This is a genomic window from Vibrio sp. 10N.286.52.F8, from assembly GCF_041468745.1.
GTDB lineage: Bacteria > Pseudomonadota > Gammaproteobacteria > Enterobacterales > Vibrionaceae > Vibrio > Vibrio crassostreae_C.
The window spans coordinates 56,985-114,655 of the sequence record NZ_JBFRJF010000014.1 but is presented as its reverse complement, the minus strand read 5'-3'; the positions used below and the strand labels follow the sequence as shown (position 1 = coordinate 114,655).

The 57,671-nt window shown below is 45.0% G+C and carries 49 protein-coding genes and 2 pseudogenes (2 of these 51 cut by a window edge); 25 read left to right on the top strand and 26 right to left on the bottom strand.

Annotated features, from left to right (window positions below; all coding sequences use genetic code 11):
- The 9 genes from AB4133_RS09005 to AB4133_RS08965 all read right to left on the bottom strand — a co-directional run.
- Nucleotides 1-727: the 5' portion of an AEC family transporter gene (locus tag AB4133_RS09005; RefSeq protein WP_004732869.1), read on the bottom strand. 155 nt of this gene lie to the left of the window's left edge; only the first 727 of its 882 coding nucleotides appear in the window; the start codon lies at nucleotides 725-727; its stop codon lies off the left edge, out of view.
- Between the two features lie 287 nt (nucleotides 728-1,014).
- Nucleotides 1,015-2,349, bottom strand: a complete 1,335-nt coding sequence (gene guaD, locus AB4133_RS09000) for a guanine deaminase (protein ID WP_102320851.1) — start codon at nucleotides 2,347-2,349, stop codon at nucleotides 1,015-1,017.
- Nucleotides 2,350-2,408: 59 nt separating this feature from the next.
- Entirely contained in the window at nucleotides 2,409-3,290 is an 882-nt protein-coding gene (xdhC, locus tag AB4133_RS08995; protein WP_372146525.1) for a xanthine dehydrogenase accessory protein XdhC, read from the bottom strand.
- Nucleotides 3,291-3,344: 54 nt separating this feature from the next.
- Nucleotides 3,345-5,750 carry a xanthine dehydrogenase molybdopterin binding subunit gene (gene xdhB / locus AB4133_RS08990; protein WP_372224246.1) on the bottom strand — a complete coding sequence of 802 codons (2,406 nt, stop codon included), beginning with the start codon at nucleotides 5,748-5,750 and terminating at the stop codon, nucleotides 3,345-3,347.
- Nucleotides 5,743-7,188 carry a xanthine dehydrogenase small subunit gene (gene xdhA, locus AB4133_RS08985; protein WP_032549154.1) on the bottom strand — a complete coding sequence of 482 codons (1,446 nt, stop codon included), beginning with the start codon at nucleotides 7,186-7,188 and terminating at the stop codon, nucleotides 5,743-5,745. Before xdhA ends, xdhB begins: the two co-directional genes overlap by 8 nt.
- Nucleotides 7,189-7,669: 481 nt before the next feature.
- The gene (locus tag AB4133_RS08980; protein WP_108185319.1) at nucleotides 7,670-8,404 is read right to left on the bottom strand and encodes a GntR family transcriptional regulator; all 735 of its coding nucleotides are present in this window, start codon (nucleotides 8,402-8,404) and stop codon (nucleotides 7,670-7,672) included.
- Between the two features lie 274 nt (nucleotides 8,405-8,678).
- Entirely contained in the window at nucleotides 8,679-9,365 is a 687-nt protein-coding gene (locus tag AB4133_RS08975) for a DNA-3-methyladenine glycosylase I (protein ID WP_016766965.1), read from the bottom strand.
- Between the two features lie 63 nt (nucleotides 9,366-9,428).
- Complete coding sequence (locus AB4133_RS08970) at nucleotides 9,429-10,055, bottom strand: HD domain-containing protein (RefSeq protein WP_372224245.1); 627 nt, start codon at nucleotides 10,053-10,055, stop codon at nucleotides 9,429-9,431.
- A gap of 196 nt (nucleotides 10,056-10,251) precedes the next feature.
- A complete protein-coding gene (locus AB4133_RS08965) occupies nucleotides 10,252-10,911 on the bottom strand; it encodes an HAD family phosphatase (protein ID WP_136974166.1) in 660 nt (219 codons plus the stop codon).
- A 411-nt stretch (nucleotides 10,912-11,322) separates the two neighbouring features.
- Between AB4133_RS08965 and AB4133_RS08960 the strand changes: the two genes are divergently transcribed.
- Nucleotides 11,323-12,651 (top strand): anaerobic C4-dicarboxylate transporter, encoded by a 1,329-nt coding sequence (locus AB4133_RS08960; RefSeq protein WP_010432780.1) that lies wholly within the window; start codon nucleotides 11,323-11,325, stop codon nucleotides 12,649-12,651.
- Nucleotides 12,652-12,758: 107 nt separating this feature from the next.
- Here AB4133_RS08960 and AB4133_RS08955 read toward each other — a convergent pair whose 3' ends face one another.
- From AB4133_RS08955 to AB4133_RS08935, 5 genes are all read right to left on the bottom strand, one after another.
- Nucleotides 12,759-13,082 carry a DUF4144 domain-containing protein gene (locus AB4133_RS08955; protein WP_108194370.1) on the bottom strand — a complete coding sequence of 108 codons (324 nt, stop codon included), beginning with the start codon at nucleotides 13,080-13,082 and terminating at the stop codon, nucleotides 12,759-12,761.
- A gap of 31 nt (nucleotides 13,083-13,113) precedes the next feature.
- Nucleotides 13,114-13,380 (bottom strand): Txe/YoeB family addiction module toxin, encoded by a 267-nt coding sequence (locus AB4133_RS08950; protein WP_017061615.1) that lies wholly within the window; start codon nucleotides 13,378-13,380, stop codon nucleotides 13,114-13,116.
- Nucleotides 13,370-13,627, bottom strand: coding sequence for a type II toxin-antitoxin system Phd/YefM family antitoxin (locus AB4133_RS08945; RefSeq protein ID WP_017061616.1), 258 nt, complete (start codon nucleotides 13,625-13,627; stop codon nucleotides 13,370-13,372). The genes AB4133_RS08950 and AB4133_RS08945 overlap by 11 nt, the downstream gene beginning before the upstream one ends.
- A 186-nt stretch (nucleotides 13,628-13,813) precedes the next feature.
- Nucleotides 13,814-14,605 carry a CLCA_X family protein gene (locus tag AB4133_RS08940; RefSeq protein ID WP_017061617.1) on the bottom strand — a complete coding sequence of 264 codons (792 nt, stop codon included), beginning with the start codon at nucleotides 14,603-14,605 and terminating at the stop codon, nucleotides 13,814-13,816.
- Between the two features lie 120 nt (nucleotides 14,606-14,725).
- Nucleotides 14,726-15,415, bottom strand: coding sequence for a flavin reductase family protein (locus AB4133_RS08935; RefSeq protein ID WP_372224244.1), 690 nt, complete (start codon nucleotides 15,413-15,415; stop codon nucleotides 14,726-14,728).
- 233 nt (nucleotides 15,416-15,648) lie between these two features.
- Here AB4133_RS08935 and AB4133_RS08930 point away from each other — a divergent pair, with 233 nt between their 5' ends.
- The 3 genes from AB4133_RS08930 to AB4133_RS08920 all read left to right on the top strand — a co-directional run bounded on the left by AB4133_RS08930 (nucleotide 15,649) and on the right by AB4133_RS08920 (nucleotide 19,370).
- Complete coding sequence (locus AB4133_RS08930; protein ID WP_017061619.1) at nucleotides 15,649-16,980, top strand: ferric reductase-like transmembrane domain-containing protein; 1,332 nt, start codon at nucleotides 15,649-15,651, stop codon at nucleotides 16,978-16,980.
- A 139-nt stretch (nucleotides 16,981-17,119) separates the two neighbouring features.
- Nucleotides 17,120-17,527, top strand: a complete 408-nt coding sequence (locus AB4133_RS08925) for a hypothetical protein (RefSeq protein ID WP_017061620.1) — start codon at nucleotides 17,120-17,122, stop codon at nucleotides 17,525-17,527.
- Nucleotides 17,528-17,996: 469 nt separating this feature from the next.
- Nucleotides 17,997-19,370 carry a carbohydrate porin gene (locus AB4133_RS08920; RefSeq protein WP_102320859.1) on the top strand — a complete coding sequence of 458 codons (1,374 nt, stop codon included), beginning with the start codon at nucleotides 17,997-17,999 and terminating at the stop codon, nucleotides 19,368-19,370.
- Nucleotides 19,371-19,504: 134 nt separating this feature from the next.
- Here the strand turns inward: AB4133_RS08920 and AB4133_RS08915 are convergent, their stop codons facing one another.
- The gene (locus tag AB4133_RS08915; RefSeq protein WP_017064973.1) at nucleotides 19,505-20,491 is read right to left on the bottom strand and encodes a LacI family DNA-binding transcriptional regulator; all 987 of its coding nucleotides are present in this window, start codon (nucleotides 20,489-20,491) and stop codon (nucleotides 19,505-19,507) included.
- 234 nt (nucleotides 20,492-20,725) lie between these two features.
- Here AB4133_RS08915 and AB4133_RS08910 point away from each other — a divergent pair, with 234 nt between their 5' ends.
- The 3 genes from AB4133_RS08910 to AB4133_RS08900 all read left to right on the top strand — a co-directional run bounded on the left by AB4133_RS08910 (nucleotide 20,726) and on the right by AB4133_RS08900 (nucleotide 24,762).
- Nucleotides 20,726-22,165, top strand: a complete 1,440-nt coding sequence (locus tag AB4133_RS08910; RefSeq protein WP_017064972.1) for a sucrose-specific PTS transporter subunit IIBC — start codon at nucleotides 20,726-20,728, stop codon at nucleotides 22,163-22,165.
- Nucleotides 22,166-22,360: 195 nt separating this feature from the next.
- The gene (locus AB4133_RS08905) at nucleotides 22,361-23,320 is read left to right on the top strand and encodes an aminoimidazole riboside kinase (protein ID WP_017061624.1); all 960 of its coding nucleotides are present in this window, start codon (nucleotides 22,361-22,363) and stop codon (nucleotides 23,318-23,320) included.
- On the top strand, nucleotides 23,317-24,762 hold the full coding sequence (locus AB4133_RS08900; RefSeq protein WP_372224243.1) for a sucrose-6-phosphate hydrolase: 1,446 nt from the start codon (nucleotides 23,317-23,319) through the stop codon (nucleotides 24,760-24,762). The genes AB4133_RS08905 and AB4133_RS08900 overlap by 4 nt, the downstream gene beginning before the upstream one ends.
- A 142-nt stretch (nucleotides 24,763-24,904) precedes the next feature.
- On the opposite strand, the gene AB4133_RS08895 is transcribed toward AB4133_RS08900, so the two are convergent.
- Both AB4133_RS08895 and AB4133_RS08890 read right to left on the bottom strand, forming a co-directional pair.
- A complete protein-coding gene (locus AB4133_RS08895; protein WP_372224242.1) occupies nucleotides 24,905-26,347 on the bottom strand; it encodes an N-acylglucosamine 2-epimerase in 1,443 nt (480 codons plus the stop codon).
- Between the two features lie 143 nt (nucleotides 26,348-26,490).
- Nucleotides 26,491-27,138 (bottom strand): glutathione S-transferase family protein, encoded by a 648-nt coding sequence (locus AB4133_RS08890; RefSeq protein ID WP_372224241.1) that lies wholly within the window; start codon nucleotides 27,136-27,138, stop codon nucleotides 26,491-26,493.
- A 98-nt stretch (nucleotides 27,139-27,236) separates the two neighbouring features.
- Between AB4133_RS08890 and AB4133_RS08885 the strand changes: the two genes are divergently transcribed.
- Complete coding sequence (locus AB4133_RS08885; protein ID WP_372224240.1) at nucleotides 27,237-28,088, top strand: LysR family transcriptional regulator; 852 nt, start codon at nucleotides 27,237-27,239, stop codon at nucleotides 28,086-28,088.
- 15 nt (nucleotides 28,089-28,103) lie between these two features.
- Here the strand turns inward: AB4133_RS08885 and AB4133_RS08880 are convergent, their stop codons facing one another.
- Entirely contained in the window at nucleotides 28,104-29,894 is a 1,791-nt protein-coding gene (locus AB4133_RS08880) for a sigma-54-dependent Fis family transcriptional regulator (protein ID WP_017067474.1), read from the bottom strand.
- A gap of 327 nt (nucleotides 29,895-30,221) precedes the next feature.
- On the opposite strand from AB4133_RS08880, the gene AB4133_RS08875 reads away from it, so the two are divergent.
- Complete coding sequence (locus AB4133_RS08875; protein WP_137002175.1) at nucleotides 30,222-31,742, top strand: aldehyde dehydrogenase family protein; 1,521 nt, start codon at nucleotides 30,222-30,224, stop codon at nucleotides 31,740-31,742.
- A gap of 127 nt (nucleotides 31,743-31,869) precedes the next feature.
- On the opposite strand, the gene AB4133_RS08870 is transcribed toward AB4133_RS08875, so the two are convergent.
- Nucleotides 31,870-32,607, bottom strand: a complete 738-nt coding sequence (locus AB4133_RS08870) for an NUDIX domain-containing protein (protein ID WP_017061630.1) — start codon at nucleotides 32,605-32,607, stop codon at nucleotides 31,870-31,872.
- 224 nt (nucleotides 32,608-32,831) lie between these two features.
- On the bottom strand, nucleotides 32,832-33,233 hold the full coding sequence (locus AB4133_RS08865; protein WP_017061631.1) for a hypothetical protein: 402 nt from the start codon (nucleotides 33,231-33,233) through the stop codon (nucleotides 32,832-32,834).
- Between the two features lie 306 nt (nucleotides 33,234-33,539).
- Here AB4133_RS08865 and AB4133_RS08860 point away from each other — a divergent pair, with 306 nt between their 5' ends.
- Nucleotides 33,540-34,622, top strand: coding sequence for a pyridoxal phosphate-dependent aminotransferase (locus tag AB4133_RS08860; protein WP_017061632.1), 1,083 nt, complete (start codon nucleotides 33,540-33,542; stop codon nucleotides 34,620-34,622).
- A gap of 76 nt (nucleotides 34,623-34,698) precedes the next feature.
- Here AB4133_RS08860 and fghA read toward each other — a convergent pair whose 3' ends face one another.
- Complete coding sequence (gene fghA / locus AB4133_RS08855; RefSeq protein WP_017061633.1) at nucleotides 34,699-35,538, bottom strand: S-formylglutathione hydrolase; 840 nt, start codon at nucleotides 35,536-35,538, stop codon at nucleotides 34,699-34,701.
- Nucleotides 35,539-35,692: 154 nt separating this feature from the next.
- Complete coding sequence (locus AB4133_RS08850; RefSeq protein ID WP_017064961.1) at nucleotides 35,693-36,841, bottom strand: S-(hydroxymethyl)glutathione dehydrogenase/class III alcohol dehydrogenase; 1,149 nt, start codon at nucleotides 36,839-36,841, stop codon at nucleotides 35,693-35,695.
- Between the two features lie 320 nt (nucleotides 36,842-37,161).
- Here AB4133_RS08850 and AB4133_RS08845 point away from each other — a divergent pair, with 320 nt between their 5' ends.
- The 8 genes from AB4133_RS08845 to folM all read left to right on the top strand — a co-directional run bounded on the left by AB4133_RS08845 (nucleotide 37,162) and on the right by folM (nucleotide 45,437).
- Nucleotides 37,162-37,506, top strand: a complete 345-nt coding sequence (locus AB4133_RS08845; RefSeq protein WP_017061635.1) for a multidrug efflux SMR transporter — start codon at nucleotides 37,162-37,164, stop codon at nucleotides 37,504-37,506.
- A gap of 232 nt (nucleotides 37,507-37,738) precedes the next feature.
- On the top strand, nucleotides 37,739-40,036 hold the full coding sequence (pflB, locus tag AB4133_RS08840) for a formate C-acetyltransferase (protein ID WP_372224239.1): 2,298 nt from the start codon (nucleotides 37,739-37,741) through the stop codon (nucleotides 40,034-40,036).
- Nucleotides 40,037-40,518: 482 nt separating this feature from the next.
- The gene (locus AB4133_RS08835) at nucleotides 40,519-42,159 is read left to right on the top strand and encodes an AAA family ATPase (protein WP_372224238.1); all 1,641 of its coding nucleotides are present in this window, start codon (nucleotides 40,519-40,521) and stop codon (nucleotides 42,157-42,159) included.
- Complete coding sequence (locus AB4133_RS08830; protein WP_016796939.1) at nucleotides 42,152-42,802, top strand: HNH endonuclease; 651 nt, start codon at nucleotides 42,152-42,154, stop codon at nucleotides 42,800-42,802. The genes AB4133_RS08835 and AB4133_RS08830 overlap by 8 nt, the downstream gene beginning before the upstream one ends.
- 298 nt (nucleotides 42,803-43,100) lie before the next feature.
- Entirely contained in the window at nucleotides 43,101-43,598 is a 498-nt protein-coding gene (gene folK / locus AB4133_RS08825; protein ID WP_372224237.1) for a 2-amino-4-hydroxy-6-hydroxymethyldihydropteridine diphosphokinase, read from the top strand.
- A gap of 97 nt (nucleotides 43,599-43,695) precedes the next feature.
- Nucleotides 43,696-44,067 carry a dihydroneopterin triphosphate 2'-epimerase gene (gene folX, locus AB4133_RS08820; protein WP_017067658.1) on the top strand — a complete coding sequence of 124 codons (372 nt, stop codon included), beginning with the start codon at nucleotides 43,696-43,698 and terminating at the stop codon, nucleotides 44,065-44,067.
- Nucleotides 44,068-44,085: 18 nt separating this feature from the next.
- Entirely contained in the window at nucleotides 44,086-44,724 is a 639-nt protein-coding gene (gene folE, locus AB4133_RS08815; RefSeq protein WP_102398130.1) for a GTP cyclohydrolase I FolE, read from the top strand.
- Nucleotides 44,721-45,437, top strand: a complete 717-nt coding sequence (folM, locus tag AB4133_RS08810) for a dihydromonapterin reductase (protein ID WP_017061643.1) — start codon at nucleotides 44,721-44,723, stop codon at nucleotides 45,435-45,437. Before folE ends, folM begins: the two co-directional genes overlap by 4 nt.
- Nucleotides 45,438-45,541: 104 nt before the next feature.
- Here the strand turns inward: folM and AB4133_RS08805 are convergent, their stop codons facing one another.
- Nucleotides 45,542-46,462 (bottom strand): helix-turn-helix domain-containing protein, encoded by a 921-nt coding sequence (locus AB4133_RS08805; RefSeq protein WP_017061644.1) that lies wholly within the window; start codon nucleotides 46,460-46,462, stop codon nucleotides 45,542-45,544.
- Nucleotides 46,463-46,662: 200 nt separating this feature from the next.
- Here AB4133_RS08805 and AB4133_RS08800 point away from each other — a divergent pair, with 200 nt between their 5' ends.
- From AB4133_RS08800 to eat, 3 genes are read left to right on the top strand one after another with little or no spacing between them, the layout of a single operon-like run.
- On the top strand, nucleotides 46,663-48,075 hold the full coding sequence (locus tag AB4133_RS08800; RefSeq protein WP_017069776.1) for an ethanolamine ammonia-lyase subunit EutB: 1,413 nt from the start codon (nucleotides 46,663-46,665) through the stop codon (nucleotides 48,073-48,075).
- Nucleotides 48,068-48,937, top strand: a complete 870-nt coding sequence (gene eutC / locus AB4133_RS08795; protein WP_017067008.1) for an ethanolamine ammonia-lyase subunit EutC — start codon at nucleotides 48,068-48,070, stop codon at nucleotides 48,935-48,937. The genes AB4133_RS08800 and eutC overlap by 8 nt, the downstream gene beginning before the upstream one ends.
- A gap of 24 nt (nucleotides 48,938-48,961) precedes the next feature.
- The gene (gene eat / locus AB4133_RS08790; protein ID WP_372224236.1) at nucleotides 48,962-50,359 is read left to right on the top strand and encodes an ethanolamine permease; all 1,398 of its coding nucleotides are present in this window, start codon (nucleotides 48,962-48,964) and stop codon (nucleotides 50,357-50,359) included.
- 408 nt (nucleotides 50,360-50,767) lie between these two features.
- On the opposite strand, the gene mpaA is transcribed toward eat, so the two are convergent.
- Nucleotides 50,768-51,475: a murein tripeptide amidase MpaA gene (gene mpaA, locus AB4133_RS08785; protein ID WP_137001686.1), complete on the bottom strand. Its 708-nt coding sequence runs from the start codon at nucleotides 51,473-51,475 to the stop codon at nucleotides 50,768-50,770.
- Between the two features lie 173 nt (nucleotides 51,476-51,648).
- On the opposite strand from mpaA, the gene AB4133_RS08780 reads away from it, so the two are divergent.
- The 4 genes and pseudogenes from AB4133_RS08780 (at nucleotide 51,649) to AB4133_RS08765 (ending at nucleotide 55,718) form a co-directional block, all read left to right on the top strand.
- Nucleotides 51,649-53,274, top strand: a complete 1,626-nt coding sequence (locus AB4133_RS08780) for an ABC transporter substrate-binding protein (RefSeq protein ID WP_372224235.1) — start codon at nucleotides 51,649-51,651, stop codon at nucleotides 53,272-53,274.
- Nucleotides 53,275-53,473: 199 nt separating this feature from the next.
- Nucleotides 53,474-53,787: pseudogene (locus tag AB4133_RS08775) on the top strand (LysR family transcriptional regulator); the annotation flags it as partial.
- Nucleotides 53,780-54,003, top strand: a pseudogene (locus AB4133_RS08770) (GGDEF domain-containing protein); the annotation flags it as partial. The pseudogenes AB4133_RS08775 and AB4133_RS08770, both read left to right, overlap by 8 nt.
- Before the next feature lie 209 nt (nucleotides 54,004-54,212).
- Nucleotides 54,213-55,718 (top strand): putative bifunctional diguanylate cyclase/phosphodiesterase, encoded by a 1,506-nt coding sequence (locus tag AB4133_RS08765; protein ID WP_372224234.1) that lies wholly within the window; start codon nucleotides 54,213-54,215, stop codon nucleotides 55,716-55,718.
- Nucleotides 55,719-55,875: 157 nt separating this feature from the next.
- Here AB4133_RS08765 and AB4133_RS08760 read toward each other — a convergent pair whose 3' ends face one another.
- Both AB4133_RS08760 and AB4133_RS08755 read right to left on the bottom strand, forming a co-directional pair.
- Complete coding sequence (locus AB4133_RS08760; protein ID WP_372224233.1) at nucleotides 55,876-57,288, bottom strand: fructose-specific PTS transporter subunit EIIC; 1,413 nt, start codon at nucleotides 57,286-57,288, stop codon at nucleotides 55,876-55,878.
- A gap of 13 nt (nucleotides 57,289-57,301) precedes the next feature.
- Nucleotides 57,302-57,671: the 3' portion of a PTS sugar transporter subunit IIA gene (locus AB4133_RS08755; protein ID WP_372224232.1), read on the bottom strand. The gene runs 71 nt beyond the window's last position; the window shows 370 of its 441 coding nt (coding positions 72-441); its start codon lies beyond the right edge, outside the window — the gene reads right to left on this strand; its stop codon occupies nucleotides 57,302-57,304.

Here is a 57,671-nt window from a genome sequence, read left to right as displayed (position 1 = left end):
ACAGCACCATCATTTGTAGGTGCAGCGTTGGCAGCGGGATAAAGAAGTAGATGATGGCGAAGGCGATGGCACCAGTAAACAGCGATTGAGCCGTACACAGCAAGCCAACTTTGAGTCCGCTTAGCTTCAAGTTCACCATTTGCGAACCCAACGACAACAGCATGATGGGCACGGCTGCTTGGCCGAGTAGCGATGTTGCTTCGTAGATTGGATTCCATACTGCAATGCCAGACAGGTTGAGCGTCATCGCTAATGCTGCGGCTAAGAATATCGGCATCTTGAGGATCTGTTTGATCGGATTACCTTCGCTTAGTAGCGCTAAACCGACACTAATGTGCACGCATGCCGATACCACAAACAGCAATACCGCAGGGGCTAATGCACTCTCACCAAAGGTATAGGTGAACAGGGGAATGGCCAGGTTGCCACTGTTGCGGAACATATGTGGCGGCGCCCAAGCTTTGAAGTTGAGCTTAAAGATCTTACAGATTGGTATCATCAATAAAGCGGGCACCAACACCGCGACCAAAGAGGCGGTGATGAGTGGCAGTTGTTCGGTGTCGAGAGGCATGGTGGTCAGCGAGGCAAACACTAGCGCAGGAATACACACATCCATGTTGATGCGATTGATCGGTTTGAAATCGGGCTTGAGCCAACGACCCACCGCAAAGCCAGCACTGGCTAAAGCAAAAACGGGAAACAGAATGCTGACGACCTGTTCGAACATAGAATTCCTTTCTAGATTGAGTGCTTCCATTTAGCTGAGAAACGAATGTTTTAGAGAGACGCTAAAGTGAAGTATGAAGTCGATATGTATAAACATTAACCTATCAATATAATGACTTGGCGTCACCGAAGATCGTTGTTTGTGAACGGTTAATTTATATTTCTTTGAATGAAGCACAAAAAAGACCAGTGGCATCAGCAACTGGTCTTTCAAGGCTAGATAAATCTGGACGGATTTTTAATTAACGACGGCTGTCGCTGTCTAGCGATTGTTACTCGGTTTTCAGTCTAGCTAACGAGCTTTTGATAATCTTTGAAATTCACATCGTAGGCTTTCTCGCCGTAGATGTAAGTCTCGCTGACGGTTCTGTCGTCACCCAGGCTCATCAATACAAATAGCTTCTCTTCAAGCTTGGTCGCTTGTTCCATTCTAAAGCGCATCAATTGTGTGGCGTGTAAGTCCAACACCACGAAATCGGCTTCTTTTCCTACTTCCAAGTTGCCAATCTTGTCTTCTAAATGCAGTGAACGTGCACCACCTAATGTGGCTAAGAATAGCGACTTAGCTGGGTGCAATTTCTTATGTTGAAGCTGCATGATCTTATAGGCTTCACTCATGGTTTGTAGGATTGAGAAGCTAGTGCCTGCGCCGACATCAGTCCCCATACCAACACGAATGCCGTGCTCTTCCATTTCTGGTAATCGGAATAAACCTGAGCCTAAGAACAGGTTAGAGGTCGGGCAGAAAGCAATGGCAGATTCCGTGTCGGCTAGGCGCTTACATTCGCAATCAGACAAGTGAATGCCATGGGCGAAAACCGAACGTTTGTGCAGTAGGCCATAGTGGTCATACACATCCAAATAGCTGTCGCGCTCTGGGAACAGTTCTTTTACCCATTCAATCTCTTTCTCGTTTTCAGAAAGGTGCGTGTGCATATACACATCTGGGTACTCTTCTAGCAATTTACCAACGGTAGCCAATTGTTCTGGTGTACTGGTTGGCGCGAAACGAGGTGTCACGGCATAAAGCAAACGGCTGCGGTTGTGCCATTTCTCAATCAGTTCTTTGGAGTCGGCGTAGCCAGATTCTGGCGTGTCGGTGAGGTAATCAGGCGCATTGCGATCCATCAAAACCTTACCCGCAATCATACGTAGGTTGCGCTTCTCAGCTTCTTCAAAGAAAACGTTAACCGACTCTTTGTGTACCGTGCCGAACACGAGTGCCGTGGTTGTGCCGTTGCTTGCTAGTTCGTCTAGGAATAGCTTCGCAACTTTGTGTGCATAAACTGGGTTTTTGAAGCGTTTTTCTTCTGGGAAGGTGTAGTTTTCTAACCAATCAAGAAGCTGCTCACCGTAAGACGCGATCATCCCTGTTTGAGGGTAGTGGATGTGCGTATCAATAAAGCCAGAGGTGATCAGCTTGTCTTTGTATTCTTTTACTTCGAGTGTTTTAGGTTGGCGAGCCAATACCTCATCGGCATGGCCTAAGTCGACGACATGGCCGTTCTCAACCACTAAAACACCGTCTTCAAAATAGTCGTAAGACTCATCGATACCGACGTCTTTTGGGTCGGCGACGCTGTGTAAAATGCTGGCGCGATAAGCTTTGCGTTGCGTTGTCATGTTTACTTCCTTTTAATGACTTCAGCGACGTTATGGCCACTGAAGCTTTGCGACTTTTATTAGGCGATCTTCTCTTCCAATGGTGGTTCGCCTACGTCGCTTGGTTGACTGTGTTGATCGGTCAAATCCTGATTTCGATATTGTTTGGTTGGGCGCTTTTGTTCAAGTGCTTGGCCTTGATAGTGTGCGATCAGTTCACCCGCAACCGACACCGCAATTTCCGCAGGATGTTTGCCATTCACCGCACTTATACCAATCGGGCAAAGCATAGTTTCTATCTGTTCTTGGCTGTAACCACGTTGCTCTAAGCGGAAATCGAACTTCTTGCGCTTAGTAAGCGAGCCAATCATGCCGAAGTAACGGCTGTCTTCACGGTCGATAATCGCTTTGGTTAAATCGAAATCTAGCTGGTGGTTGTGTGTCATCACCAGGTAATAGCTGTTCGGTGGCATGTGTTTCACTTCACCGACTGGATCGTCTGAGACAAGCTTTTTCACACCGTGTGGCAGCGTTTCAGGGAACACTTCTTCACGTTCATCAATCCAGGTCACACGGAAGGGCAGAGTCGCGACAATGTGCAGCAGCGCTTTGGCAACATGGCCTGCGCCGAACAGCACAAGGTGGTTCTGTTGAGTGCCAATCGGTTCAAAGCTTAATGTTGCCATTCCGCCACAACACTGGCCCAAACGAGCGCCTAGGTTAAAACGTTCCACTTTGAGCGACTTTTCACTGGCAATCAGCATCTCTCGAGCCATTTTAGTGGCCACATGTTCAAGGTGACCACCACCAATCGTAGCGATGATTCGGTCACGAGTGACAAGCATCTTGGTGCCCGCATCACGTGGCACTGAGCCTCTGTCTTCAAGCACTGTCACCATGACACATGGTTCGTAGCTCTCTTCCAGCTTTGCCAGTTCGTGAATCCAATTATCCTTAAACATATGTCCTCCTAAATCCCTTTTTATGCTTCCCAAGCTAAACGATCGATATGAGCCCTAAGCCGTTTCTGATTGAGCATCGACCGAAGTCGGAGCCGTTTCAGTGACTTCCTGAATCGCCATCAGAATACGTTCTGGCGTTGCAGGTGTGTTGAGCTTAGGAATCGCGCCATCGACGGCGACATAGCTGATTGCGTCTTTCAGTGCGCTCCATACCGACATACCCAACATGAAAGGCGGTTCACCCACGGCTTTCGAGTTGAAGACGGTGTCTTCTGGGTTGTTACGGTTTTCTAAAAGATGCGTTCTGAAATCAATTGGCATATCAGCAATCGCCGGGATCTTGTAACTCGCAGGACCATTGGTCATCAAGCGGCCTTGCTGGTTCCAAACCAACTCTTCCGTGGTTAACCAACCGACACCTTGCACAAAGCCACCTTCGACTTGGCCGATATCAATTGCTGGGTTCAATGAAGCGCCCACGTCATGCAAAATATCGACACGTAGAATCTTGTTCTCGCCGGTTAGGGTATCGACGATAACTTCTGAACAAGATGCTCCGTATGCGTAGTAGTAGAACGGGCGACCGCGTGCTTTCTCGTGATCGTAATAGATCTTCGGAGTGCGGTAGAAACCAGTGCTCGACAGCGAGATTTGGTTAAACCAAGCCAGTTCAACAAACGAGTTGAAGGTCATGATCTCGTCGCGGATCTGCACCATGCCGTTCTTAAACACAACCTCTTCAGGCCACACTTTGAAGTGCGAAGAAGCGAAGTCAATCAGGCGTTGCTTAATGGTCATTGCGGCGTTTTGCGCGGCCTTACCGTTGAGGTCGGCGCCCGATGAGGCTGCGGTTGGTGATGTGTTCGGAACTTTGTCTGTGTTTGTAGCGGTGATCTGGATACGTTCGACATCGACTTGGAACTCCTGTGCAACGATTTGTGCCACTTTGATGTTCAAGCCTTGCCCCATTTCCGTACCACCGTGATTCAAATGAATACTGCCATCGGTGTAGATATGGATGAGCGCACCTGCTTGGTTCAAGAAAGTCGCAGTAAACGAGATGCCGAATTTCACTGGTGTGATCGCAAGGCCTTTTTTCAAGATAGGGCTTTGCTTGTTGAACTCAGCGATTTCTTTACGACGTGCGTGATAGTCACTGCTGCGTTCAAGCTGTTCGGTTATCTCAGGTAAAAAGTTGTCTTCAACGGTTTGGTAGTAATGGGTCACGTTACGGCCTTCTTCGCCGTAGTAGTTCGCCTTACGTACTTCCAAAGGATCTTTTTTCAGGTAACGCGCAATCTCGTCCATTATGTGTTCAATCGTCATCATGCCTTGCGGGCCACCAAAGCCACGGTAAGCGGTATTCGATGCGGTGTTGGTTTTGCATCGATGACCAACCACAGTTGCATCACCTAGGTAATAGGCGTTGTCTGAGTGGAACATTGCGCGGTCGACGATAGAACTTGATAAGTCTGGAGAGTAACCACAGTTACCTGCAACGGTAATATCGGCACCTTGAATCACACCATTGTCGTCAAAACCGACCGTATATTGATTGTAGAACGGGTGGCGTTTACCAGTTTGCTGCATGTCTTCGTTACGTAGCAGACGCATTTTGGTTGGTCGTCCGGTGAGGTGAGCAATCACCGCAGCCATACAGGCTGGAGAGGCTGCTTGAGTCTCTTTACCACCGAAACCACCACCCATACGACGCATATCAATCACGACTTTGTGCATCGGCACGCCAATCACTTCCGCAACCAGCTTTTGAACTTCGGTCGGGTTCTGTGTAGAGGTGTAGACGATCATGCCGCCGTCTTCGGTTGGCATTACACTACTGATTTGCGTTTCTAGGTAGAAGTGTTCTTGGCCACCGATCTCTAGGTCACCAGAGATCACGTGTTTCGCTTTTTTCAGTGCTGCTTTTGAGTCACCACGCTGTTGAGTGTGGCTTTCTGTTACGAAGTGCTCTTTTGCCAGCGCTTCTTTCACATCAAGAATGGCTGGTAGCTCTTCGTATTCAATAACGGCTGCGTGCGCGGCTTTGCGTGCGGTTTCTAGATCGTTAGCTGCCACAGCAATCACAGGTTGGCCGTAGTATTCTACTTTGCCATCGGCAAGCAGTGGGTCGCCCGGTAGGATTGCACCAATGTCCAATTCACCTGGTACGTCTTTGGCTTGAATGGCAATCGCCACACCTTCAAATTCGTAACACGGTGATAAATCTATATTGGTAATGTTCGCGTGTGCTTGAGTGCTCAGGCGTGCGTAGACGTGCAGCTGATTTGGGAACTCTAGGCGGTCGTCAATGTATACCGCTTCGCCCGTGACTTGCTTGGCTGCACTGTCGTGTTTTACGCTTTTACCTACGCCAGTTTTTAGGTCTTGTTTTGCAATGGTAACCATCTCTTCGTGGGTCATCGCATTGCTCTTGTGAACAGAGGAATTTGATTTAGACATAAGACGTTACCCTTGTTTCGATTTGGTTGTTTTTGTTCTGCTGTTCAATGAAGTAACGACGCAACATATTGGCTGCCGACAATGAACGGTATTCTTGGCTGGCACGGAAATCAGATAGCGGCTCAAAGTCGTTATACAGTTCCTGCATCGCTAACTTAATATTAGCGTCTGTCCATGGTTTGCCTAATAACGTATTTTCACAACGCGCCGCGCGCTTAGGTGTTGCAGCCATACCGCCGAAAGCGATACGAGCATAAGAAACCTTGCCGTCTTCGATTTGAATATCAAACGCACCACACACCGCAGAGATGTCGTCGTCTAAACGTTTAGACAGTTTGTAAGCTCGGAAGCTGTCGTTAGTTGGCTTAGGAATGATGATCTGTTCAATGAACTCACTCTCTTTTTGCGCCGTCACTTTGTAGCTGATGAAGTAATCTTCAATCGGCATGGTACGTGACTCATCACCACAGCGCAGTTTGATCTTCGCGTTCAGGGCAATCAGTAGAGGAGGGGTGTCTCCGATAGGCGAGGCATTCGCCACATTACCGCCGATGGTGCCTTGGTTACGTACTTGCAGTGAAGCAAAGCGATGCAGTAGTTCACCAAAATCTGGGTAGTGTTTTTTCAATAGTGAGTAAGAATCACTGATAGGCAGGTTGGCACCAATGATTAGATCGGTGTCGGTCTCTTCACATACCTTCATGTCTTCAACAAGGTTCACGCTGATCAGTGTTTCAATCTCACGATGGAATTGCGTCACTTCCAGCGCTAAATCCGTACCGCCAGCAACCAGCTTAGCGTTCGGGTGGGCTTGAAAAAGCTTGGCCAACTCATCGGTGCTTTTTGGGGAAAAAGCGGTGAGGTGACCAAGGCGTAAGTTGGCCTCAGTGTCTTGAATGCTTTCTAGCTTCTTGATGGTGTTGCGTTCAAGTTCAGCAAATTGGTCGATCAAAGGTTGGTCTGTTGAAAGTGACATCGCAGCATCAACAATTGGTCGGTAGCCTGTACAACGACATAGGTTACCCGCCAGTGATTCCATGACGTCTTCTTTGCTCGCATCGGGTTTGTTTTTGCCTAGCGCAAACATCGACATGATGAAGCCCGGCGTGCAGTAACCACACTGTGAACCGTGAAAATCAACCACCGCTTTTTGCACTGGGTGCAATGAGCGATCTCGATTTTGCAGATCTTCTACTGTGATCAGTTGCTTGCCATGCAGCGCTGAAACGAACGTAAGGCAAGAGTTCACCGAGCGGTATTGCAGTTGTCCATCAACCACTTCACCCAGAACTACCGTACATGCGCCACAGTCGCCCGACCCACAACCTTCTTTTGTACCCGTCTTATTTATCTTGGTACGAAGGTAGTTGAGCACTGTCATATTTGGCGACAGATTATCTTCGCGTCTTATTTCCTGATTGAGCAAAAAAGTAATCAAGAGACCTCCTTGTAAATCGACATATTTCCATGTGTATTCTTTTTGACTTCTAGGTCAATAATTATCCATCCTGACCCTGCGGTCAACTATTTATTTACAAAAATGTAACAAAGATGGCTTGTCGTGAATTGTATACAATTTAATTTTGGTCATAGTCGTCTGTTTTATAAGGGTTTGGATTGAGATTGAACAGTTTTATGGTGTGAATGAATGGATAGCTATGTATACAAGATAAAGACAAGATTTATGGCACTGTTGGGAGTGATTCTGTAGAGGCTAAGATCGTTGTTGAGGCTAGAATAGACAGTGTTTTAGATGGATGTGAGCCGATCGTCGTCTTTATTTTTAGGTGAGAGGGCATAAAAAAGAGAAGTAAACACGAAGGCTTACTTCTCTCCAATTTTGTTAACGAAAAGCTGTTAACAAAAAGCTGTTAACAAAAAGTTGTTAACAGATGGTTATCAATCGTTTGTTGAATCGTCTATGACTTACTCTTAAGCAGATCTGAGAACACGACATGCAGATCACTAGAAGCTGTGCTGCTGTCTAGGTTGAGCTTCGAACGAATATGGCTTAGGTGTTCTTGCATCAACTCTACGGCTTGTTGTTCATTGCCTGACTCTATCGCATCCAGTAAGCCTGAGTGTTCGTCTAGAGAACAGTTCGAGTGGTTGCCCGTTTCGTACTGAGCGATCAGCAGTGAAGTTTGCGATACCAAGCTGCGTTGGAAAGCCAGCAGTGGCGCGTTCTCTGCCATTTCAGCCAATTTGATGTGGAACTCACCAGACAAACGTAGGCCAGAACCATAGTCACCTTGGTCAAAGGCGCAGTTCTCTTTCGCGACCAGTTTTCTACACTCGTCGATTTGGGCTTTGGTTGCGTTTTTCACCGCTAGCTCAGTGATAGCAATTTCCATCACTTCACGTGCTTTAAATATCTGCTTGGCTTCGTCTACTGTTGGGGCTGCAATCACAGCACCTCGGTTAGGACGGATCACCACAACTTGTTCTAAGGAGAGGCGCAGCAAGGCACGGCGGATAATAGTACGGCTAACGCCAAAGATTTCTGCTAGTGCTTCTTCGCTTAATTTGGTGGCTGGTGGCAGCCTTTGTTCTAGTATCGCGTCGAAGATATGGCAGTAAACAACATCGTCTTGAGTCTGGCCTGTTACTTTCGTTTTTACACCTTTGGAGACAGAGTTTTTGAGAGCTGTCATAGAGATAAGGGCCCTTGTTTAGTCGAGTTGGGTTGGTCGAGAATAATTCATGAGTATTACTCTATATTGTATACATTTATCTATACAATGCCACCGGATGAAAGTGCGATGCACGCTTATTTGTTAATGACTTATAACATTCAGCTTCGTACAAATCGGTGCAATATTGAACTATGTACTTTTTAAAAAGTGAGTTTTGGTTTGAAGCTTAGTGCTCATCTGGTCGAAGCTAAGTGTGTATGTAATTAAAGCTAAATGCGCGTTCTGTTTAAAGCTATACTCGATTATCGCCGCAACTGTATGCCACGATCTGACTGATTTCGCTCAGGCTACGACCTGACTGTTGCTGCCATTCGTTGAAGGCTTTACTCGCTGCCAGTTGTGCTCGCTTGGTGTTACGACCGCTATCAACCACGTCTGTGCTGCGTAGGTGTGCTTCAACATCTGATGACAAGATGAAGGTATCTTTACCCATTTGGCGCAGAGTGTAGGCTCCAGTATTACCACCTAATCGCTTGCCGTGTTTTTTCAGGTAATCCCACAGCTCGGTGATACGTTCTGATGGCCAGTCGGCAACCATTTGCGAGAAGGAATCCGCTTCACGCTTGGCATTGTGGATCATCATGGCGTTGGCAGGGATGGTCATTACCTTGGTGAGGTGGCGAATAATGCGCGGGTCTTGCGCTTTCTGTTCCCACATCTCATTCGGCAGCATCAGCATCTTTTCAATATCGAACTCAAAGAATACTTCTTCAAATTGTGGCCACTTCTTTCTCACCACATTCCACGAAATACCACACTGGAAGACCTTTTCGGTAAAAGCGGCCAGCCAACGGTCATCAGTGATTTGTGATAACTCGGCTTGTGAAAGGGGCGCACGGACAATCTTTTCGAGTTCGGCCGCTCCGCCTTTACGGTGAGCCGCACGTTGATAAATGGTGTCGAATTTTTCTTGGGTCATTGAAGGTTCCAAACTAAAGCGATTCTTTATGATATGGGGACTAATTTCTATATGAAAAGGAGCTTAAGCTTCTGTCGCCAATTGAGCGAGAAAGCCACGCATGTAGTCGGTGCGCTTGTTGGCTTCTAACTTAGCGGATTCTGTATTCATGGTTTCAGCGAGCTTAAACAGCTTCACGTAGAAGTGGTCGACGCTGTAATGCTTGTCATCTAAGTCACGATGTTCAGCGAACGGGTCTTCGTGGTTATACAGCTCGGCATTAAAGCTCTGACCCACATACAAGCAGCGAGCGATGCCAATTGCTCCGAGCGAATCAAGGCGATCGGCATCTTGGACGATCTGAGCTTCTAAGGTTTCAGGTGTGATGTTGGCACTGTAGCTGTGCGTGACAATGGCATGATGGATCTCATCAAGATAGGACGCGGGGTAGTCGATAGATTTGAGGAAAGAGATCGCCTTATCTGCTGCCATTTGCGAGCTTTGGGCTCTGTCTGGGTGGTTCTTAGGAAAGGTGAAGCAATCATGAAGATAAGCGGCGGGTAAAACGACTTCAAGCTTAGCCTGTTCTTGAGCACACAAAGCCTTAGCGGTTTTGACTACGCGCTTAATGTGGCTAATGTCGTGTGCTGCATCTTGTGTCATTTCTCGTTGTGCAAAATCAAGCAGTTGGTCTTCAAACTTTTCCTTCACGCGTCTCTTTCTCCCTATGTAGACGTTAGCAATCTTGTTGATCACCTAGCATTTATTTCACATCGACTTTAACAGTTTCAAGCGCGAGTTTTTATCTTTTATAAAAGGAATACCAACAAAAAAACCGACTCTGTGAGTCGGCTTAATAGAGGGGCTTGTCTACGTTGATAAAAGCATTATCAACGGCAGTCAGAGCTTAAGCTGCAGCTTGTTGAAGCTGTGCTAGCACATCATGCAGAGAAGGGCTGATGGTGTGTCCAAGCGCTTTCACTTCGTCACATGGCTCTACTAAATCAGGGATCTGGAAGCTGATCATGTTGGCTGCCATAGAAGCGCGAATTCCGTTGTTCGAATCTTCGAACGCTAGGCAGGTTTCAGGCGCAACACCTAGGCGTTCAGCCGCCAGCAAGTAAATCTCTGGGTGAGGCTTGCCGTGAGTCACTTCGCAGCCTGTGCTTAATGAGGCGAAGTACGAATCTAGGCCAGCTAGCTCAAGCTTCTTCTTTGCGATATCAAGCTGAGTGGAGGTCGCTACCGCGATTGGAATGTCATTCGATTTTAGCCATTCAAGTAACTCAATCACGCCATCTTTTACCGGGATTGCTTGGTTTTTAACAATTGCACTGTAGCGGGTGCGCCATTCATTATTCAGCGCTGGGTAATCTAACCCTTCACCGTAACCATTTCGAAAAATCTGTTCGATGGTTTTTGCGTTACAACCAATGATGCCTAGGTAAACATCCTGCAAAAACGGAACACCTTGCGCATGACATGCTTCTTCAAAAACTTGCATACAAAGTCGCTCGGTGTCGAGCAGCAGCCCATCCATATCAAAAATAGCAGCTTGAAAATTCATATCCGTGGTTCTTTATGTGTTGTCATCGTGAGGGCGGGTATTTTGACATAGTGTCTAGTGATAGGCGAGTCAACGTTCAGTAAGAATATATCCAATCGGCTCGGCAATATGCTTCTGCATGACTTTAAATGTGATTGATTGTGGTTGAAATAATATCGTTCAGTTATGAGCCTTGTGTTTTATAGGCCATCCAGATCTAACAGAAACAATTATGATTATTCCACATAACAAATCTAGCTTGTGCGTCTGGCTTCTTATTACATTTCATAAACTTACAGGTCGGTTTACGTGACCATAATCTTATAAAAAACAATTACCGGGAGCCTGCAATCATAGTGTGACCAAGCAATAAGTAAATGGCTGAGCTTAGGGAGAAAATAACATTAGTCCACATTTTTAGCAGGGTTGCTTATGTTGTATTTTGAGTTTCTATTTTTATTAGTCGTCCTTTATATCGGATCTCGGTATGGCGGTATTGGCTTAGGTGTTGTTTCGGGTATTGGTTTGGTTATCGAGGTGTTTGTCTTCAAGATGCCACCAACCTCTCCACCTGTCACCGTAATGCTGATCATCCTCGCCGTTGTTACTTGTGCTTCGATTCTCGAAGCGGCAGGTGGCTTGAAATACATGCTGCAAGTGGCGGAAAGGGTGCTAAGAAAGAACCCGAAACGCGTTACCCTGATAGCTCCGTTCGTGACTTACTCGATGACTTTCCTATTGGGTACTGGCCACGCGGTTTACTCTATCATGCCGATCATTGGCGATGTCGCACTGAAGAACGGGATTCGTCCTGAGCGTCCAATGGCAGCTGCGTCTGTCGCGTCTCAACTAGCTATTACCGCATCACCAATTTCAGCCGCTGTGGTGTACTACCTCGCGCAGCTTTCTGATATTCAACACTCTATTACACTGCTTTCCATTTTGATGGTGACGGTTCCTGCAACGCTGTTTGGTACGTTTTTGCTTTCTTTGTACAGCCTGAAACGCGGCAAAGAACTGAACGACGATCCTGAATACCAAGCTCGTCTAAAAGATCCTGAGTGGAAAAAGCGTATCGAAAGCACTACTGCGACGTCTTTGGATGAAGTGCTGCCAACCTCGGCTCGTAATGCGGTTTTGATTTTCCTATTGTCGATTGTGGTGATTGTTATCGTGGCGATGGTGCCTGAGATCAGAACCATCGTTGACGGCGACAAGCCAATCAAGATGTCGGTGATCATCCAAATGATGATGCTCTGCTTCGGCGGTATCATTTTGCTGGCGACTAAAACTGACCCGCGAGATGTGCCAAACGGTGTGGTATTCAAATCGGGAATGGTGGCGGCGATTGCGATCTTCGGTATCGCTTGGATGTCGGATACCTACTTCCAATACGCAATGCCTCAGTTCAAGTCTGGCATCGTGGAAATGGTGACTAACTACCCATGGACGTTCGCACTAGCGCTATTCATCGTATCGGTTGTGGTGAACTCTCAAGCAGCAACTGCACGTATGATGCTACCGGTTGGCCTTGGCTTAGGATTAGATCCAGCACTGCTTATCGGCTTGATGCCAGCGGTTTACGGCTACTTCTTCATCCCGAACTACCCATCAGACATCGCAACAGTTAACTTCGATGTGTCTGGCACTACCAAGATTGGTAAGTGGTACTTCAACCACTCATTCATGTCGGTTGGTTTAATTGGTGTGGTCGGCGCATGTTGCTTAGGTTATGCACTGGCTCAGATTTTTATCGCTTAATGTATTAACTCTTTTTTTGAAATAGCCAAGACAACAACGAAAAACAGCGCCTAAATTGGCGCTGTTTTGTTTTAACAGGTTTCGTTTATTAGCTTTCAGGAGAGCTATTAACGTGGCTCAAAAGCCAGCGACTGAATTGCTTCTTCAATCGTTAGGAAGTGGATCTTCATCAGGCACACTTCAGCTTTTTGAAACTCGTGGTTTCGAATCAGTTTAGTCACGCTTTCAACCGAATACTGCTCAGCTCGTTTAGCTAAACCCAGTTGGTTTGAGTTTGATTGTAGCGAGTAGCTGTCGCCAACTGAATCGATGAGGTAATCATCTTCGCCCAAGATCATATCTGAGCATTCCACCTGGAAATCTTGTTCTGACGCGACGTAAATAAGCTCATCATCACCGTCGAGTTTTACCAAAGATGGCCAACTGATCATTACTGCCCTTTCTATGTGCTGCTTACTGCTTTTAATAGTGGTGACGACAAGCAATTATATAAAAGTTATCGTCATCTGCTTTATACACTAATCGATTCTTGTCATCGATTCGTCTTGACCAAAAGCTAGACAGGTTGCCGACTAGTGGCTCCGGCTTTCCAATCCCTTCAAAGGGCGTTCTTTTGGCGGCTTCAATCAACTTATTTAGTTTCTTGAGCGTTTTCTTGTCTTGGGTTTGCCAGTATAGGTAATCTTCCCAAGCATTATCTGTAAATACAATCTTTCGATCATTCGTCATTATTCAATTCTCGAACGGTTGTATTTCCGGCTTCGAGTTGAGCAATAGATTCAGCCAATCTTTCAGCGTTTTTAGGCGAGCTCATTAGGTACAAGGTTTCTTGCATTGAATTAAAATGATCAAGAGACATGACCACTGCATCTTCTGAATCTCGTCTGGTTATTACCGTAACATCAGAATCGTCTACCACTCTATCGAGCACAGACTTAAGGCTATTTCTGGCCTCAGTAAAAGAAACAATATTCATCACTTATTTACCCTGTTGTTTTTGGATATGTTTAATCTTTCTATATACACAGAATAGTTAATCATTCATGAATTAACTATTCTACATGTTCCGCTTGTTGTACATATTATATCAGAGCTTACACATGATCAACTTATGGTACATGTCATTCATTGTAAATATGCAGAGAGTTACTGACTCAAAATGCTATTTACTCAAAGATCGGCCTAATGGTGCGAAGTAACCTTGCAGGGCTTGGTATATCTGTTCTCGGTGCGCCATATCAGGATACACGGGGTACATATCAGGCTTGGTTGTGCCATCCACTAGATAAGCGTTCTTGATATCGGAACACGATTCAATCACGGATTCAAAAGCGCGCGCCATCATCTCTGTGGGTAGTGAGAAGTAACGGGCAGACATCGCTTTGTCGGCAATCACACTGCGAGCCACATAATCGTGTTTGTCCAAGTTATTGTCGCTAAGCAGTGTGGCATCAAACAGAGACATCAAACTTTCGTTTAATGGATGAGGTCGCACCGTTCTATCGTGCAACCAACAGTCGCTGGCGAACAGGATCTGCTTGCGAGGGCCAGAGGTATCGCCGATTTCAAACGCTTTCTCAGCGATATAGTGGTCAAATGCATGCCAAAACTCGTGAGCGAGCGCGCCAGCTCCGGCATTCTTCGCGAGGGCTAATTCTCGTTGGTTCGGGGCATAGTGTGCTTGTACGCCTTTTCTGCCGCCACTGCCGAACGCTAAGCCTAATGTGCCGCGAAGGCCAATCGCTTCTGGTGGCAAAGCCAAGATGTAAGCCAAGTCGGCTAGCGAATCGAATATCAGATTTGCGGCCAACTCTTTTTCTTCTTTCGTCACCCAAGCACCCACACGAATGCTGCCCATACCGAAGGTTTGTTTGATGTCCATGAATGACACCTGATCGCCATGTCGGTAGTCTGGGCCTTCGCGCGTTTTGTATTTAAAGTGAGTTAACTTCAAAAGGGTCCTTGGAAACAGACGTAAGAATGAATAGTGTGCTCAGTGAGATGCGCCTGTGTGAGATGCATCTCTTGGAATTAAAGGACGTTAGCACTTTTGATAGCAAATTGCCGAACAAAATTAGTTTAGATTGAGTTCGAAAGCTTCCCATGAAGTTGGGTTACCTTCATGAGTGAGTGGAAAGAGTGGCTGTTGTGGTTTTGCATAGCTTAATCGGTGCAGTCTTTGAGTTACGTGGTAGCTATCAAGCCCTGATACCGTGACCAAATCCAACGCTTCTAAATCAAGGTAGCCATCCGGCATCACGGCGCGTTTGGGTGCGTGAATCGTTATAACTTCACCGATCAACATTTGCGTTTGATTGCTTTCGATTGTTATCTGTTCTTTGAACGCTAACCCTATCTTTAAACTGCTCTCCAAGACGAAGGGAGCGGGGAATGTGTCGTCATAATAGGCCGTTAAGCCGACCGCGTTGAATTCTGAGACTGGTTTAGGGTAGCGAGCCGAGGTTTGATGGGCCTTTTTAACAAAGTCAGCACCAATGCTGTTAACGGTGAAGTACTTAGTTTCTAGGATGTTTTCTAGCGTATGACGTCGGCTTTTATCTGGGCGAACAATAAAACCAAGCAGCGCGGGATCAGACCCTAGGTGAATGACAGAGCTCACTATCGCAAGGTTTTCAAGCCCCTGTTTATCACAAGTACCAATTAGGTTGGCGCTTTTAAATCCAGATAGGGAGTTAACCAAACGAATGCGGTGGCGCGGGTCCATTGTTTGGATATCTTGTTTAGAAAGGGTCATGTCCTTCATATCTTCTCTTCTTCTCATTTATTGTTATCTTCGAGCATGCTCACTAACGGACTTATATGTACGAAGAATCCGCTTTTATCGATCAAAGAGCGCTTATTGGCCGTGGGCAGTTTGTCTCTTTTATCTCTGCTACAGCACAATAAACGAGATCCTTTGCATAGATTTACGTACGTTGACGTCCCTTTACATCACAGGAGCTAAAGTAATGATGTCGTCTTTATGAGTGTTAACAAATGAAAACAGTCCGCAATATCATTTGGGCAATGATTGCCACAATGTCAGCCTTTTGGTTTGCGATGGAACCGCAATTATTCGCTTCAAGCGATGTCTTTGAATGGCGCTCAGCCATGATTCAGTACTCAGGTATTTTGTCTCTGGTGTTAATGTCCATCACAATGATCTTGGCGATGCGTTTGCCTATGGTTGAGAATTGGCTGAAAGGTATGGATAAAGCATATCGAGTCCATAAATGGCTCGGTATCGGTGGTGTTGCACTGGGTGTGACACACTGGTTGTGGTACCAAATACCTAAGTCATTGGTGGTGTCTGGTGTGTTAGATAAGCCTGTTCGACACGATGGTTCAGGGCCGCAAGCTGTTTTGACTGGATGGGAGTTATGGGTCAATGAATTACGCGGTATTGCTCAGAGTATTGGCGAGTGGGGCTTCTACTTGTTGCTCATTTTACTGGTGGCGTCACTATGGGCGGCAGTGAAGTACAAACCGTTTAAATTGTCGCACCGTCTGATGTCGGTTGCGTACCTGTTTATCGCTTTCCACTCAGTAATCCTGCTTAAACGAGCGTATTGGGGAGAACCTATTTATTATCTAACTGTGGCATTTGCTTTGGCTGGGTCTATCGCAGCGATTTACAGTTTGTTGGGCTTGGTTGGGCGTCGTAATCGTCACTCAGCGAAGATTATCTCGACTCGCTATTTTCCACAAGCTGAAGTGATGGAGCTGGTGTTAAAACCGGAGGCATCTTGGCAAGGTCACAAAGCTGGGCAGTTTGCGTACTTGCGTTTCGGTAATGAAGACCCGCATCCGTTTACCATTGTTTCTGGCAGTGATGATCCAGAGCTGCGCTTTTTGATCAAAGAGCTGGGTGATTTTACTAATGGCCTATATGAACGAGTGAAAGCGGGCGATGCGGTTACGGTTGAAGGACCCTATGGTCGACTTTATTTTGACCTAAGCAAGCCACAAATTTGGATTGCTGGTGGTGTCGGGATAGCGTCGTTTTTTGCAACACTTGAAGCGCTCAAAACAGAACGAGATCATCCTCGTATTCAACTGTTTTATTGTACTCGCGGTGTTGATAAGCAATTAATCGATGAGTTGTGGCACCTAGCACACGCGGTTGGTGTGAAGTTGACCGTGATAGATACCTTGCACTCACCGCGGCTAAACGCCGGAAGAATTGTCAATCAATGTGGCGACCTCAACGAGTACGAGATGTATTTCTGCGGGCCGGAGTTGTTCTCTACATCACTGAAAAAAGAATTAGACACCTATCAATTTGATATTGAAAAGCACTACCACGAAGAGCTGTTTGTGATGCGTTAAAGCCAACTATTGGAGCTGTGATTGTTAAATTAGTCAATCGGCACAGTGTAAAAAGGCGTAAAGTCACTCAATTTGTTATTGCAGCGGTTTGCTATTGAGCGATACCATATAGGGCTGTTTCTTTGGTAAAGATGTAATTATGTCAGATGAAAAACTCGCACTCGAATGGATGCGCCAACAAGCTCATAAAGTTGACCCATACGTTATCGATCCATCGTTTGATGAATGCGTTGAGTTGCTTGATCCTGCCTTCAAGAAAGGCAAGAGTGTTGCTCAACTCAAGTATCTGTTATCAGAAGCAGATCGCCGAGCGGGCGCGGCAGAACGTAAGCATGCGGCTTTAAAATACGCCAAAGAGAAAAGCCCAAATGCTGGTCAAATCTTGCGACTGCAAAGCAAGCTTCAACAAGTTCAGTTGGCTCTCAAGCTTGCCACTGGCGATAACAATATGACCATATCTCAGTTCTGTTCAGAGTATGACGTGACTAAGCGTGACGGCAATACGGCATGGAACGAAAAGCTGGTGGAGCAGGGTAAGAGAAAGTAGTCTTTTAAACACTTTACTCTTCTATAAACTGTCACGTTAGTTAATGTCATACACTTTTCAAAAACGACCTATTGTTATCAATGAACGCCTTTCTAAAGCCTGAAAAATCGCTTCTCAGGCTTTAATTTTTATAGCCAACCTGTTGCATTTTTTAGCGCCTTTCCTAATTCTCGTACTGGATTTTCTCTCTATTTTTCTGAGATAGCTAATGTGCGCGATACACTATTTTTCGCCCATTAATCAATTTCACTTGTGACAAAGTTATCAGAATTATGCATTTTCGGTAACGTTCCCGAAATTATCGATCTATCATCCACTCAGATACAAAAGTGAAGTAATCAACACGACTGATTTCTATTTCTTCTTCGATATAGAGCTTATACATCAAAAGTATAAGCCGAAATGTGCTTACGAATTATTTTGGGAACGTTTGCAGATAATCCAAAACAATTAACGTGAGAACATCAGAATGAAACGACACATTTTAGCGGTTGCTGTAACAATGGGGCTAATGACTACATCGGTATTAGCAAGTGAAGACGTTGCAGCATTAGAGCAACGTATTAATGAATTAGAACAAAGGGTTGCACAAACAGAGCAGGTCTCTACCGAGGCCAATGAAAAGGCTTCTTCGTTTGAGTTTCACGGCTATGCTCGCTCTGGGTTATTGATCAACGACGACCTAAACGGCGCGACAGGTACTGGTCCTTACATGACAGCGGCGGGTGCCATTGGAGCTCCAATTGGACGTCTTGGTGTTGAAGATGATCATTACGTTGAAGCGAACTTGATTCATAAGCGATTTGCAGACGATGGCTCTAGTGCTTTGTTTCGCATCATGTTGGCCGACAGTACTGAGACAAATAACGAGTGGACTGCCAGCGAAAGCCAGTTGAATGTGCGACAAGTGTATTCAGAACTGAACCGTCTGAGCATGTTCTCTGAATCTGAAGCGTTTTCTGAAGCAACGTTTTGGGCGGGTAAACGATTCGATCGCGACAACTTTGATATTCACTTTTTCGATTCGGATATTGTCTTCTTATCAGGTACTGGTGCGGGCGTTTATGACGTTCAGATGAGCGACAACTGGAAAGCGAATTTCTCTATTTATGGCCGAGATTTTGGTGAGATTGATAGCTCGTCAACAGATGTAGAAAACTACATTGCAACCATGAATAACCGTATTGGCCAATGGCAAGTGATGTTGAGCGGTATGACCTCAGCAGACAACGATAGCCGCCTAAATGGCGCAGCTGAAAGCGGTGTACACGCAATGTTTGCGTACCATGGAGACAACTTCTTTGGTCTGAGCGAAGGCTTCTCTAAAACGGGTATGTTAGTGGGTAGTGGCCTAGGTGCAGAGCTAAAAGGCATCGGTTCAAATGGTGATCTACTGGATGACGCGAAAGCCGTTCGCCTGTTTAGCTACGGTGTCACTCGCATTGGCGACAACTGGCGCTTAGCACCTGCATTAATGGCAGAGCATAGCCAAGACCGTTTGAAGAAGAATGACGAGTTCACATGGGCTTCTTTAAACGTTCGATTAGCTCAAGAGTTCACAGAGAACTTTGAGATGGTTTACGAAGGTTCATTGCAATACATGGATTTAGACAACTCGACAGAGCAAGCGAGCGGCGGTTTCTACAAAGCGACAGTTGCACCAACACTCAAGCTTTCAACTAGCACTGGTTTCTTTGACCGACCAGAACTGCGTTTCGCTGTGAGCTATGTGGATTGGAGTGAAGACCTAAATGGTTACTCGATCAGCACTGAAGCAGATGCTGCAACGATGGGAGAGGGCGGCGAGGTTCTGTTTGCACTGCAGATGGAAACTTGGTTCTAATTGCTTGATATATCGTTTAGATAGAGAGTGTTACTCATGATGTGATAGTCGCATCAGCAAATGCCAACCTTATCGTTTCAACTCGAAGGTTGGCATTTTTTATCTTGGGATAACCTGATCTCTGAAATAAATCGCTAGCAAGACTCTCGGTCAATAGTGGTGAAGGTCAACACCATCTTGCTCATTTCAAAGCCTTTTTTCTCAATACGGTCGAGTAGCAGCTTGGCTCCATTTTCTCCCGCTTTATCAAACGCATAGTTAAACGTAGACAGCGTTGGTGTGCATACTGAAGCGAGCTCATCGTCACCTACACCGAGCACCAATATATCCTTTCCTGGAACGAGCCCTGCTTCCTGAATGGCTCTGATCGCACCGATTGCGATACGGTCAGTGGCGCAGAATAGGCCGTCGAGCTTGGTGTGCTCCTTGAGATACTGCTTCGCCAGTTGGTAACCTGATTCTATGGTGAAGTCGCCACGGGCGTGAAATTGCAGTGTGAGGTCGTTAAATTGAAGCGATTGAGCGAAGCCTTCCGATCTCATCTTATCAACCGCAATATCATCACCTTGCACACCGATGAATCCCATATGCTTACAAGCTTTCGCTATGAGGCGATTACCCGCTTCAAACCCTACGCGAGTGTCGTCGTGCACAATGCTTGGGATGTTAAACATTGACCCGTCTTGACCAACCAATACCACGGGTACGGCAGAGCTTTGAATCGCTTTGACTAATTGGTTGTCGAGGTGGGTCGCGTACAGGATGATACCTTCAACACGCCTCTGGTTAAATATCTGAATATATTCAAGTTCTTTATTGTGTGTTTGGTGTGTGCTCGCTAATAATACATGCTTGCCCGCTTGCTCTAATACGGCGGTTAAACCATCGACACCCTGAGAGGTGGCATGGGAAGAAACCCTAGGAACAATCACGCCAACCAGGTTGGTTTTTTGGGACTTTAAGTCTTTAGCGACTTGGTTTGGGAGATAGCCACACTCTTCAACCGCTTTACGCACCTTCACCTTGGTCGCGTCTTTTACGCCATACTCATCATTGATTACTCTTGAAACCGTCGACTTGGAAACTCCAGCGAGACGAGCGACATCATGAAGACTAGCCATTATTCATTATCCAATTGTAATTTTAGTTTTGGGATTGTTTGCAAACAGAGCATCAAATTTACCTGTTATTAGGGGATTTTAACCCTGTCTTCTTATCCTAGGGAGATAATTTGAAGATCATTCTCACACTATTGAGCAGTTATCTTTGATCATTTGTTATTTCTAGGCAAAAATTTGTTTTGCAAACGTTCCCGAAAATTCAAAAGCTCAAATGATAATCCAATGGGGTATGTAATGAATTATCCAAAAATAGCAAAAGAGCTGCTTTCTCTATTAGGTGGTAAAAGTAATATCACCGCACTCGCACACTGCGCGACTCGTCTGCGTCTTGCGGTTGCAGACCAAGATAAAATTGATGAACAGGCGATTGATAACCTAGAAGGGGTTAAGGGCCAGTTTAAAGTGGCAGGTCAATATCAGATCATCTTTGGCTCAGGCATCGTAAACCAAGTTTATGCTGAGTTGGCTAAGCTGACTGAAATGACGGAAATGTCGACCAACGATGTGGCGTCTGCAGGTGCTGACAACCAAAATATCCTGCAACGCGCGGTGAAAGGCCTGTCTGATATTTTTGTACCAATCATTCCGGCGATTGTTGCTGGTGGTTTGTTGATGGGTATCTACAACCTATTGACGGCTCAAGGCTTATTCATTGATGGCAAATCTTTAATCGACGCTAATCCGGGTTTGACCGACTTAGCAAACATGATCAATACATTTGCTAATGCTCCTTTTGTGTACTTACCTATTTTATTAGCATTTTCAGCGAGTAAGAAGTTTGGTGGTAACCCATACCTTGGCGCGGCTTTAGGTATGTTGATGGTTCACCCAGACTTGCTTAACGGCTGGGGCTTCGGTGGCGCATCAGTGTCGGGCAGCATTCCGGTTTGGAACATTTTAGGTTTCGAAATCGAGAAAGTAGGCTATCAAGGTTCAGTACTACCCGTTCTTGTTTCTGCGTTTATTCTAGCGAAAGTTGAGCTTGGGCTGCGTAAAGTTATTCCTTCGGTTCTGGATAACTTGCTAACGCCGCTATTGGCGATTTTCATAACTGGTTTGTTAACATTCACGATTGTTGGTCCATTTACTCGTGATATCGGCTTCCTGCTTGGTGACGGCCTAAATTGGTTATACAACAGTGCTGGCTTCATTGGCGGTGCGGTGTTTGGTTTGATTTATGCGCCGTTTGTTATTACTGGTATGCACCATAGCTTTATTGCTATTGAAACTCAGCTGCTTGCGGATATCGCAACGACTGGCGGTACGTTCATCTTCCCTATCGCGGCGATGTCTAACGTGTCACAAGGTGCAGCGGCACTGGCGGTTGGTTTCATGAGTAAAGATAAGAAAATGAAAGGTATCGCGATTCCTTCTGGTGTGACTGGCTTGCTTGGTATTACTGAACCTGCAATGTTCGGTGTGAACTTGAAGCTTCGCTATCCATTCATTGCTGCGGTTTGTGCCGCTGCGATTTCAAGCGCGTTTATCACGATGTTCAATGTGAAAGCACAAGCACTGGGTGCGGCGGGTATTCCTGGCATCATCTCAATATCACCAGAAAAGATTGGCTACTACGTGGTAGGTATGATTATCGCGTTCGTGACTGCCTTTGCTCTGACCGTTGTTTTAGGTCTGCGCGAGCGCAGCAAGCAAAACATTAAAGCAACAGCTTAACGTTTCTCCCTAGAAGTGAAGCCCCCCTTTTCACTTCATTTCCTAAGCTTTGGGGTGCTAGCTAGGTGATTTGGCTTAGCTAGCCTTTTTATATTTTTACATGACAGCGTGAAGTGTCACCTTGCTTTTGGTTGCTACTGCTTTCGATTGCCATCGCTTTCGGTTGTCATGATTTTCAGTTTTAAGGTAAGAAAGATGAATCAAGTTTGGGTAACTGGAGACGCCGTCGTCGACCTCATTCCGGAGACTGACGCGACATTATTGAAATGTCCGGGCGGTGCGCCTGCTAATGTCGCGGTAGCGATTTCTCGCCTTTTAGGCAAAAGCGCATTTTTTGGCCGAGTGGGTAACGATCCGTTTGGCACTTTTATGGAAGTGACTCTGCAAAAGGAAGGTGTGAATACCGAGCGTTTGGTGAAGGACCCTGAACAACGCACGTCAACCGTGGTGGTCGATCTTGATGACCAAGGCGAGCGTAGCTTTACGTTTATGGTTAAGCCAAGTGCCGACCAGTTTATGTCTGTTGAAGACATTCCCGAATTTAAGAAAAACGAGTGGCTACACGTCTGCTCGATCTCTTTGGCTAATGAACCAAGCCGAAGCAGTACCTTCGAAGCGATCCGACGTATGAAAGCCGCGGGCGGTTACATCAGCTTCGATCCAAACCTTCGTGATGAAGTGTGGCAAAACCCATCTGAAATTAAGTCTGTGGTCATGAAAGCGGTTGAATTGGCTGATGTGGTTAAATTCTCAGAAGAAGAACTGGATTTCTTAACCGATTCAACTTCGATGGAACAAGGTTTGGCTAACATTGCAGATCTTAACAACACGCTTGTTCTGGTTACGCAGGGCGCGAAAGGCGTTTGGCGAGTATTTGAAAACCAAGGTGTGTTGATTTCAGGTCGCTCAGTGACGCCAGTGGATACCACGGGTGCAGGCGATGCTTTTGTTGGCGGTTTGCTTGCAAAGCTTTCTCAAGATGATGAGTGGAACAATCAACAAGTCGTCGATTCTGCAATTCAGTGGGCGAATGGGTGTGGTGCACTGGCGACCACGCAAAAAGGCGCAATGACCGCACTTCCAACGCAAGAAGCTCTTACTCAGTTTATTCAAAAAGACTCTTCAAATACGAATGCCGTAGAGGAGAGTGTATGAGTTTGAACTCGAACTGGACAGTAGAGCAAAGATATCGCCGTATAGAAGATATTTCTCTAGAGAGTATTGATGCGATGGTAGAGCTTCGCAAACAAGACTCTGGCTATCCAAGCTACCATATTGCGCCTAAGTTTGGTCTGCTTAATGATCCGAATGGTCTGTGTTTCTTTAATGGTGAACACCACCTATTTTACCAATGGACGCCAGTTGGCCCCGTCCATGGTATGAAGTACTGGTACCACCTTTCTACCAAAGACTTCGTTCATTTCGAAGACCACGGCATTGGCTTGCACCCAGACCAAGATTACGACTCTCACGGTGTTTACTCTGGTGGTGCATTGGTTGAAAACGACAATGCATTGTTGTTTTTTACAGGTAACAAGCGCGATGGAAATTGGTTGCGAGTGCCAACTCAATGTTTTGCCAAGATGACTGCTGACGGCAAAATAGAAAAGCACGGCGTGGTTATCGAAAACGATCACTACACCGAACATTTCCGCGACCCAAAAGTGTGGAAACAGGGCGGCGATTATCTGATGGTTGTGGGTGCTCAAACGCCTCAAAATACTGGCTCTATGGCGCTATATTGCAGCCGAGACCTGATGAATTGGCAGCACAAAGGTCCAATTCAAACTCGTTACAACAACCTTGGCTATATGTGGGAATGCCCAGATTTCTTTGAAATAGAGAATCAGTCGGTGATGCTGTTTTCTCCACAAGGTGTGTCTAGCGAAAATCCATACGATTTCAAAAATATCTACTCGGTGGCTTATATCGTCGGTGACCGCCTAAATCTCGATTCGGTAGAACTGGAAAACCACCAAGATATTGCGCAGCCAGATTATGGCTTCGATTTCTATGCACCACAGACTTATTTAGATGATACAGGCCGCCGTATTCTGATTGCTTGGATTGGTCTGCCTGAGATTAATACACCATCTAATGAGTATCAGTGGGCGGGCATGTTGTCGTTACCACGCGAACTTCAAATCCAAGATGGCTATCTTGTTCAGTCTGCTTTACCTGAATTGAAAGCGCTACAGGGTGAAGCTGTGGTGGTTGAAAATGCTCTTGAATTGGATACAACCAGCTTCATGGTTGAGCTCGAAACTGATACTGACGAGTTTGAGTTTACACTTGCTAACGTTGCGGGTGATAACATCGTGTTCAGTGCTACAGAAAAGGAGTTCATGCTTGATCGCAGTAAGATGTCTCAGCTCTACGCGGAAGAGTTTGGCTCAGTGAGAAAAGCACCGAGGTTGAGCACCAAGCAAACCATCGAGGTTTATGTTGATAAGTCAGTGATCGAAATCTTTATCAATGGCGGTAAGCACACAATGACCAGCCGTTTCTTCATTGATGACTTGAGTTCATTGTCGATGACTGGTGACGTGAACACCGTTTATCACTCGATGAACCCAATTAAAGGGTTGGACAACTAACCTCCGCTTATCTCCATCAAGAAAGCCGCTGATCAACAGCGGCTTTTGTTTGGTCTGCGACATCACTATTGTGCTAACTCTTTGACCTTGTCCATTCCCCGTAGCCCTGAATCTCAAGTCCATTTAGAACAAACAACCAACGCTAAGGTCGAATGTTATTGAAACTGACCTTCTGCGTTCCGTCATCTTTATTCAATAGCTCCACCACATCGCCTTGATAGTAATACGGTTCCATTGGCATCTCGCTGTTGGTCGGCCTTGCGTAATGCAATACTGCTGGCTTCGCGTCAACTTGCTGTGCGTATAGATAGCCAATCAGCGCATGTTCAAACTGGTGATAACCGTTGCCCCAATGGAAAGCTTTGGTGCGTTTTGGCTCAAGCCCGACACCGCCGTATTTGTGGTCGACCCATACATCATGAAAGGTCGGTAGGGTGTATTGCAGTACGTCTTTCATTGAATCATCGACAAGTGAAACCGTCATTGCTGCTTGATCAAGCTCCGCCCATTCCCATGATGAAGCCCAATTTGTGTTTGGTCTGCTTTGCCAGCCAGTTATCTCTTGTCCTTTCCAGGCTTTCTGAAGTTCTTCGCCATAATATTGGGATACACTCACGAACTCTTTCTGATATTGCGCCTGATCCAAAGTGTATTTCATACCGTCTAAACCAAACTCCGACCATTCAGAGTTATTCAATGTTTGGCCTGTAAGGTAAGTCATCCAATACGCTTTGATGGTGTGCCCAAAATCATTGTGATTAGCATTCGGCATCATCGCTGCTTTATCGTGAATTGCACCGTAGAAGCGTTGTTCATCTTCAGAATGGTAGTGCTCGACCATGGTTTGTGTCAGCCAACTTAGATCATCAAGCCATCTTGTCTTGGTGGGCTCTTTTAGCAGGGGAGCGACTAACAGCATGTAACCGTTAATCTGATCAAGTTGCGCGACCAGTTCACGCTGTGTGGCTTTGCCATCTTCACCATCCGCAAGTACCCAAGCAAGACCGCTGTTGTCGCTAAGTCGATATTTATCAAAGATAAAAGCTTGTTGTGCGATGAGTGCTTCTTCTACCTTTTTGTCTTGGGTCAGGTAGTAGTACATGGCAAGGCCAACTAATGCATACGCTTGATCTTGAGAAGTACGCTGCTGCCAATTCTGGCCTACTTTTCCCTCTTTTGTGTAGCCGATAAAGCCGCCGTTTTGCTTATCTTCTAGCTGATCAATGATGTAGTAGGCTCCTTGCTTGGCAAGCGCTAATGCCTGCTTATCGCCACTAAGGTGGTAGAGCACGCCATAGGCATAAGTTTGACGTGACTTCATCCGCGTAAACTCTTTGCCAAAGTGTGGCGTGATCCAGCCTTTGTTTAGTTCATGGCACACATCAGAAACATCGAGCAAGGTACCGTCATCACAGCGGAAAGTAGGGAAGTTTCCTACCGGTTCTCCTTGAGCGCTAGGCATTAACCAATAAGGTGCAAGCCCTTCAGTCGCATGGTTGAGCCACTCTTCTCCAGAAGGAAGATGGGCGTTGGCAGATACGGCGAAGCTAGTAATACTGAGTAATGCGATCGTTGCTCGTAACATGATGTTTATATTAACTATTTGAATTTCTTTGAATATAAACAATCACATCTGCACATTGTGATTAGGCGATCACAATCGACCAAATTAATAAGGTTTAGATAAAAGCTCACAGACTAGTGAGCTTTGGAAGGGTGTCTTGTATTTTATACTGGTTTGCCCGCCTCATCTTCTTCAACCACATCGGTTTCTAAGCTTGCCTCTGCCAGCCATTTTTGTATTGATGGACTGTTAAGCACACGTTGTTGATACTGCGATGCCTTTTCGGAAAGTTGTATTCCATAGGTTTCTACGCGCAATGCGACGGGTGCAAACATCGCATCGGCAATCGACCATTCACCAAATAACCATCCCTCTGGGTATTGTTCCATTTGTGCAGACCATATTGCATCAATACGAGCGATGTCTTTCAGTGCGTCTTCACTCAGTGTGAGCTTTCGTTGTGCGCGGCAGTTCATCGGCATTTCATTTCTGACGGCAAAGAACCCAGAGTGCATCTCGGCGGAAATTGCTCGGGCATGGGCGCGTTCTTTCACTGAGCTAGACCACGCTGCACCGTCCAAATAGGCATCGTTAACGTATTCGAGAATCGCCAATGAATCCCACACCGCAACATTACCATCAACTAGGGTTGGAACCTTGGCCGTTGGCGTCACTTTCGCCAGAGTGTCGTAAAAATCAGAGGTGAACAGCTTGAGCTTGATGACTTCTGCATTCAGGTTGTAGTTGTCGAATATTAGCCATGCGCGCAGTGACCAAGTTGAGTAGTTCTGGTTTCCAATATAAAGCTGCATCGTTGCTTCCTTGCGTTTGGTGGGCATGCATTTGAGATTAGGGGATTGTATTGCGGCGCACTAACGGATAATTTTGATGCAATACATTAACAAAAACGATGGGTGGTGATTTCAATATGGATATTGATGCTTTGCGAGGCTTTCTCGCGTTTGTAGAAACCAGTAGTTTCACTCGTGCAGCGAAACAGATAAATCGCACCCAATCGGCATTCAGTGCTCAGATGCGTAAGTTGGAAGAAGAACTTAACGTCACTCTTTTCCAGAAAGAAGGACGTAATTTAATACTGACTGAAGCTGGCTTAGCGCTGCGATCTCATGCCGAACAGTTGGTCGCCCTTCACAATACCGCACTTAAGCAAGTAAAGCGTTACGAAGACAAACAACCTCTGCGACTCGGCTGCCCTGAAGACTACAATGACACCATTCTGCCGAAAGTGATTCGCCTGTTACAACAAGCAGAACCTACCTGTTCCATTCAAATATTTAGCCTACCTAGCATTACGCTCAGAGAGTGGTTGGATGATGGCAGACTCGATGCGGCGATTGTCACCCGAGCGCCCGACAGCGAAGAGGGTTATTGGCTTACACATGATGTGGGTGTTTGGATTAGTAGCCCTGATTATGCGTTTGATGGTTCCAAGCCTGTTCCATTAGCCTTGTTTCAGACCGATTGTAAATATCACGCTGCAGCAGTGAATGGTTTAACTAAGCAAGGTACGCCTTATCAGTTATTGGCGTGCAGTAATACCGCTTCTGCACAACGTGCCATCGTCAAAGCGGGTTTAGCCATTGGTGCAATGGGTAAGCTCAGCGTGACTCCGGATTTGAAAATACTTGATGATATGCCGCCACTGCCTTCGGTCGATATTGTGCTGATCCTAGCGAGTAAGCATCACCCGGTATTGGATAAAGAAGTGCTCAATCAACTTGTGGAGCTGGGTTCTGAGTAGCTTAGGTTCATCTTCCTATTGGAGGATTCCCAAGCTTTTCAATTTTCGATAAATGGTATTGCGGCTGATACCGAGTATTCTCGAAGTCTTACTTATGTTGCCTTGGTTGGCTTGATAGGTTTGCAGCAAGGTTTCTTCAACGGTACTTCTTAAATCGTTATTAGCTGTACCTTTGGTGGTATTAGGAGGCGTGAGTTGATGCTGATTATCGTGTGCTAATGACGTGAGATGTTGAGCAAGGTGGCTGGGCACATGCTCGAGTGTGAGTTGGGGTTCATCACTTGCTAATAGAGCAGCAACCTTAAGTAAGTTGTCTAATTCGCGGATATTACCCGGCCAAGAATAGGCGCACAGTAAGCTCATCAAGTGCGGGCAGATTGTCTGTTCGTCTTCGGCGTATTTACGATGAATGTGCTCGATTAAAGCGTGCTTGTCTTGTCGGTGTTGTAGGCTTGGCAAGGTGAAGGCTAAGCCATTGAGTCTGTAATACAGGTCTTGCCTAAACTCACCTGTTGCGACTAACTGCTCGAGGTTTTTGTGAGTTGCAGCGATGATCTGACAATCGACTTGATAGCTTTGATTAGAACCAACTGGCACCACGGATTTGTCTTGCAGAACATGCAGTAGTCGGCACTGAGCTTCTAAAGGCATGTCGGCGATCTCATCTAGAAATAGAATCCCTTTATCTGCTTGACGGATCTTACCTTGGAAGCCCTTGTGGCTTGCTCCCGTAAAGGCGCCCGGCGCGTAACCAAACAGTTCAGATTCGATAAGGTCTTTAGGCAGCGCGCCACAATTTACCGCTACCAAGGGCGAAGACTTACGCTGGCTTTGCTTGTGCAGCGCTTTAACAAACTCGCCTTTGCCAACTCCTGTTTCTCCTAAGATCAACAAACTGATCCCTTTATCGATTACCTTGTTGGCTTGCTGCCAAGCGTGTTCGATTTGTTGCTCGCCATGGTGCAAATCACACGATGCTGAAATGGAGCGCGTGCGTTTGGTGGTTGGTTGTTTGAGGTGTTGTTTCTCAAATACAAAAGGCGTGTCTAATGAGGTTCGGTTGAACAGGGTATCGATACTCTCACCGACGATCGAGGTTTGATCCAATAGTTGAGAGGCGACCTGATTGTGTGCCACCACCTCCCCAGCTTCATTGGCTATTACAATCCCTTGCCAACCACTGTGTAATAACGATTTCTCACATGCGAGGTCGATGCGAGTGGTGCCTTGTGGGATGTGGCTCAGTAGCTGGTTTTCAACAAGCTGAACCATATTTTGAACCAGTAGCTGCACCGAACTGTCGTGCTGTTGCTGCTCACTGGTAATGTCCAATACGCCAACCATGTTCCCTTGGTGATCAAACACAGGGCTTGCTGAACAGCTGATAAATCGATGCTGGTGGATGAAGTGCTGCTCACCAATGATGGTCACGGGTTTAGCTTCAACAATCGCGGTGCCAATCGCGTTGGTGCCCTTAAGTTGTTCCTGCCAACACGCTCCTGAGCTGAGTGCAATTGATGTCAGCTTCTCCTTAAACCGCTCCTGTCCCCAACTCGCCAGAATCACCCCTTCAATATCGGTCAGAATCAAACGACTGTCGGTACGAGCAAACATCTGATTAAACAAAGGCAGCGCATTGCGTTCGACGATGTGGATCAAGTCAGCCGATTGATGACGTCGCTGCTTAAGAATCGATTGTGGTAGGCGAATGTCTTCAGGAAGTCGTCTCTGTTTTAGACCCGCTTCTGTGCTGCGGTGCCAAGAGGACGAAAGCCAATCTGAGGTGTTTGCTTGTTGAAGGTGCATGACTGTTCCATGTCGTAACAGTGAGGGTGTACCAATTTGGAACAGTTGAACACTGGAGTGGTTTCCATACGTCCGTTCAATGCCAACTCACTTTGGGTTGTAAACGTTTGGTAATCATAGTTTTACAATTTATTAACAACAAGTTTTGAAGTTCTGGCGTGTGATTTGCGTTGTTACTGTTGTGAAGAAAACACGAAGTATCAGTGTTTTAAACAGAAAGCATAAACATGGGCGTCTCGCCATGAGTTCTTTTCTCAAGGGGAGCCGCCACAAAAATAAGACAGCTCTAGCTCAATAACGAATATCAAATCGAAGAAGGATCTAACTATGATTTACGCACAGCCGGGTAGTGACAACGCAGTGGTGAACTTTAAAGCTCAATACGATAACTTTATCGGTGGCGAGTGGGTGAAGCCTGTCAGCGGCGAGTATTTTGATAACACTTCCCCAGTGAATGGTCAGGTGTATTGCCAAGTGGCACGTTCAACAGAGGCAGACATTAGCTTGGCACTCGATGCGGCGCATGCGGCTCGTGCTAGTTGGGCTGCGACCAGTGTGACAGAACGTTCCAATATCCTACTTAAAATTTCCGATCGCATTGAAGCGCACCTAGAAGAAATCGCGGTGGCGGAGACGTGGGAAAACGGCAAGCCTGTGCGTGAAACTCTAGCGGCAGACATCCCGTTAGTTGTTGACCACTTCCGTTACTTTGCAGGCTGTATTCGGGCGCAAGAAGGCAGCGCAGCCGAGCTAGATTCAAACACCGCGAGCTACCACTTCCCAGAACCCATCGGTGTGGTGGGGCAGATCATTCCTTGGAACTTCCCGATTTTAATGGCGGCTTGGAAATTGGCGCCAGCACTGGCTGCGGGTTGCTGTGTTGTGATGAAGCCAGCGGAGCAAACACCGACATCGATCTTAGTGATGATGGAGAAGATCGCTGATCTTCTACCTGCAGGCGTAGTCAACATCGTCAATGGTTTTGGTAACGAAGCGGGTCAAGCGTTAGCAACCAGCGATCGTTTAGCGAAATTGGCCTTTACCGGTTCGACAGAAGTCGGTCACCACATCTTGAAATGTGCGGCTGAAAGCTTGATTCCATCAACGGTTGAGCTTGGCGGTAAGTCTCCAAATATCTATTTCCCAGACATCTTTAACCATGAAGACGAATACCTTGATAAGTGTGTCGAAGGCATGTTGCTGGCGTTCTTCAACCAAGGTGAAGTGTGTACCTGTCCATCACGTGTGCTGATCCATGAATCGGTGTACGACAAGTTCATCGCCAAGGTGGTCGAGCGTGCTCAAACTATTAAACAAGGTAACCCGCTAGATACTGATACTCAGGTTGGCGCACAAGCTTCAAAAGAGCAGTTCGATAAGATTCTGAGCTACCTAGAAATCGGTCGCCAAGAAGGCGCTAAAGTGCTGACAGGTGGCGAAGTTGCGCAGCAATCTGATGATCTCGGTAATGGTTATTACATCCAGCCAACCATGCTGGAAGGGCACAACAAGATGCGTGTATTCCAAGAAGAGATCTTCGGCCCTGTTATCGCGGTGACGACGTTTAAAGACGAAGCTGAAGCGCTAGAGATTGCCAACGATACCGAATATGGCTTGGGTGCAGGTGTATGGACGCGTGATGCAAACCTCGCGTATCGCATGGGTCGCAACATTGAAGCTGGACGTATTTGGGTGAACTGCTACCACGCTTATCCAGCACATGCCGCGTTTGGTGGTTATAAGAAATCCGGCATCGGCCGTGAGACACATAAGATGATGCTCGATCACTACCAAAACACTAAGAACCTATTAATTAGCTACGATACTAATCCGTTAGGCTTTTTCTAAAATAGATAGGTTCTAGAACAGTCTAATTAGGAAGTCACTAGCAACGAGATGGCTTAAACAATATAAGTAAAATGAAAAGCAAAACGCCAAGTTCTTATGAGCTTGGCGTTTTTATGTTTGAATCGCTTTAGTTTTTCGAAAAGAAGATCTCTGGCTTATGGTTCGGGCCATAGTTGCCTTCTAGTTGGGTAAGTTCTAATCCTTGTTTGCCTATCAAAGAGCCGACCAATTGGCGGTTAAACGGGTAGCTGTCGGGGTTGTTAATATATTCTTCAACATCTATCCATTTAGCTTCTGCAATTTCATCAGTGTCTTGAATCGCAATTTCTTGAGTTTGAGCGATAAGGTGACAAATAAAGTAGAGGTTTGATTTACCGAATTGATACGGGTGTCTTGTCGCCATGCCAACCACAGAAACGAACGTTGCCTCGATACCGGTTTCTTCCAAGGTTTCACGAACCACGGATTCTTCAATGCCTTCACCCAACTCAATATGACCGCCCGGTAATTTGTAACCCGTCATGCCGTGCTCTTTGATCATCAGAACTTGATTGTGTTCGTTAGTGATTAACGCACCAGCACCCAAGGTGTGGGTCGGAATGAAAGGCACAAACTCTACAATCTCGGATTTGTGGATCAGCGTAATCTCGTCTTCTAAGCAGTTGTGAAACACAAAGCCAAGCTCAGTCGCCACCGGAATAAGGTGCGAGAGTGAAATAGGTAAGCTAATCCAAATGATGCCTTTGTTATTCTGCTTTGAAAATTCGGTGATCTCGCTGAGTTCGGCATTGAATGAGTCAACATCGTGAGGGGCTGTTGCTGGGTCAATGATGATGCCGTTAAATTTGTCGAGCGTAAATTCCACGGGTGATCCTTTATTATTTTGATTTATTGGGCGTCGAGCATGGTCTGAGCTTATCGTATCTAAAGAGCTTATAACACCTTGAGAGCAAGGGCAGCAGTGAATCAAAAGTAGGCAATGCAGTTTATGTCGAACGGGTCGGGATAAGTGGAGGGTGTTGCTAGAAACAAAAACTGCGCTTGGAAGCCAAAGCGCAGTTTTAAAATGAGGTTTATTGCAGTTCGATTTTAACGAATATAGTTCGCGTTAATACTCACGTACCAGTGTTGAAGCTTGCCATCAGATTTCTTGATCCACAAATCGTTGGTGTAGCTATCAATCTTGCCGTTAACCGTAAGGTTGAATGTGTTCTCGTCGAATTCGCCAAGCTTCACGAACTGGTCCGTGGTAATCAGGAATGGGTCCATGTCGTCTACACCAACCACATCTGAAATCACATAGTAGTGGTAAGTCAGCGGCTTGCTCGCATCATTCGGGTTGCTGCGATACGCAACAAGCTTGAATGGTTCCGTTAATGGAACGTCGAGCGTTTGCTTGTCCATGGTCGCTGGAATTGGAATAAACAGCCAAGCGGTAAACAGACCGCTCAATAAAACCATCAGGAAGAAAAGAGTCTTAATTGCTTTCATAGCAACCTTCAAAATATGGGGGATGTTAATGGGGCTATGGTAACTAGGGAGAGTAAAGATGCAAGCTCTGTTATTACCCTATCTTATCTCAGCTTAATCTAGCGCAAAGAAAGCGGTTCGGTTAACTCGAAATGTAAACACGAGTGCTTAACTCTTGATTATGGCTTAAGAGAATTCGTTATTTGAACCAATCTTGGTTTTTAACCAGTCTCTCGAAACAAGGCGAAGAACTGTCGCGAAATGACCTATATAGATAAAATTCAGTACGATAAGAATAGCGCATGAATATTTTTTGAGCGTTTTCTTATGCATTTAAATCCACGGTTAAGTGGCGAATACCATTCTTATGTCGATCACTCATTTCGTATCGATTGTTCACTTGGCTCCAATCCATTTGGCGCACCAGAAATTCCTGAACATGTGATCAAAGATATTATCTACGGTATTGATAAGTACTATTGCCACAGGGAGCTTTCGGAGCTGACTTATCTGACTCGCCAGTTTATTGGGATTGAAGATTGTCGTATTACGTACACCACGGGCTCTCTTGGGGCGCTAGAACTTATCTTCAATAAACTTATCGATCACAACAATCGCACCATGATAGGCATTGGCCCTCAGTTTGTTGAAGCAGTATCAGAGTTCACTTTGGTGGGCGGGAAGTACCAGTCCATCAACATGTTTGATTATCAAAACGAGTCGGATCTGTTCGGTGTGTTGGCATCAAAAATAAGCAGTCAAAATCCTGCCTTGGTGTATATCGATAATCCCAACAACCCAACGGGTCGAATCTACGACAGAGCTTATCTGGTCGAGATAGCGAGAGTATGTGAGCGTTCTGGCGCTATTTTGATTGTCGACGAGGCATATGGTGAATACCTGACCCCTGAGCAGTCTATGCTCGATCAGACCTTAGTCTTGGACAACTTAATAGTTTTACGAACCTTTTCTAAAGGTTTAGGGCTCGCTGGGATTCGACTCGGTTACTTAGCCAGCAGTGAAAACCTGACTTCTGCAATCGAAGCTGCGGTGAGTGTGTTTACGCCGACTTACCCCTCAATAAAAATCGCATCGGCGACCTTACCCAATGCAAAACACTTCTTAGAAATGAACCGCAGCAAAACTGAATACTTTAAGCAGCAAATGATCGGCTTGTTGTCTGAGAACAATATTGAGGTGGTTGGCACGTCAATATCGACGCCCATTATGTTGTTGAAAAAGAGAGGAACTCACCTTTCAAAGCTATTTGAGAGTATCGGTATTAAGACATGTTCGGGTGTCGATTTTGCTATTACGTGCGACGCGATGACTGAAGAGTATGTTCGATTACGAATTGTTGGCAATGATATAGATTTAGAAGCGTTAAAGCAGCGTATTAAGCAGTTATAAAAGCAACCGTTATAAAATCAGTAGGCATAAAAAGCCCGCACCTTGCGTTTACAAAGTGCGGGCTAAATTCATCTGGCTACTTGTTTAAGTAAGCAGCGTGGAACTCAATGTGTTCATCAATAAAGCTAGAGATGAAGTAGTAGCTGTGGTCGTAACCAGGCTGCATACGTAGATCTAAATCGGCATTGGTTACCTTAGCGGCTTCGACTAATTGCTCAGGTTTAAGCTGTTCAATCAGGAAGTTATCGGCTTCACCTTGGTCGACCAACATTGGCAGTTTAGTGCCTTTGGTTTTTAGAAGCTCAGAGGCATCGTAGTGTTTCCACTCTTCAATATCCAAGCCTAGGTATTGGTTGAAGGCTTTTTGTCCCCAAGGGCATTGCATTGGGTTGGTGATTGGGCTGAATGCAGAGATAGAACGGTAGCTATCTTCGTTTTTAATGCCAATCGTTAGGGCACCATGTCCGCCCATGCTGTGACCAGAAATCGATTTTACGGATGTAACAGGGAAGAACGACTCAATTAATGCAGGGAGCTCTGTTACCACGTAATCGTACATGTGGTAATGGCTGTCCCATGGCGCTTGAGTGGCATTCACATAGAAGCCTGCACCTTGGCCGAGATCGTAATTTTCATCGTCGGCAACACCTTCGCCACGTGGGCTAGTGTCTGGTGCAACAATCGCGATGCCTTGCTCAGCCGCGGCTTTGAAAGCGCCGGCTTTTTGCATGAAGTTTTCATCGGTACAGGTTAAGCCTGACAACCAATACAAAACAGGAACTGGGTTTTCTTTGCTTGCGTTAGGTGGCAAGAAAATCGCAAAACGCATGTTGCAGTCAAGCGTTGCAGAAAAGTGGGTGTATTGTTTGTGCCAACCACCAGCAACCTTTGCTTGGCTAATGTTTTCGATTGTCATCTATTGTGCTCCGTTAGGTTGATGGTTTGGGGTTAAATTTGTCTATATTACATAAAGTTTCACCACCCACCGGGCAGGAGGAGGTGAAGACAGTTTGTTGCTATTCATTTGTAGCTGTGGCCTCGATGCTCGAAAGAATCGAGGCCAAGATGTGTTACTTATCCATGTGTAGAACAGTACGGATAGATTCACCTTTATGCATTAGGTCGAATGCTTCGTTTACGTCTTGCAGACCCATTGTATGAGTGATGAACTCTTGAAGACCAAACTCACCCGCCATGTAACGGTTTACGATTTCTGGAAGCTCAGAGCGGCCTTTAACACCACCGAAAGCAGAACCACGCCATACACGACCAGTCACTAGCTGGAATGGACGAGTTGCGATCTCTTGGCCTGCACCCGCAACACCAATGATTACTGATTCGCCCCAACCTTTGTGGCAGCACTCAAGTGCTTGACGCATTACGTTTACGTTACCAATACACTCGAAAGAGTACTCAACACCACCGTCTGTCATCTCAACGATAACGTCTTGGATTGGTTTGTCGAATTTAGTTGGGTTGATGCAATCAGTCGCGCCAAGCTGTTTTGCTAGCTCGAATTTGCTCTCGTTGATATCAACACCGATGATGCGGTCAGCACCAGCCATGCGAGCACCAATGATTGCAGAAAGACCGATACCGCCTAGGCCGAATACAGCAACGTTGTCGCCTTTTTCAACTTTAGCTGTGTTAAGTACCGCGCCCATACCTGTTGTTACACCACAACCTAGAAGACAAACTTCTTCAAGTGGTGCTTCTTTGCTTACTTTCGCTAGAGAGATTTCTGGAAGTACTGTGTACTCAGAGAAAGTCGAGCAGCCCATGTAATGGAAAATCGTTTCGCCATTGATAGAGAAGCGGCTTGTACCGTCTGGCATTAGGCCTTTACCTTGCGTTTCACGAACGGCTTGGCATAGGTTAGTTTTACCAGATTTACAGAACTTACATTCGCCACATTCAGCTGTGTAAAGTGGGATAACGTGGTCGCCAATCTCAACACTTGTAACGCCTTCGCCGATCATCTCAACGATACCGCCACCTTCGTGACCAAGAATTGAAGGGAAGATACCTTCTGGATCGTCACCTGATAATGTGAATGCGTCAGTGTGACAAACACCAGTAGCAACGATGCGAACTAGAACCTCACCAGCTTTAGGAAGTTGTACATCAACTTCTTCCATTTTTAGTGGCTCGCCAGCTGCCCATGCAACCATTGCTTTTGATTTGATATGCGTTTGACCAGGTTTAATTTCGATTGTCATTGGATGTTTCCTATATGTCAGTACAGCGGATAACTGTGCAATTAAATTCAACCCGTTAAGCGTAGTTGAGCTTAATTGTTTCCGCTCTCTCGTTTTGTTGGAGCTAGTATAGGTGTGAGTGCATGTTTTGATAATCCCCTTAAATAGAAAATGATTATTACGTATTTGTAATAATAGAGCATTTAGGTTCCTCGTGTTAACCGAAAGTCACACTTAAGAATTTTTAAGGTACGTCATAATAATTGCTTACTGAAAATCACATGAATTGGAAATAAAACTACAATATTCTGAGCGCCGTATTTAATGTTGTGGACTCATACATGCTTTTATCTCTTCCGCCTCCAGTGATGCTGTCACTTGCCATCGTGCTTGAAGTTGTCGCGACTTCTTTATTGCCTAAAACGCAGCAATTTACTTCCCTTCCTGCGACCGCCGCAGTACTCGTCGGTTATGGCTTTGCTTTTTATCTGTTGTCTCTCACGGTTCAAACCATGTCTTTGGGTGTGGCGTATGCGATTTGGTGTGGCGCAGGGATAGTGTTGGTCGCGGCGTTGTCTTGGTTGGTCTACGGGCAAAAGCTAGACATCTACGCGATCATTGGCATCGCTTTGATTCTGTCTGGTGTGGTGGTCATTAACCTGTTTTCAACGTCGGTGAGTCACTAAGAGTCTATTTCCTACTTCTGAAGGAACAAACTAATTGGAATCTAGAGTAGTTAGCCTTCAACTTAAGGTATTGAATATAATATAGTAATCCCAATAAATGCATTTTGTGCATGTATTTTATGAAAACAGCTCACTTTACTCATAGATTGGTCGGTTTAGTATAGCCAGCAGAAACCTATGATTATAAATAATCATAGATATTATCTGTTTATCAATAACTTAGGGGGTCATTATGACTATTCCGACAACCGATATGATGGAAGCTTGGACGGGATTTCAAGCTGGCGACTGGCAAACATCCGTTAATGCACGTGATTTTATTCAGCGAAACTACACCCCTTATGAAGGCGATGAGTCTTTTCTTGCGGACGTGTCGGAGTCGACGACACAGCTATGGGAGTCGGTGCTAGAAGGTATTAAAGAAGAAAGCCGCACTCATGCCCCTGTCGATTTTGATACTGATATCGTTTCCACTATCACCTCACACGATGCCGGTTACATTGTAAAAAACCTCGAAAAAATCGTGGGTCTACAAACCGATAAACCACTGAAACGCGGCATCATCGCCAATGGTGGTATTCGAATGGTGAAAACGTCGTGCGAAGTGTACGGTCGTGAATTAGAGCCACAAATCGAAAAGATCTTCACTGAGTACCGCAAAACGCATAACCAAGTAGCGTTCGATCTTTATACCGACGAAATTAAAGCATGTCGCCGTTCTGGTATTATTACTGGTCTGCCGGATGCTTATGGTCGTGGACGCATTATCGGCGACTACCGTCGTCTTGCTTTGTACGGTATCGACTTCCTAAAATTAGACAAAAATGAGCAATTCAAATCGACTCAGAAGATGCTTGAAACGGGTGGTGATTTAGATAAGACATTGCGTCTACGTGAAGAGCTTACTGATCAAATTCGTGCCTTTGATGAAATGCGAGAAATGGGTTTGAAGTACGGCATTGATATGTCTTCTCCTGCTCGTACTGCGCAAGAAGCAATCCAATTTACCTATTTTGGCTACTTAGCTGCGGTTAAGTCTCAAAATGGTGCTGCGATGTCGCTAGGCCGCACATCAACCTTCCTAGATGTTTACATCGAACGTGACCTTAAACTTGGTCTGATTGATGAAAAACAAGCGCAAGAGTTGATTGACCATTTCATCATGAAGCTTCGTATGGTTCGTTTCCTTCGCACTCCTGAATATGATTCATTGTTCTCTGGCGACCCAATTTGGGCAACAGAAGCAATGGCTGGTATGGGCGTTGATGGTCGTACTCTTGTTAGCAAAACGACTTTCCGCTACTTGCACACATTGCACACGATGGGCCCAGCACCAGAGCCGAACATGACGGTTCTATGGTCTGAACAACTGCCTATCGCGTTTAAACAATACGCGGCTAAAGTGTCTATCGAAACCTCATCACTTCAGTATGAGAACGATGATCTAATGCGTGCGGATTTTGATAATGACGATTACGCGATTGCGTGTTGTGTGAGCCCACAGGTGGTTGGCCAACATATGCAGTTCTTTGGTGCTCGTGCAAACCTTGCTAAAGCGTTGCTTTACACCATTAACGGTGGTGTTGATGAAAAATCTAACATGCAGGTTGGTCCTCAAGTTGCTCGTATCGAAGATGAAGTTCTCGATTTTGACCGCTTAATGCCACGCTTTGATGACATGATGGATTGGCTTGCAACGCAATACGTCACTGCGCTGAACGTGATCCATTACTCGCATGACCGTTACAGCTATGAAGCATCGTTAATGGCATTGATGGATCGCGATGTTCATCGCACAATGGCTTGTGGTATTGCAGGGCTGTCGGTTGTTGCTGACTCGTTAGCGGCTATCAAATACGCGAAGGTAACACCAGTACGTAACGAAGATGGCATCGCTGTCGACTTTGATATTGAAGGCGAATATCCAAAATTCGGCAACAACGATTCACGTGTCGATGATATTGCTTGTGATTTGGTTGAACGTTTTATGAAGAAAATTCAGAAAAGGAACACCTACCGTGAAGCGGTTCCAACTCAATCTATCCTTACGATTACTTCAAACGTTGTATATGGTAAAAAAACCGGTAACACGCCTGATGGTCGCCGCGCTGGTATGCCATTTGGCCCGGGCGCAAACCCAATGCACGGTCGTGATGAGAAAGGGGCGGTGGCTTCACTTTCTTCAGTTGCCAAACTGCCGTTCGAGTACGCTAAAGATGGTATTTCTTACACCTTCTCAATCGTACCAAATGCACTAGGTAAAGATGATCTAAGCCAAAAAGTGAACCTAGCAGCACTAATGGATGGTTACTTCCACCATGAAGAAAGTGCAGGATCGATTCGTGTTGAGGGTGGGCAACATCTTAACGTGAACGTGCTTAACCGTGACATGTTGTTGGATGCCGTCGAACATCCAGAAAAATACCCACAGTTAACCATCCGAGTCTCGGGTTACGCTGTGAGGTTCAACTCGTTAACACGTGAGCAGCAACAGGATGTAATTAGCCGTACGTTTACTGCTAAGATTTAACCGTAAACTTCAAGATATACGGTTCTAAAAAAGCGCGAGAATGACATCCGTTTCTCGCGCTTTTTTGTGCGTGGAGTATGGCGCGAATGATGTCGTTGGGCGTCGCGTTGTCTTGGCTGGTATATGAGCAAAACCGATATTTACACGGTGATTGGTATCGCTTTGATTCTTTTTTTGGGGGGATTCGCTTGTTTTTTATGTCAGAGATCACTAGGAGCTCTAACTTATCTTTGCCCCATTATCAGATAGAGTAAATACTCACTCATATCCTGTTAATTGGGTTTTGCCTTACTAAAATCTATCCATTGTTCTAATGCTGTTCATTGAACCCCCGTGTTGTATCACGGGGGTAAATTCGACCTAACATTCAGCTTTCATTGAACTGCTTTTAAAAGCTATATGAAATTGTAAACATAGATTAATTAAGGTAAATTCGTGGTTATTACGCTAACTTGTTGATTATCTGTCAATTCAGGATGTATATGCGCTTAACACAAATTCTTCACAATGAAAGGCTAATCGAGTTAGTCCTTCCTACCGAGCAGTCTAATGACTCCAATACTTATACATTATTAGTTGGTACAAATGGTGTTGGTAAGAGCAGACTTCTACAAACTATCTGTCATACGTTACTAAATGAACCATCTTCATTTAATATGTTTTCAAATAAGCCGACTAATCTTGCACTAAACATTAAGTATCAATTAGGCGAAGAAACCTACTCTATTTCTAATACTAATAGAGTACGATTACAAGCCCATATCCGTATTGTCACCAATGATGGAAAAACAGTTACTAAATTAGTAACAATTAACGCCTCTAGCCCTAATGATTATTTTATAGAAGAGGATTATGAAGGCTTAATAATTAACGAATATGAATTTAAATCACTTCTGAAATCATACTTCATGCAAGATTTAATGAGTTATAAATGTACTACTGCCCCCACGAGTGAATTCAAGTATATATCCACTTTGATTGCTGTCACCTCGAGTCCATTTGACAAATTCCCAACGTACGATTCTCATAGGTTTGAGGATCATTCACACACTAAATATTATTATCGTGGTTCGCGATTAAGAAAAAGCGGAAGTTCAAGTGACAGAGAACTAGATTATATCGATCAAAAATTCAACCAACTCGGCTCTAGCTTTCTAAACTTGTTCTTGGGAGAAAGTACACGACTTCAAAGCGTCAAAAAAGTTTTTGAGTTTTTAGGTTACAACTTCCAATTTGAGTTAAACCTTTCGTTTGGTCAACAGTTCGGATTTGCAGGTGGCCAAACCCACGACCTTTTAAGCTCAACTGAAAGTATTAGGTTTTTCAAAGGGCGCAGCAGAAAAAATTTATCTGATGAAGAAAAGGAATTAATCAACAAAGAACTTCAAGATTCATTTGAGAGGGTGCGAGATTATTACAAAATTAATATTGGTCCATTTTTTGATAACTCCTCGAACCTTGATTTAACAATGAACTTGAATGACTCATCGCAGGATGATCTTCTTGATGATTTAATCTTGTTAGCTAACTATGACATTATCGATTTGGTGAACATTTCATTTACAAAAACAGCAACAGATACTAGCTTTTTACTAACCGATGCAAGTTCTGGTGAGCTCTGTATCCTTTTCAATATTTTGTCTATCGCTGGCGTAATTGAAAATGACTCTTTGATTCTCATTGACGAACCAGAATTAAGCTTACATCCGAAGTGGCAAGAAGATTTTTTGCCATTATTATGTGATATTTTTTCGAACTACAGTGGATGTCATTTTATTCTCTCAACCCACTCACCAAACATCGTTTCTACTTTACCTGAACATAACTCCTACCTTGTAAATTTAGAATCAAGAGAAATCAGAACTGTCATTGGTAGCGCTATAAAAAACAAGTCACTTGATTACCAAATGACTCACACCTTCAATGTCAATAATCCTAATAACGAATACCTCATTAGAATTACATTAGAAGTGTTTTTTCATCTTTCTAAAAAGAAAACCTTACCAGAAGGAGATTTGCTCTTAGATTTCAAATACCTTCTTGGAATAAGGAACAAAATAAACGACTCTAAGCTCTTAGACCTAATTGATTCTTGTATTGAATTGAGTGAACTTTATGGCTGATATCGAAAGCCCAGTAGTATTTAGCGCTGAACTCAAAAAGCTCATACGAATTAAAATGAATGACCCACATTTCACCCATGATAACTGGGGGGATGGTGACTTATTGCCGCTAAGAAGATTTGTACGGACACATTATCGGCCTTTACAAGATAAGGTTTGTTATTTTTGTAAGAACCCATTGAGTAAAAAATCAGCGATGAATTGTCAAGTAGAGCATCTTATTCCAAAATCGACTCATCCAAAATTTATTTTCACAGCTAAGAATTTATGTCTGATATGCTGCGATTGTAATGAAAGCAAAGGCGCTCACCCTGTTACCAGACCAAAAGCAAAGTTGTTAGGGTACCCTCGCAGTAGTAAGCAATTCATGATCGTACATCCACACTTTGATGAATATTCAAAGTATATTTATAAAACCCGAAAAGGCCACTTTACCGGGCTTGATGACAATAAAGCGCGCAAAGGTTCCTATACAATATTTGTATGTGGTTTAAATAAAGACATTGACGATATCGGAGGGCCTAACATAGCCCACTCAGAAATGGATGAGTTTTTGGAAATGGCTCGAAGACTATCCGAGAATAAGTCAGATGAAGAGATAGGTAGTCTCATCGCTAAAGTGTCGAGAGCATTGACAAACTAGTTTTTGGTCCGCATCAGTCAAACAGGACACCTCACGAAGCAACTTTTTCCATACTAAAAGTTATCTGCATTTTACTAATTTAAGTGATTACTCTAAGAAGGTTCTGTCCAGAACCTTCATAAGCTGAATTTTCGCCCGTGGCATTTTCTAGTTCAAAAGTCCTCCTTTCCGACTCAGAACCGAACTCTATATGAGTTGTCGGGAGATTTTCTTTTACCCTCCCTACATCAAACGGATCCATAGCTGATCTTCCTAGCGACTTACAACGTAAGAGGCCGATTAAAAGGGAGAAAAAATTATGGCCACCGTTTATGTCAGCATCGGAAGCAACATTAACCGCGAATATCACGTCACAGAATCTCTCAAAGCATTGAATAGCCGCTTTGCACCTCTACACATCTCTAATTTTTACGATTGTGAGCCTGTTGGTTTTGAAGGAGACAACTTCCTAAACCTAGTCGTTGGGTTTGAATGTGACCTTTCTATCGCTGAACTGGCTAAGGTTCTGCATCAAATCGAGATAGACAATGCTCGCAAGCGTGAAACTAAAGAATACGCTTCGCGTACGATGGATATCGATATCCTTCTCTACGGTAACGAAGTCGGCATTATTGATGGAGTAGAGCTGCCTCGAGGTGAAATCACCGAGTATGCTTTTGTACTTCGACCGTTAGTTGATGTTGCCGCGCAAGAACTTCATCCCACTCTAGACATCTCTTTTCAGCACCTCTGGAACAACTTCGATCAGCTGAGTCAGAAAACCGAACTTATACCTTTCAAGGTCAGCTTCACTTAATCCCTACAACGGCTTTAAACAGAACGCTTGAGCTTTATTGATCTTTTCTTCTAACAGGCACGTAACTCACTCTACCTTCTAAGGATCGGAAACTGTTATGAATCACAATGCGATTATCACCATCACAAATCTCAGATTAAGAACCTTCATTGGCTTCAACGAAGAAGAAAAAACCAAGCAGCAAGACATCGTCATAAATGCGGAGATCCATTATCCCGCGAACAACCTTTGCCTCTCTGATGATGTGGAGAACGCACTTAACTACAAAAATATCTGCAAAAAAATTATTGAACATGTTGAATCTGGACGGTTTCTGCTTTTAGAAAAGTTAACCAGCGACGTACTCGGTATTTGTATCGACCATTCATGGGTTCGATACGCTCAGGTGAGAATTGACAAGCCTCATGCTCTACGTTTCGCCGATTCCGTCTCGCTCACCCTGAGCTATGAAGCAGAACTTGAAGATTAACTCATAAGGAGCGACTCAATGCTAACCACAGAAGCTGAAAAAGTAAGAGAAGCTTTGCTCGAAAAGGGACTAGAAACCCCGATGACATCGAGCGAAATGAACCCCGACCAGAAGTACAACCGCATCAAAGGGCTTTTGACGGAAGTTGTCAGTACGCTCGGGCTGGATTTAACCGATGACAGTCTCGCTGAAACACCTCATCGCATTGCAAAGATGTACGTTCACGAGATATTTTCAGGGCTCGACTACAATAACTTCCCCAAAATTAGTGTTATCGACAACAAAATGTCAGTTGATGAAATGGTTAAGGTATCGGATATAGATTTAACTTCGACGTGCGAACATCACTTCATCACCATCGATGGTTTAGCACAAGTGGCTTATATCCCAGAATCCAAGATTCTTGGGCTATCTAAAATAAACCGTATTGTTCGATTCTTTGCTCAGCGTCCGCAGGTTCAAGAACGCCTTACACAGCAAATCCTGGTCGCGATACAGACTCTAGTCGAAACAGAAAATGTGGCTGTGACGATTAAAGCAACTCACTACTGCGTTAAATCGAGAGGCGTTATGGACGCTAACTCTGAAACCACCACAACCGCGCTTGGTGGCAGTTTCAAAACTAACCCTCAAACTAGAGCTGAGTTTTTACGATGAGTGAAACGATTCTAATAACTGGAGTGGGGAAGCGTTTAGGATTCGCTCTGGCGCAGCAACTTATATCTGACGGATACAAAGTCGTTGGCACTTACCGAAGCGACTATCCCCAGCTGAAAATACTGCGCGACAGTGGAGCCGACTTGCAACAGGTAGATTTTTATCAACAAAGTAGCTTAGAGGGTTTTTTGCATTATGTTGGTCAAGAATATAAGGCGATTCGAGCCATCATCCATAACGCTTCCGACTGGCAACCGGAGAACAAAAAAAATCCCAGTGAAAACGCATTACAAATCATGAACCAGATGATGACGGTTCACGCTACCGTGCCTTATCTGGTTAACTTAACGCTCAAAGACCAATTAATGTCTGGCGATAAAACGTCGGACATCATCCACATCAGTGATTACGTTGCGGAAAAAGGCAGTAAAAAACACATCGCTTACGCGGCCAGTAAAGCTGCACTCAACAACCTGACGCTGTCGTTCTCAGCGATGTTGGCTCCCAAGGTGAAAGTCAATACTGTCTCTCCTGCCATGATAAAATTCAATGAACATGATGACGAGGCGTACAAAACCAAAGCTCTGAAAAAAGCACTGATTCCCGCAGAGGCAGGCTTTGAAGAAGTGATAGATGGCATTAAGTTTGTTTTGGCTAGTCACTATATGACAGGAAGGACTTTGCACCTTGATGGCGGCAGGCACTTGAAGTGAAGTTCATGCGTTGTGATCTTGAGGCAGGATAGTCAACTAATCTATTCGTCTTTCATATCGTCTAACTACATTTTTTTAAGTTGTCCCTCGACACTTTTTGGGTTTTAGACATTAGAACGTGTTTGCATGGGCGACTCACCAAACAACTGCTTGTAGCTTTGGCAAAAATATCCCAGATGAAAAAAACCAAAGTCAAAGGCGATTTCATTGATGCACCGTTGTTCGCTCGGATTTTGCAGAATGCGCCGTACCTGGTTGAGACGTACATTTTGTATAAATTGTTTTGGTGATATGCCACAACAGGACTCAAAGGTGTATTGCAGCGTACGGCGACTGACATAAACCGCATCGCACAGTTCAGACACGGTGACGGGTTTACGGTACTGCGAGTTATCTAGGTACTGCCTAATTCGACGCATTGTGTTCTCACGCTGTGAGGCATTGGTTTTTTGCATATTTTGATTAGACGATTGAGCGAACAATTCGACCAACATATCTTGAACAATGGATTGATGAGTTTGAAAAGACCAGCGAGATTGACTCGGGGAGAGTAGTAAGCTCAAGTAAGCTTTTATTTGTTGGGTGTAGTGTTGAGAGCAACCAAGAAAGTGGCTCTTGCTGTTTAATGATTCAATCTCTAGCTGTTGCTGAATCATTTCAACCAGTGAAGGGCTTATGACTAACCCATAAATAGAAAAGGTTTCTGGCGTAAGTAGCTCAAAATCCGCCCCAGCCTCACGGATCAAAATACTATCAGGATTACCTTGTGCGTAATTGATGTGTAAAGGTCTATCGTTAGCACTGATCCCTAACCAAATCCCTTCATTAATACGACATTGCTGCTTGAGTTTTCGGTTGCTGTCTTCTCGAAATAGGTGCACGTGAGAAAATTTTCGTTCACGGATCTGACCTAGAAAACTTCCTTGACTCAGTTGGTCATATTCTTGCTGCCAGTTAAAGAGGCTGGCTGCCTGCTGATTTGCATCAAATGTGTTGAATGTGCACAAATTAGGTGCATAACGCATCAATTCTTCATCCTTTCTCATCATTCCATGACCTACCCATGTGACCCATATTAGTACAGTGTGTCTTTAAGTTTATGTTTATTAATGCTTTTTTATGTTTGCCGATTCTTGATATTCATTCGGTTCAAAAATCGCTTAATTACTCATATATACAAAAGGTTATTGAGCAAGAACTGAACCAGTTTATGAAGAGGGAATTTATGACAGCAGCTTATCGCCGACAACAAGGGCACCTGGTTTTTAACTTTGAGTCGTTAGCAGATCTGATGGCAAAGGCTACGCCAGAGCGTTCAGGAGATGTTTTGGCTGGTGTATCTGCGACTTCTGCTGCAGAGCGTGTTGTAGCTCAGATGACACTGGCAGACTTGCCCCTAAAGACGTTTTTAAATGAAGCGGTGATCCCTTATGAAAGTGATGAAGTTACTCGTTTAATCATTGATAGCCATGATAGAGAGGCGTTTAAAGCGATTGATCACCTTACAGTGGGAGACTTTCGGAACTGGCTGCTAAGTGATGAAGCCGATAGTCTCACGCTTGCAAAGCTGCGTCCTGGTTTAACTCCAGAAATGGTGGCTGCAGTGAGTAAGATCATGCGTAATCAGGATTTGATCCAAGTCGCCAAAAAATGTCGGGTAGTGACTGCGTTTCGTAACACCATTGGCTTGCCTAGTCGTTTATCCACCCGTTTACAGCCCAATCATCCAACCGATTCTCTCAATGGCATTGCCGCCAGTATTTTTGATGGTTTGATGTATGGCAATGGTGATGCTGTGATCGGCATTAATCCCGCAACAGATAATGTACCACAGGCAATTAAGTTGATGAATCTGATGGAAGAGGTCATTCAACACTACCAGATCCCGACCCAATCTTGCGTATTAACCCATGTTACAAACACGATTGAAGCGATTGAGATGGGCGCTCCGGTGGATCTCGTCTTTCAATCTATTGGTGGCACTCAAGGTACGAACGACACCTTTGGTATTAACCTTTCGATCCTTAAAGAAGCAAACGAAGCGGCGCTTTCGCTGAACCGAGGCACCGTTGGAAGTAACGTCATGTACTTTGAGACAGGGCAAGGAACATCTCTCTCTGCCAATGCTTTTCATGGTGTGGACCAACAAACTTGTGAGACACGGGCTTATGCCGTAGCGCGTCATTTTAATCCATTGTTGGTTAATACCGTGGTCGGCTTTATCGGCCCTGAATATCTCTTTGATGGAAAACAGATTATTCGAGCAGGGCTTGAGGACCATTTTTGTGGCAAATTGCTTGGCCTGCCGATGGGGTGTGATATCTGCTATACCAACCATGCCTATGCCGATCAAAATGATATGGATAACTTACTGACATTGCTCGGTGTCGCTGAGTGCTCGTTCATTATGGGGATTCCGGGTTCCGATGACATCATGCTCAATTATCAAACAACCTCGTTTCATGATGCACTTTATGCACGCAAGGTGTTGGGTTTAAAACCTGCGCCGGAGTTTGAGGAGTGGCTAACTCAGATGCAGATTTTTGATGATGTAAAAGATGTGCGCCTAAATGAACGACTCTCCGGCTCATTTGCTGGCGCTCTAGCACAACTTAATGGAGGCCCCACACATGGGTAAGGTGGTCTCTATGGCAAAACATTCTGCTTCTAAGTTGGTAACTCAAAACCCTTGGCACGAGCTTAAAGGTTTTACATCGGCACGTATTGCACTGGGTCGAAGTGGAAATAGCGTTCCAACTAAAGAGTTGCTTTCATTTCAACTCGACCATGCACAGGCGATGGATGCCGTTCATTGTGCTTTAGATGTGGATTCATTGGTTGAGCTCATCGCTCAATCAAACTCGGTCATTCAACACACTTCTCAGGCACCAATTAAGGCGCACAGCAAAGCGACAGACAGATTCATGTATTTGCAAAGGCCGGATCTTGGTCGTGAGCTTGATGACGTCTGTTGGAATCAGTTGCAAGCCGTTCTTCATTCAGAGTCTCCCCCGTTTGATCTCGCGATAGTAGTGGCTGATGGCTTGTCTTCAATTGCCATTCAAAATCATGCAAATCCAGTCATTGAGCATCTGCTTTCTTTATTAGGGGAAGACGAAGTGCCGTGGCATGTTGCTCCTATTACTGTTGTGAGGCAGGGCCGAGTGGCAATAGGAGATGATGTTTGCGAGTGCTTACAAGCCAAGATGGTGGTGGTTTTGATTGGTGAACGCCCGGGACTGACCTCTCCAGATAGCATGGGTATGTACCTGACTTGGCAGGCAAGAAGAGGAGCAAAAGACTCTGATAGGAACTGCATTTCTAATATTCGCCCACAGGGGTTGGCTTATGAAGATGCGTGTAAGCGAGCGGTATACCTATTGAAGGAAGCTCGTCGGCTAGAGCTTTCTGGGGTCAACCTTAAAGACCGTTCGAGTATCGAGGAAGAAGGTGGTGAGCAGTTAGAAGACAAGCACACAGGCAATTTTTTAATTGGATAAAAGACAAAAATAGAGGGATTTACAATGTCAGAACATCAGGAATATTTGGCGCAAAGACAACTTAAAAGGGGCACTGCTGGGTGGATTTTGCTAGCAGGGTTAGGCGTTTCATACGTGATCTCTGGTGACTTTGCAGGCTGGAACTTTGGTATCGGTCAAGCTGGTTGGGGAGGCTTTCTTATTGCTGCAATTGCTATGGCGGTGATGTACTTTACCCTTGTCCTTTCTTTGGCGGAGATGTCTGCGGCTATTCCCGCTGCAGGAGGTGGCTATAGTTTTGCTCGACAAGCCATGGGACCAACGGGGGGATTTTTTACCGGCTTATCCGTCTTAATTGAGTATGCCCTTGCACCTGCCGCGATTGTCATTTTTATTGGCTCAGCGGTGAATGAACTAATGGGTATCGATGGTCCTCTTGTTTACGCGATCTTTTATGCCATCTTTATCGGTATTCATATGGCAGGGGTAGGAGAAGCTCTGAAAGTCATGATGGTCATCAGTGGGTTAGCCGTACTAGCAATTCTTATGACAGCAGGCGTATTGGTTAGTGAGTTTGATGCTAATAATCTGTTTGATATCGCTCCGGCAACCGCACAAGCCACAGAACTACTTCCTTTTGGTTGGTATGGTGTATGGGCGGCACTACCGTTTGCAATGTGGCTTTTTCTTGCGGTAGAAGGGGTTCCACTGGCTGCTGAAGAGGCGAAAAACCCGGCCAAGGATGTACCCAAAGGTATTATCGGCGCAATGTTATTCTTACTGGTCACCGCTACCTTAGTCGTTCTGCTGCTTGCGGGCGCTGTGGGTTCTGAAGCGATTGCGAATAGTGCCGTTCCTCTAGTCGATGCCTTGAAGTTGACCGGTAATCCAACCGTTGCAACGGCTGTTAATATACTAGGACTTGCAGGACTTATTGCTTCATTCTTCTCGATTATCTACGGTTATAGCCGCTTAGTGTTTGCATTGTCTCGTGCGGGTTACTTGCCTCAAAGCTTGTCGCTTACAAACAAAAACAAAGTGCCTGCTCGTGCTTTAGTGGTGCCGGGTGTGTTTGGTTTTGCTGTGTCATTGACCGGAGAAGGCGACCTGATCTTGGCGATGGCGGTAGTGGGGGCGACAGTGTCTTATGCATTAATGTCGCTTAGTCATATATTGTTGCGTATCAAGCAACCAGAGCTTCACCGTCCATACAAAACACCGGGTGGCATGCTGACTTCCGGCACTTCACTAGTGCTGTCGCTTATTGCAATGACGGGTGTTTATGCTTTTGACCCATCTGCATTCTTTATGACTATGGGACTCTTTGTGAATGGTGGTGCTTATTATGGCCTATATAGCCGTAATAAATTGGTCGCATCGACCGCTGAGGAAGAGTTTGAGATGCTGTCGGTTGCAGAGAAAGAGCTTGAGGCTACTAATTAGATTCAATTTCTAATGGTATTTAAGGCTCTAGTGCTTTGCTGGAGCCTTTATTACACTACTTGTAGTAACTTGCGTGTAAACCCCAATCGTCATCACCTCTAACGATAAATATTAATTTAGAAATAGTGCTGTTTTAGGATCATTTTCTTGGAACGTTTTTGTCCAGACACTTGTCATGATTTTTTATAACGAGTTAGATTCATAGCGACGAGCCCCGAAGTTCATTGATAGTGAAGTTTTCATCGCGCTAATCATGTCGATTGCCTTTCTCTAAAGATAAGTTGAAATGATGCAAAGGAAGAATTCGGCATAGATTATGAATGGGATTGATTCAGTAGACGGAATATATGATTCACTAGTAATTAGGATGAATTACTGTTCGCATGTGTATATGTAGCCTACTCCAGACTAATTTCCCTCACACCCCAACACTGCGACAAACGCATCCAAATACTTTTCTATAGTTAAATCCGCAGAAACGGGCGGTAGTTCTACAGTAATGCACGGTAGGTTTCTTTCCTGACACCATGTGCCGAATGAGCCTGGGGTTTCGTAATCGACGTCTTCAACGAGCGGCAGGTTGAATTGCTTACCTAGCCAAGTGGTGAGTTCTGATCGATCGGGGTCATCGACCATGGCGAGTGGTTCGTGAAAAGAGATGACGAATTTAGGTTGGCGCTGTTCGATGAGGTTTATGAGCGATTGCACTTCAGGTTCAAGTTGTTCGGCTTGCCCGGTTTTCACTTTTACATCTCTGACTGGTGTGTGGGAGCTCCAGCGATACACGGTGCCGTTTTCTGTCCAGTTTTGAGTTGGGAAGGCGCGGTTCAGATCGACTTGGTTGGCGTTGGCGCGAGTGCCTAATTGATTGCCATCTGGGTTCATCGACAGGATCACATCGTGTCTCAAGTTGGCGGCTGGCAAGCTTCTCAGCGCACAAGATAATCCTGCAATAGAAGCGGTTTCATCACCGTGTGTGCCTGCTAAGATCAGCCCGCGAGACTCGCTTTCTATTTGCGCGGGGAAATAGAGCAAAGGCGCACCCAACACTGATTTTCCATATGACAGCGGCTTTATTGAAAACGCAGCTCTTTCCGTTCTTGGAATTAAACTCACCTTAATCTCCTGATTGATCAAGTACTATCAAGTATTCACTATTGGCTATATTAATCATTAACTAAGTCCATTAGATGAACCCCTTTAAATAAACCATAGCGTCAAAACTCGTCAACCGTCGCATTGTTAATTTAATTACTTGCTTCAAAGATAGGCTAGGAGAGCAAACAAACATGGATTTTAAAAAACATTCAACGGCTTTACTCATTTCATCTTTATTGACCCCTTTTATATCAGTGACTGCCGTTGCTGAAACCTTACCTGCTGGTATTTCACTGGCAAAAGACCAGCACTTAGTTCGCGCCAATGATGCGGAAGCAGCGACGCTTGACCCTGCGAAAGCGGAAGGCCTACCGGAAATGCACATTCTACGCGACCTATTTGAGGGTTTAGTGATCCAAGATCGCGATGGCAATATCACTCCAGGTGTCGCGGAATCTTGGGAAACGGAAGATAACCAGACGTTTGTATTCCACCTACGTAAAGACGCGAAATGGTCGAATGGCGATCCGGTGACGGCCGATGATTTCGTGTACGCGATAAGACGCGCGGTCGACCCGAAACTGGCTTCGCCAAACGTGTGGTATCTCAAGCTCACCAGAATCAACAACATTGCTGACGTGGCAGAAGGTAAGAAGCCCGTTGAAGATCTAGGTGTCTCAGCCGTTGATAAACACACGGTGAAGTTCGAGCTCGATAGCAAGGTGCCTTACTTTGTGGCGATGACAGGCCATACATCGATGATGCCTGTTCATAAGGCAACGCTAGAAAACAGCGATAAGCCATGGAGTGACCCTAAGCAGTTTGTCGGTAATGGCGCGTTTGTTTTGGACGAGTGGGTTATTAATGAACGTATTGAATTGAAGAAGAACCTTAACTATTGGGCTAGTTCAGATACCAATCTAACCCAAGTGACTTACATTCCGTTCGAAAACCAAAACGCTTCGATTAACCGTTATGCGGTGGGCGAGGTGGATATCACTTCTGACGTACCAACACAAATGGCGCAGCAGCTGAAAACAAAGTATCAAGACGCTTATACCGCCGTCCCTCTACTGTGTACTTATTACTACGCATTCAATACCACACGACCTCCGTTTGATGACGCGAGAGTGCGTAAAGCGGTGTCTTACTCAATGATGCGTGATGTGATTACCAATGGCGTCACTCAGGTGGGTAACTTGCCGGCTTATACCTTTGCTCATGAATACACTGCAGGCTTTGATGCGACTCAGCCTGAATACAGCACATGGACTCAAAAGGAGCGCGACCAAAAGGCGAAAGAGCTGTTGAAAGAAGCGGGCTACGATGCGGCTAATCCATTGGATTTCAAATTGCTTTATAACACCAGTGAATCGAATAAGTCGATTGCTGTGGCTATCGCTTCCATGCTCAAAGGCAACTTAGGCGCGCAAGTTGAGTTGGAAAATCAAGAGTGGAAGTCTTATCTAGTATCACGTCGCCAAGGTGATTTTGATGTGATGCGGGCTTCTTGGTGCGGTGATTACAATGAAGCGTCGACCTTCTTGAGCCTATTGCGCTCTGAGTCTTCGGGTAACTTTGCGCGTTACAACAATGACAAGTACGACGCTGCAATGGACAGCGCACTGTCAGCAACCAGCGAACAAGATCGCCAAGGCTTCTATGACCAAGCGGAGCAGTTACTGGCTGAAGATATGCCGATCGCGCCTATCTATTACTACATGCAGGCTCGTCTAGTGCGACCAAGTGTTGGAGGCTTTGCGAAGAACAACGTGGAAGGGCGCATCTATTCTAAGGATCTTTATATCAAAGAGTAGATAGGCTAAATGCGAGTTCAGGCCTAACGTATAGATATAAGAGATATAAGAGATATAAGAGATATAAGAGATAGAAGAAAAGGGACGGTGATCATAAATATCTGATCAACGTCCCTTCGTCATTAATCTGTAACTGGAACCGCAAAAAACTGAAACCTGATTGAAGTATTTTTCACTTTTATTTCAATCAGGTGAAGCCATGTTACCCCCTCTACGTGCTCTTGTTGCGTTCGAAGCTGTTGCTCGTCTTGGTTCCATTGGCGCGGCTGCCCGAGAGCTTTGTGTCACGCAAGCGGCGGTTAGCCAACAGCTCAAAAGTTTAGAAACCTTCCTCGCCTGCCATCCTTTTATAAAAAATACTCTTTTATCAGGCTTAATATTCAGCTGGTGGACTGGCCATCAACTAACCCTTGTCAGAATGTCGATATCGAGCTGACCAACGGCAAGGTCGAAAGCGAAGACACTCATTGCGAGCGATTGTTTCAAGAACATTGGCAACTGGTGTGCAGCCCTTTCAGAGAAATTACGCTCAGCAATTCAGAAGATCAAACTTGAGCAATAGCCAACTCTAACAATTAAGTCTAGTTTTGGTATTAGCTTGCTATCAGAAAATGAAAAGTGGAAAGACCGTGCGATCGCGCGCTTTATCAAACAAAGCTAAAAGGACGAAATACAATTGTGATTGAAGAGTCATACCCGGCATCAACAAAAGCGATCGGCAGTTCTTAGTTTGACTAAGAGCCAACATCCACACAAATTGTTTTTCGCATGTTTTAGCCCTAAAAGGTTTTCGTCGCGCAAAGTGATAACGAAAATCGGTAAATAAAAATCAAAAATAAAAACGCGAGCGGTAGATTGCGATTTATGTTGGTGCTACGTTATGAGCAATTTATAACATATAAGTCATGACACATTAGACTGAGAGATAGCAGCTAACGATGAACAAGACAAAAAGATATCCGGTCAACATAGTATTCAGTTACTTAATACTGTCATCATTATGGGTTTTATTCTCTGATCTCGCAGTTGAGTCACTATCAAATAATCTATACGAACACGCCTTAGCTCAGACAGTTAAAGGTCTGATCTTTATCATTCTAACGTCTATTTTATTATGGGTAATGGTCCAGAAAAATAATCGAGATTTAGAGGACGCTAACGATCTTGATAGTGTGACTGGACTTCATAGCCCTTCAGTCTTTTTTCGATATTTAAATAAAAGACTGAAAAATTCTCAAGCCAGTGACCATTATGTCCTCTTCTTATTAGACATTGATAACTTCAAATCTGTCGCTGACCAGATCGGATTCGAGAATACTAATTCATTTTTAAAAGATATCGCACGATCTATTGAACTTCCTATAGAGCATCAACCGCTTTCATCACGAGTGCACTCAGATGGCTTCGCGTGCTTGGTTAAACTCAACCACACGGAGCATATTGAATCCTACATTGCCCTCGTACATCGTAGATTTAACCAGTGTGCTTATCGTTATGATATCCACGCCACTTGTTGTATTGGCGCTGCTCTATTCCCCTCGGATGGGAATAATGCCAAGCAACTCATGGCATCTGCTACCCACGCCTTAACTGAAGCAAAGAAAAGCAAGGACACGATTGAATTTCATGACCCAAAACTCACTGAGCTTGAACGTCAACGTCAAGAAATGGTGCAAGAATTACGTAAAGCGATTGATGACAAAGCGATTGATATTGTGTTTCAGCCTAAATTCAACATTGAAAGTAGACTCGTCGCAGGTGTGGAGGTGTTGTCTCGTTGGACGCATGAGCGCTATGGTGTCGTTTCACCGGATATCTTTGTCGCGCTAGCAGAAGAGAATTATTTTTGTCGTGATTTGACTACGTTAGTTCTAGAGAAGACTGCGTCACAACTTAGGGCTAATGGCTTGCTAGGGAATGAGCTTAATAGTGTCTCGGTCAATATTTCAGCGGTAGAGCTAAATAGCGTTGATGACATGAACCATCTGGACGAATATCTACGAAAGGATCCCGAGTTTGCTCGCTTACTTTGTCTGGAAATCACTGAAACCGCTATTTTGAAAGATATAGATCAGTGTGCAATCGCTGTTCAGAAGTTAAAAAAACAAGGGGTGTCCTTTTCGATAGATGATTTTGGTGTTGGCTACACGTCTTTTGGTATATTTAGCAAATTGGATGTAGATGAAATCAAAGTCGATCGCAGTTACATCAGTGGGTTAGAAGATGATTATCGTTCTAGAGCTATAACGTCTGGTATCATTGATATAGCGCGAGGGTTTGGCATTAGTGTTGTGGCTGAAGGGGTTGAAAATGCTCAACAACTGTCAATTTTGAAAACGTTAAATTGCGAACAAGCCCAAGGTTATTATCTGGGCTACCCGATGCCATATAAGCAGTTGAAAGAAAGTCTCACCTCTGAAATAGAACCATGTTCAACAACATAACTTAATACTTTTTCATCTAGGCTACAGAGATACAGATGACTTGTATCGAGAAGGATGCTGTTGGCCTAACTATAAGAAATCCCCATTCGCTGACAAAACGAATGGGGATTTTAGTTACTAGGGGGTAGTAATTTTATCTTCTAACTTGTTCCAGGTTTTAAATAGCCACCATAGTCGCGGCTTTCTTCATTGCTTCCTTGGTTGAACACTCAATCACGTTCGCGTTAGCAAAGCGGTGAGCGTCTTTCACTTGAATATCGTGAGCCAAGATAACCAGTCTTGCGTTCGCTACATCTAGGTCAGTGATGCGGTTCTGAATACCGTTTTGACCTTGAGTTTCTACTTTGATTTTCAGACCCGCTGCCGCACCTGCTTTTTCTAGTGCTTTCGCCGCCATGAAGGTGTGTGCAACACCAGAAGGGCAACATGTTACAGCTACGATGTCGTACTCGCCTTCGCCTGCTGCAGGAGCGGCTTGAGCTTGTACTGGCGCTTCAACCATGTCTTCTTCTGTTTCTACCGCTACCGGTTTCCAGAAGCCTACGATAACGGCTGTGGTTAGCGAGCCAAGCGCAATACCGACGACGTACATTGGAATGTTGCTTGATACTGGCGCAGTGATTAGGCCGCCCCACGGTGCGTGCAGTAGAACGTCTGTCATGAAGCCGAATACACAGCCCACGATACCACCGGCAACGATTGAAGGAAGTACGCGCATTGGGTCATTTGCTGCGAACGGGATAGCACCTTCAGAGATACCGATAGAACCCATGATTGCTGCCGCTTTACCTGCTTCTTGCTCTTGTTTAGAGAACTTGTTTTTGAATAGGAACGTCGCCAGAGCCATACCTAGAGGTGGAGTACAAATCGCGATGCCAACGCCGCCCATTAGCCAAGGTTGTGTGTCTACTTGAGTTTGGGCAAATAGGGTCGCGACTTTGTTGATAGGGCCGCCCATATCAAACGCCGTCATACCGCCAAGGATTGTGCCCAGAACCATCTTAGATGCACCAGCCATTGAAGCTAGGAACTCGTTCATTGAAGACATGAACAGTTTAATTGGCTCACCGATGCCCCACAGTACGATACCTGCAGAGATTAACGTACCTAGAAGCGGGTAGATGAAGTACGCACCTAGTGCCGTCATGTTTGCAGAAAGTGGGATCTTCTTAAGTTGGAACACCACGCCACCGGCGATAAAGCCTGCCACGATACAGCCAAGGAAACCGCCGCCCATGTCAGCCATGATGCCAGAAGAGATCATTGCAGGTGCTAGTGCTGGTTTGTCTGCAATTGAGTAACCAATAAAGCCGCCAAGAATGATTGGGAAAAGAACAAGGCCTTTGATACCGATATTAGAGATGTCTGCCAGCAAGCCGTCTGCTGGTACGGCACCTTTGCCTGATGCCATTACCGCTAACGCCAACAGAACACCACCGGCTACGATGAAAGGCAGCATGTGTGAGGTTCCGAAAAGCAGGTGGCCTTTCATGGTACTAAGGAGTTTTTTAAAGTCGCTACTACTGTTTTTATTATTAGTATTCGTAGCTTGAGTTGTTAGGGTGCTCATAATTTTCTATGCCTTATGAATTAATTAAAATATTAAGGATCTGTTGTTCGTCTTTTACGTTATGGATATCTTGAATAAATTCATCGCTGAATTTTCCAAATAGTTCTTGTAATACATAAATATGATGGTCAGCACCGTTGTCTGGTGAAGCAATCATAAAAAATACGGTTGGATTAATGCCGTCTTCATCGCCATATTCGATGCCTTCGCACTTTACACCGACAGCGATTGCCGGCTCAGTGACCGCCTTGCTTTTTGAGTGTGGGTAAGCGATGCCGTCCATCGAGGTAATGCTTTGAGATTCACGAATTTCGATGTCTGCCAAGAAGGCTTCTTTATTACTGATTCGGTTGTTCTCAAATAACATGCTTGCCAATTCTTCA

Bases quoted from the DNA above. Each gene is read 5' to 3' on its own strand.
- AB4133_RS08950 (WP_017061615.1), bottom strand. From the start codon at position 13,380: ATGACGAATGATCGAAAGATTGTATTTACAGATAATGCTTGGGAAGAT.
- AB4133_RS08895 (WP_372224242.1), bottom strand. From the start codon at position 26,347: ATGTTACGAGCAACGATCGCATTACTCAGTATTACTAGCTTCGCCGTA.
- AB4133_RS08975 (WP_016766965.1), bottom strand. From the start codon at position 9,365: ATGACCCAAGAAAAATTCGACACCATTTATCAACGTGCGGCTCACCGT.
- folE (WP_102398130.1), top strand. From the start codon at position 44,086: ATGCTAACCACAGAAGCTGAAAAAGTAAGAGAAGCTTTGCTCGAAAAG.
- AB4133_RS08945 (WP_017061616.1), bottom strand. From the start codon at position 13,627: ATGAATATTGTTTCTTTTACTGAGGCCAGAAATAGCCTTAAGTCTGTG.
- AB4133_RS08850 (WP_017064961.1), bottom strand. From the start codon at position 36,841: ATGACAATCGAAATTAAACCTGGTCAAACGCATATCAAATCAAAAGCA.
- AB4133_RS08880 (WP_017067474.1), bottom strand. From the start codon at position 29,894: ATGCACCTTCAACAAGCAAACACCTCAGATTGGCTTTCGTCCTCTTGG.
- AB4133_RS08930 (WP_017061619.1), top strand. From the start codon at position 15,649: ATGAAAACAGTCCGCAATATCATTTGGGCAATGATTGCCACAATGTCA.
- xdhC (WP_372146525.1), bottom strand. From the start codon at position 3,290: ATGTTTAAGGATAATTGGATTCACGAACTGGCAAAGCTGGAAGAGAGC.
- fghA (WP_017061633.1), bottom strand. From the start codon at position 35,538: ATGACAATCGAAAACATTAGCCAAGCAAAGGTTGCTGGTGGTTGGCAC.
- AB4133_RS08890 (WP_372224241.1), bottom strand. From the start codon at position 27,138: ATGCAGCTTTATATTGGAAACCAGAACTACTCAACTTGGTCACTGCGC.
- AB4133_RS08900 (WP_372224243.1), top strand. From the start codon at position 23,317: ATGAGTTTGAACTCGAACTGGACAGTAGAGCAAAGATATCGCCGTATA.
- AB4133_RS08860 (WP_017061632.1), top strand. From the start codon at position 33,540: ATGCATTTAAATCCACGGTTAAGTGGCGAATACCATTCTTATGTCGAT.
- AB4133_RS08845 (WP_017061635.1), top strand. From the start codon at position 37,162: ATGCTTTTATCTCTTCCGCCTCCAGTGATGCTGTCACTTGCCATCGTG.
- AB4133_RS08935 (WP_372224244.1), bottom strand. From the start codon at position 15,415: ATGAAGGACATGACCCTTTCTAAACAAGATATCCAAACAATGGACCCG.
- AB4133_RS08805 (WP_017061644.1), bottom strand. From the start codon at position 46,462: ATGCGTTATGCACCTAATTTGTGCACATTCAACACATTTGATGCAAAT.
- AB4133_RS08800 (WP_017069776.1), top strand. From the start codon at position 46,663: ATGACAGCAGCTTATCGCCGACAACAAGGGCACCTGGTTTTTAACTTT.
- xdhB (WP_372224246.1), bottom strand. From the start codon at position 5,750: ATGTCTAAATCAAATTCCTCTGTTCACAAGAGCAATGCGATGACCCAC.
- guaD (WP_102320851.1), bottom strand. From the start codon at position 2,349: ATGACAACGCAACGCAAAGCTTATCGCGCCAGCATTTTACACAGCGTC.
- AB4133_RS08925 (WP_017061620.1), top strand. From the start codon at position 17,120: ATGTCAGATGAAAAACTCGCACTCGAATGGATGCGCCAACAAGCTCAT.
- AB4133_RS08835 (WP_372224238.1), top strand. From the start codon at position 40,519: ATGCGCTTAACACAAATTCTTCACAATGAAAGGCTAATCGAGTTAGTC.
- AB4133_RS08915 (WP_017064973.1), bottom strand. From the start codon at position 20,491: ATGGCTAGTCTTCATGATGTCGCTCGTCTCGCTGGAGTTTCCAAGTCG.
- AB4133_RS08980 (WP_108185319.1), bottom strand. From the start codon at position 8,404: ATGACAGCTCTCAAAAACTCTGTCTCCAAAGGTGTAAAAACGAAAGTA.
- AB4133_RS08965 (WP_136974166.1), bottom strand. From the start codon at position 10,911: ATGAATTTTCAAGCTGCTATTTTTGATATGGATGGGCTGCTGCTCGAC.
- AB4133_RS08955 (WP_108194370.1), bottom strand. From the start codon at position 13,082: ATGATCAGTTGGCCATCTTTGGTAAAACTCGACGGTGATGATGAGCTT.
- AB4133_RS08765 (WP_372224234.1), top strand. From the start codon at position 54,213: ATGAACAAGACAAAAAGATATCCGGTCAACATAGTATTCAGTTACTTA.
- AB4133_RS08830 (WP_016796939.1), top strand. From the start codon at position 42,152: ATGGCTGATATCGAAAGCCCAGTAGTATTTAGCGCTGAACTCAAAAAG.
- eat (WP_372224236.1), top strand. From the start codon at position 48,962: ATGTCAGAACATCAGGAATATTTGGCGCAAAGACAACTTAAAAGGGGC.
- AB4133_RS08760 (WP_372224233.1), bottom strand. From the start codon at position 57,288: ATGAGCACCCTAACAACTCAAGCTACGAATACTAATAATAAAAACAGT.
- AB4133_RS08960 (WP_010432780.1), top strand. From the start codon at position 11,323: ATGTTGTATTTTGAGTTTCTATTTTTATTAGTCGTCCTTTATATCGGA.
- AB4133_RS08875 (WP_137002175.1), top strand. From the start codon at position 30,222: ATGATTTACGCACAGCCGGGTAGTGACAACGCAGTGGTGAACTTTAAA.
- folK (WP_372224237.1), top strand. From the start codon at position 43,101: ATGGCCACCGTTTATGTCAGCATCGGAAGCAACATTAACCGCGAATAT.
- folM (WP_017061643.1), top strand. From the start codon at position 44,721: ATGAGTGAAACGATTCTAATAACTGGAGTGGGGAAGCGTTTAGGATTC.
- pflB (WP_372224239.1), top strand. From the start codon at position 37,739: ATGACTATTCCGACAACCGATATGATGGAAGCTTGGACGGGATTTCAA.
- eutC (WP_017067008.1), top strand. From the start codon at position 48,068: ATGGGTAAGGTGGTCTCTATGGCAAAACATTCTGCTTCTAAGTTGGTA.
- AB4133_RS08905 (WP_017061624.1), top strand. From the start codon at position 22,361: ATGAATCAAGTTTGGGTAACTGGAGACGCCGTCGTCGACCTCATTCCG.
- AB4133_RS08865 (WP_017061631.1), bottom strand. From the start codon at position 33,233: ATGAAAGCAATTAAGACTCTTTTCTTCCTGATGGTTTTATTGAGCGGT.
- AB4133_RS08780 (WP_372224235.1), top strand. From the start codon at position 51,649: ATGGATTTTAAAAAACATTCAACGGCTTTACTCATTTCATCTTTATTG.
- AB4133_RS08920 (WP_102320859.1), top strand. From the start codon at position 17,997: ATGAAACGACACATTTTAGCGGTTGCTGTAACAATGGGGCTAATGACT.
- AB4133_RS08910 (WP_017064972.1), top strand. From the start codon at position 20,726: ATGAATTATCCAAAAATAGCAAAAGAGCTGCTTTCTCTATTAGGTGGT.
- folX (WP_017067658.1), top strand. From the start codon at position 43,696: ATGAATCACAATGCGATTATCACCATCACAAATCTCAGATTAAGAACC.
- AB4133_RS08885 (WP_372224240.1), top strand. From the start codon at position 27,237: ATGGGTGGTGATTTCAATATGGATATTGATGCTTTGCGAGGCTTTCTC.